45 protein-coding genes and 1 pseudogene (1 of these 46 running past the window's edge) are annotated in these 57,671 nt (G+C 66.3%); 29 read left to right on the top strand and 17 right to left on the bottom strand.

The window, feature by feature from the left end; genetic code table 11:
- On the top strand, nucleotides 1-1,097 hold the 3' portion of the coding sequence (tuf, locus tag ABN028_RS18990) for an elongation factor Tu (RefSeq protein ID WP_349697483.1). Its footprint begins 85 nt before the window's first position; only the last 1,097 of its 1,182 coding nucleotides appear in the window; the start codon falls outside the window, past its left edge; its stop codon occupies nucleotides 1,095-1,097.
- A gap of 8 nt (nucleotides 1,098-1,105) precedes the next feature.
- Here the strand turns inward: tuf and ABN028_RS18985 are convergent, their stop codons facing one another.
- Nucleotides 1,106-1,651, bottom strand: a complete 546-nt coding sequence (locus ABN028_RS18985) for an NADPH-dependent FMN reductase (protein WP_349697482.1) — start codon at nucleotides 1,649-1,651, stop codon at nucleotides 1,106-1,108.
- A 43-nt stretch (nucleotides 1,652-1,694) separates the two neighbouring features.
- Complete coding sequence (locus tag ABN028_RS18980; protein ID WP_349697481.1) at nucleotides 1,695-3,092, bottom strand: MFS transporter; 1,398 nt, start codon at nucleotides 3,090-3,092, stop codon at nucleotides 1,695-1,697.
- A 591-nt stretch (nucleotides 3,093-3,683) separates the two neighbouring features.
- Between ABN028_RS18980 and ABN028_RS18975 the strand changes: the two genes are divergently transcribed.
- Both ABN028_RS18975 and ABN028_RS18970 read left to right on the top strand, forming a co-directional pair.
- Complete coding sequence (locus tag ABN028_RS18975) at nucleotides 3,684-4,295, top strand: RNA polymerase sigma factor (RefSeq protein WP_349697480.1); 612 nt, start codon at nucleotides 3,684-3,686, stop codon at nucleotides 4,293-4,295.
- Nucleotides 4,288-5,226 (top strand): CU044_5270 family protein, encoded by a 939-nt coding sequence (locus tag ABN028_RS18970; RefSeq protein ID WP_349697479.1) that lies wholly within the window; start codon nucleotides 4,288-4,290, stop codon nucleotides 5,224-5,226. The genes ABN028_RS18975 and ABN028_RS18970 overlap by 8 nt, the downstream gene beginning before the upstream one ends.
- Nucleotides 5,227-5,297: 71 nt before the next feature.
- Here the strand turns inward: ABN028_RS18970 and ABN028_RS18965 are convergent, their stop codons facing one another.
- Nucleotides 5,298-6,317, bottom strand: a complete 1,020-nt coding sequence (locus ABN028_RS18965; protein ID WP_349697478.1) for a DUF4331 family protein — start codon at nucleotides 6,315-6,317, stop codon at nucleotides 5,298-5,300.
- A 90-nt stretch (nucleotides 6,318-6,407) separates the two neighbouring features.
- Nucleotides 6,408-7,322 (bottom strand): arginase family protein, encoded by a 915-nt coding sequence (locus ABN028_RS18960; RefSeq protein WP_349697477.1) that lies wholly within the window; start codon nucleotides 7,320-7,322, stop codon nucleotides 6,408-6,410.
- A 265-nt stretch (nucleotides 7,323-7,587) separates the two neighbouring features.
- Here ABN028_RS18960 and ABN028_RS18955 point away from each other — a divergent pair, with 265 nt between their 5' ends.
- Nucleotides 7,588-8,664, top strand: a complete 1,077-nt coding sequence (locus ABN028_RS18955; RefSeq protein WP_349697476.1) for a Gfo/Idh/MocA family protein — start codon at nucleotides 7,588-7,590, stop codon at nucleotides 8,662-8,664.
- Between the two features lie 79 nt (nucleotides 8,665-8,743).
- Entirely contained in the window at nucleotides 8,744-9,619 is an 876-nt protein-coding gene (locus ABN028_RS18950; RefSeq protein ID WP_349697475.1) for a TIM barrel protein, read from the top strand.
- Nucleotides 9,620-9,667: 48 nt separating this feature from the next.
- Here ABN028_RS18950 and ABN028_RS18945 read toward each other — a convergent pair whose 3' ends face one another.
- Entirely contained in the window at nucleotides 9,668-10,060 is a 393-nt protein-coding gene (locus tag ABN028_RS18945; RefSeq protein ID WP_349697533.1) for a RidA family protein, read from the bottom strand.
- Nucleotides 10,061-10,453: 393 nt separating this feature from the next.
- Between ABN028_RS18945 and ABN028_RS18940 the strand changes: the two genes are divergently transcribed.
- On the top strand, nucleotides 10,454-10,783 hold the full coding sequence (locus ABN028_RS18940; RefSeq protein WP_349697474.1) for a YciI family protein: 330 nt from the start codon (nucleotides 10,454-10,456) through the stop codon (nucleotides 10,781-10,783).
- Nucleotides 10,783-11,367, top strand: a complete 585-nt coding sequence (locus tag ABN028_RS18935) for an SRPBCC family protein (protein ID WP_349697473.1) — start codon at nucleotides 10,783-10,785, stop codon at nucleotides 11,365-11,367. Before ABN028_RS18940 ends, ABN028_RS18935 begins: the two co-directional genes overlap by 1 nt.
- A gap of 157 nt (nucleotides 11,368-11,524) precedes the next feature.
- On the opposite strand, the gene ABN028_RS18930 is transcribed toward ABN028_RS18935, so the two are convergent.
- From ABN028_RS18930 to ABN028_RS18915, 4 genes are all read right to left on the bottom strand, one after another.
- On the bottom strand, nucleotides 11,525-12,277 hold the full coding sequence (locus tag ABN028_RS18930; protein ID WP_349697472.1) for an SDR family NAD(P)-dependent oxidoreductase: 753 nt from the start codon (nucleotides 12,275-12,277) through the stop codon (nucleotides 11,525-11,527).
- Nucleotides 12,278-12,519: 242 nt separating this feature from the next.
- A complete protein-coding gene (locus ABN028_RS18925) occupies nucleotides 12,520-12,792 on the bottom strand; it encodes a zinc finger domain-containing protein (RefSeq protein WP_349697471.1) in 273 nt (90 codons plus the stop codon).
- A 269-nt stretch (nucleotides 12,793-13,061) separates the two neighbouring features.
- Nucleotides 13,062-14,255, bottom strand: a complete 1,194-nt coding sequence (locus ABN028_RS18920; protein ID WP_349697470.1) for a helix-turn-helix transcriptional regulator — start codon at nucleotides 14,253-14,255, stop codon at nucleotides 13,062-13,064.
- Between the two features lie 136 nt (nucleotides 14,256-14,391).
- Nucleotides 14,392-15,870: a tyrosine-protein kinase domain-containing protein gene (locus ABN028_RS18915; protein WP_349697469.1), complete on the bottom strand. Its 1,479-nt coding sequence runs from the start codon at nucleotides 15,868-15,870 to the stop codon at nucleotides 14,392-14,394.
- Between the two features lie 206 nt (nucleotides 15,871-16,076).
- Between ABN028_RS18915 and ABN028_RS18910 the strand changes: the two genes are divergently transcribed.
- The 12 genes from ABN028_RS18910 (at nucleotide 16,077) to ABN028_RS18860 (ending at nucleotide 35,343) form a co-directional block, all read left to right on the top strand.
- Nucleotides 16,077-17,951 carry a polysaccharide biosynthesis protein gene (locus ABN028_RS18910; RefSeq protein ID WP_349697468.1) on the top strand — a complete coding sequence of 625 codons (1,875 nt, stop codon included), beginning with the start codon at nucleotides 16,077-16,079 and terminating at the stop codon, nucleotides 17,949-17,951.
- Between the two features lie 156 nt (nucleotides 17,952-18,107).
- Nucleotides 18,108-19,199: an MraY family glycosyltransferase gene (locus ABN028_RS18905; protein WP_349697467.1), complete on the top strand. Its 1,092-nt coding sequence runs from the start codon at nucleotides 18,108-18,110 to the stop codon at nucleotides 19,197-19,199.
- Between the two features lie 7 nt (nucleotides 19,200-19,206).
- Complete coding sequence (locus ABN028_RS18900; protein ID WP_349697466.1) at nucleotides 19,207-20,472, top strand: glycosyltransferase family 4 protein; 1,266 nt, start codon at nucleotides 19,207-19,209, stop codon at nucleotides 20,470-20,472.
- Nucleotides 20,469-21,440, top strand: a complete 972-nt coding sequence (locus tag ABN028_RS35405) for an NAD-dependent epimerase/dehydratase family protein (protein WP_502879192.1) — start codon at nucleotides 20,469-20,471, stop codon at nucleotides 21,438-21,440. The genes ABN028_RS18900 and ABN028_RS35405 overlap by 4 nt, the downstream gene beginning before the upstream one ends.
- A gap of 224 nt (nucleotides 21,441-21,664) precedes the next feature.
- Entirely contained in the window at nucleotides 21,665-22,594 is a 930-nt protein-coding gene (locus tag ABN028_RS18895; protein WP_349697465.1) for an NAD-dependent epimerase/dehydratase family protein, read from the top strand.
- A 380-nt stretch (nucleotides 22,595-22,974) separates the two neighbouring features.
- Nucleotides 22,975-24,138, top strand: coding sequence for a glycosyltransferase (locus tag ABN028_RS18890; RefSeq protein WP_349697464.1), 1,164 nt, complete (start codon nucleotides 22,975-22,977; stop codon nucleotides 24,136-24,138).
- A gap of 1,722 nt (nucleotides 24,139-25,860) precedes the next feature.
- Nucleotides 25,861-27,219, top strand: coding sequence for an MATE family efflux transporter (locus tag ABN028_RS18885; protein ID WP_349697463.1), 1,359 nt, complete (start codon nucleotides 25,861-25,863; stop codon nucleotides 27,217-27,219).
- A 68-nt stretch (nucleotides 27,220-27,287) separates the two neighbouring features.
- Nucleotides 27,288-28,172, top strand: a complete 885-nt coding sequence (locus ABN028_RS18880; protein ID WP_349697462.1) for a class I SAM-dependent methyltransferase — start codon at nucleotides 27,288-27,290, stop codon at nucleotides 28,170-28,172.
- A 211-nt stretch (nucleotides 28,173-28,383) separates the two neighbouring features.
- Nucleotides 28,384-29,349, top strand: a complete 966-nt coding sequence (locus ABN028_RS18875) for a class I SAM-dependent methyltransferase (RefSeq protein WP_349697461.1) — start codon at nucleotides 28,384-28,386, stop codon at nucleotides 29,347-29,349.
- A 116-nt stretch (nucleotides 29,350-29,465) separates the two neighbouring features.
- Nucleotides 29,466-31,775, top strand: coding sequence for a glycosyltransferase (locus ABN028_RS18870; RefSeq protein WP_349697460.1), 2,310 nt, complete (start codon nucleotides 29,466-29,468; stop codon nucleotides 31,773-31,775).
- Nucleotides 31,776-31,882: 107 nt separating this feature from the next.
- Nucleotides 31,883-32,692, top strand: coding sequence for a class I SAM-dependent methyltransferase (locus tag ABN028_RS18865; RefSeq protein ID WP_349697459.1), 810 nt, complete (start codon nucleotides 31,883-31,885; stop codon nucleotides 32,690-32,692).
- The gene (locus ABN028_RS18860; RefSeq protein ID WP_349697458.1) at nucleotides 32,689-35,343 is read left to right on the top strand and encodes a glycosyltransferase family protein; all 2,655 of its coding nucleotides are present in this window, start codon (nucleotides 32,689-32,691) and stop codon (nucleotides 35,341-35,343) included. The genes ABN028_RS18865 and ABN028_RS18860 overlap by 4 nt, the downstream gene beginning before the upstream one ends.
- Before the next feature lie 72 nt (nucleotides 35,344-35,415).
- On the opposite strand, the gene ABN028_RS18855 is transcribed toward ABN028_RS18860, so the two are convergent.
- Together ABN028_RS18855 and ABN028_RS18850 are read right to left on the bottom strand one after the other, a co-directional pair.
- The gene (locus tag ABN028_RS18855) at nucleotides 35,416-36,381 is read right to left on the bottom strand and encodes an NAD(P)-dependent oxidoreductase (protein WP_349697532.1); all 966 of its coding nucleotides are present in this window, start codon (nucleotides 36,379-36,381) and stop codon (nucleotides 35,416-35,418) included.
- 164 nt (nucleotides 36,382-36,545) lie between these two features.
- Nucleotides 36,546-37,334, bottom strand: coding sequence for an isocitrate lyase/PEP mutase family protein (locus ABN028_RS18850; RefSeq protein WP_349697457.1), 789 nt, complete (start codon nucleotides 37,332-37,334; stop codon nucleotides 36,546-36,548).
- A gap of 178 nt (nucleotides 37,335-37,512) precedes the next feature.
- On the opposite strand from ABN028_RS18850, the gene ABN028_RS18845 reads away from it, so the two are divergent.
- The 3 genes from ABN028_RS18845 (at nucleotide 37,513) to ABN028_RS18835 (ending at nucleotide 42,193) form a co-directional block, all read left to right on the top strand.
- The gene (locus ABN028_RS18845; RefSeq protein WP_349697456.1) at nucleotides 37,513-38,295 is read left to right on the top strand and encodes a class I SAM-dependent methyltransferase; all 783 of its coding nucleotides are present in this window, start codon (nucleotides 37,513-37,515) and stop codon (nucleotides 38,293-38,295) included.
- 270 nt (nucleotides 38,296-38,565) lie between these two features.
- Nucleotides 38,566-39,819, top strand: coding sequence for a glycosyltransferase family 61 protein (locus tag ABN028_RS18840; protein ID WP_349697455.1), 1,254 nt, complete (start codon nucleotides 38,566-38,568; stop codon nucleotides 39,817-39,819).
- Nucleotides 39,820-39,913: 94 nt separating this feature from the next.
- Nucleotides 39,914-42,193 (top strand): asparagine synthetase B family protein, encoded by a 2,280-nt coding sequence (locus tag ABN028_RS18835; RefSeq protein WP_349697454.1) that lies wholly within the window; start codon nucleotides 39,914-39,916, stop codon nucleotides 42,191-42,193.
- Nucleotides 42,194-42,327: 134 nt separating this feature from the next.
- Here ABN028_RS18835 and ABN028_RS18830 read toward each other — a convergent pair whose 3' ends face one another.
- From ABN028_RS18830 to ABN028_RS18815, 4 genes are all read right to left on the bottom strand, one after another.
- Nucleotides 42,328-43,011, bottom strand: coding sequence for a class I SAM-dependent methyltransferase (locus ABN028_RS18830; protein ID WP_349697453.1), 684 nt, complete (start codon nucleotides 43,009-43,011; stop codon nucleotides 42,328-42,330).
- 73 nt (nucleotides 43,012-43,084) lie between these two features.
- Nucleotides 43,085-46,333, bottom strand: a complete 3,249-nt coding sequence (locus ABN028_RS18825) for a glycosyltransferase (RefSeq protein WP_349697452.1) — start codon at nucleotides 46,331-46,333, stop codon at nucleotides 43,085-43,087.
- Nucleotides 46,334-46,336: 3 nt separating this feature from the next.
- Nucleotides 46,337-46,924: a hypothetical protein gene (locus ABN028_RS18820; RefSeq protein ID WP_349697451.1), complete on the bottom strand. Its 588-nt coding sequence runs from the start codon at nucleotides 46,922-46,924 to the stop codon at nucleotides 46,337-46,339.
- The gene (locus tag ABN028_RS18815) at nucleotides 46,918-48,606 is read right to left on the bottom strand and encodes a rhamnosyltransferase WsaF family glycosyltransferase (protein ID WP_349697450.1); all 1,689 of its coding nucleotides are present in this window, start codon (nucleotides 48,604-48,606) and stop codon (nucleotides 46,918-46,920) included. The genes ABN028_RS18820 and ABN028_RS18815 overlap by 7 nt, the downstream gene beginning before the upstream one ends.
- Nucleotides 48,607-48,739: 133 nt before the next feature.
- Between ABN028_RS18815 and ABN028_RS18810 the strand changes: the two genes are divergently transcribed.
- From ABN028_RS18810 to ABN028_RS18795, 4 genes are all read left to right on the top strand, one after another.
- Entirely contained in the window at nucleotides 48,740-49,639 is a 900-nt protein-coding gene (locus ABN028_RS18810) for a Vgb family protein (protein WP_349697449.1), read from the top strand.
- A gap of 273 nt (nucleotides 49,640-49,912) precedes the next feature.
- Nucleotides 49,913-51,145, top strand: coding sequence for an MFS transporter (locus ABN028_RS18805; RefSeq protein WP_349697448.1), 1,233 nt, complete (start codon nucleotides 49,913-49,915; stop codon nucleotides 51,143-51,145).
- Between the two features lie 438 nt (nucleotides 51,146-51,583).
- Complete coding sequence (locus tag ABN028_RS18800; RefSeq protein ID WP_349697447.1) at nucleotides 51,584-53,281, top strand: ankyrin repeat domain-containing protein; 1,698 nt, start codon at nucleotides 51,584-51,586, stop codon at nucleotides 53,279-53,281.
- Nucleotides 53,262-54,155: a GNAT family N-acetyltransferase gene (locus ABN028_RS18795; protein ID WP_349325859.1), complete on the top strand. Its 894-nt coding sequence runs from the start codon at nucleotides 53,262-53,264 to the stop codon at nucleotides 54,153-54,155. The genes ABN028_RS18800 and ABN028_RS18795 overlap by 20 nt, the downstream gene beginning before the upstream one ends.
- Nucleotides 54,156-54,224: 69 nt before the next feature.
- Here the strand turns inward: ABN028_RS18795 and ABN028_RS18790 are convergent, their stop codons facing one another.
- The gene (locus ABN028_RS18790; RefSeq protein WP_349697446.1) at nucleotides 54,225-54,602 is read right to left on the bottom strand and encodes a VOC family protein; all 378 of its coding nucleotides are present in this window, start codon (nucleotides 54,600-54,602) and stop codon (nucleotides 54,225-54,227) included.
- A gap of 299 nt (nucleotides 54,603-54,901) precedes the next feature.
- Here ABN028_RS18790 and ABN028_RS18785 point away from each other — a divergent pair, with 299 nt between their 5' ends.
- The 3 genes from ABN028_RS18785 to ABN028_RS35400 all read left to right on the top strand — a co-directional run bounded on the left by ABN028_RS18785 (nucleotide 54,902) and on the right by ABN028_RS35400 (nucleotide 57,564).
- Entirely contained in the window at nucleotides 54,902-55,669 is a 768-nt protein-coding gene (locus tag ABN028_RS18785; protein ID WP_349325857.1) for a phytanoyl-CoA dioxygenase family protein, read from the top strand.
- Between the two features lie 45 nt (nucleotides 55,670-55,714).
- Nucleotides 55,715-56,536 (top strand): phytanoyl-CoA dioxygenase family protein, encoded by an 822-nt coding sequence (locus tag ABN028_RS18780; protein WP_349697445.1) that lies wholly within the window; start codon nucleotides 55,715-55,717, stop codon nucleotides 56,534-56,536.
- Between the two features lie 191 nt (nucleotides 56,537-56,727).
- A complete protein-coding gene (locus tag ABN028_RS35400) occupies nucleotides 56,728-57,564 on the top strand; it encodes a BNR-4 repeat-containing protein (RefSeq protein WP_502879191.1) in 837 nt (278 codons plus the stop codon).
- Here the strand turns inward: ABN028_RS35400 and ABN028_RS35395 are convergent.
- Nucleotides 57,547-57,671 (bottom strand): annotated as a pseudogene (locus ABN028_RS35395) (IS630 family transposase); the annotation flags it as partial. The gene ABN028_RS35400 and the pseudogene ABN028_RS35395 overlap by 18 nt on opposite strands.

Genomic DNA, 57,671 nt, shown 5'->3' with positions numbered 1-57,671 from the left:
CAGCCGCCATCACCAAGGTGCTGTCCGACCGCGGGCTCTCCCGCGCGGTGCCGTTCGAGCAGATCGACCGTACCCGCGAGGAGCGCGACCGCGGCATCACGATCACCATCACGCACGTGGAGTACGAGACCGCGACCCGGCACTACGCGCATGTCGACATGCCGGGCCACGCCGACTATGTGAAGAACATGATCACCGGCGCGGCCCAGATCGACGGTGCCGTGCTGGTCGTGTCCGCGGAGGACGGTGCGATGCCGCAGACACGCGAGCACATCGTCCTGGCGAGGCAGGTCGGCGTACGCCACATCGTGGTGGCGCTCAACAAGGCGGACACCGTGGAGGACACCGACCTGCTCGACCTGGTCGAGCTCGAGGTGCGCGACATGCTCACCGCGTACGGGTTCCCCGGCGACGATGTTCCGGTCGTCCGGGTGTCCGGACTTCTTGCCCTGCAAGGAGATCCGTACTGGATCGCCCGCATCGACGACCTGCTCGACGCGATCGACTCGTACGTCCCCGTGCCACCGCGCGTTCTGGACAAGCCGTTCCAGTTGCCGATCGAGAACGTGCTCACCATCACCGGGCGCGGCACGGTCGTGACCGGAGTGGTGGCTCAGGGCGCGGTCCGCGTGGGTGAGACGGTCGAGGTGGTCGGCCTGGTCGACGAGCCGTTGGTCAGTGTCGTGACCGGGCTGGAGACCTTCGGTCAGTCGATGGACCACGCGGAGGCCGGCGACAACACGGCGATGCTCCTGCGGGGGATCAAGCGTGAGCAGGTCCGCCGCGGGCAGGTCGTCAGCGCACCCGGCTCGATCCGGCCGCACACGCGGTTCCGGGCGCGGGTCCGGGTGCTGACGGCGGACGAGGGTGGGCGGCGCAAGCCGTTCTTTCACGGCTACCAGCCGCAGTTCCACTTTCGTACGACCGACACGGTGGGAACGATCCTGCTCGGCGAGGGCCGGATGGCGCTGCCCGGCGACACGGTCGACATGACCGTCGAACTAGGCAAGCCGATCGCGCTCGCCGCCGGGCTTGGTTTCGCGATCCGCGAAGGTGGCCGTACGGTCGGCGCCGGAACCGTCGTCGACCTGGATTGAAGGAAGGGTCAGAAGGCGTACGGGCGTACGGCTCTGGCGCTTCGCAACGCGTGTGCCCACCAGGTCACCTGGTCGAGCAGGATGGTGGCGGCCAGATTGACCTGGTGGGCTTCGCGTGGGTTTCCGGCCTCGTCGAAGCACCGCCGACCTCCGTGGAAGCTCACCGTGTCCCGGACCGTCACCGCGTGCAGCTCGGCGAAGACGACGCGAAGGGGTTCGACCGCACGCAGGCCACCGGACAGTCCGCCGTAGCTGACGAAGCCGACGGGTTTCGCCTTCCACTGCGTACGCACGCTGTCGATCGCATGCTTCAGCGGGCCGGGAAAACTGTGGTTGTACTCCGGTGTGACGACCACGTACGCATCCGCGACGCCGATGCGGTCTGCGAAGCCGGCGCTGGGAATCGGCGTGTCGGCGAGGTCGATGACGTCGATGGTCAGGTCGTCGCGTTGCTTGGCGCGGCCGACGAACCAGGTAGCTACGACGGGACCGAACCGTACCTCGCGGACGCTGCCCACGATCACCGCGAGCTGGACGGGTTCCTCGGACGTCACTGCGTACTCCTCGGGAGAAGGTGCGCGGTCGTGGAGAGCGTGTTCAGGCTACGGGTGATGCGTCCGCGTCCACGCTCTGCGCGGCCGCGGTGACGGGATCGGTCACATGGCGGGGTACCACGCAGAGGGCGACGAGCCCACCGAACGCGACCACCGCGAGGACCACGACACCGGAACGAAAACCGGCGATGCCGCCCCCGGCGAGTGTCCAGCACAGGGCAGCGACCGCTGGCCCGACGGTGGTGGCGACGGTACGCGCCGTCATCGCGAGGCCGCCGGCGGTCCCCGCCATCCCGGCCGGTGTGGCGGCCAGGATCGCCGCGTTGATCGGTGTGTTGAACAACGCGGCACCGGCACCGAGCACGGCGAGGCGCCAGGCGAGATCCACCAGACCTGCCTCTGCTCCCACCGTGGCCATGGTGATCATCCCGGCCACCATGACCGCACTGCCGACTCTGGCGACCAGCATCGTGCCGTACCTGTCGGAAAGCATCCCCGCGACCGGGGAGATCGGTGCCATGACGCCCACGAAGAACAGCAGCGCGATCCCGGTCAGCTCCGGGCTTCCCGCCAACACGTCGGCGATGAGGTACGGCAGCAGGAACACGATCAGCCCCATCGTGAGGCTCATACACAACAACGCGGTGAGGGCGGCGGCGAACGTCCGCCCGCGTACCAACGTGAGCACCGGGCGGGCCGATGGCAGGCGAGCCCACCACGTGCCGAGCGCCAGCGCCGCGAGGGTGAGCCCACCGGCGACGACCGGGCGATCGTCCACCTGGTCGAAGGCGAGCAGGACTGCGGTGACGGCGCCGCCGAGCAGCACCGCCTCGTGGAGCAACGTGAGGCGTGGCAACGGAAGGCCGCGACCAGGGCCGCTTCGTACCGTTCGGAACGCGAGCCACACCACGACGAACAGCAGCGGGATCTTCATCACGAAGACCTCGCGCCAGCTGAACGCACCGGCGACCAGTCCACCCAGGGGGACCCCGGCCATGCCGCCGAGCGTCATGATCGTGACGATCGCGCCGAACGCACGGCCGCGTTGTTCTTCGCGGACGCTGCCGAGGACGATGGGCATGTAGACGGCGACGACCAGCCCGGCCGCCATCCCCTGCAGCACCCGCGCGGCCAGCAGGATCCAGAACGCCGGTGCGACCGCACCCAGCACACTCGCCAGACCCACGCCGGCCATCGAGAGCAGGAACGTCGCCCGGACGTCGGCGCCGTCGACCCACCGGCCGACGGGAATGGCGATCGCCGCCATCGGCAGGGCGTACGCCAGGAGCACCCAGGCGGTCGCGGCCGGACCAACGCCGAGATCCCGGCCAAGACCCGGCAGCGTGACGGCGGCGATGGTCATCTCGGAGGTGACCACCAGCATGGCCAACCCGAGGGCCGTGACCGGTCCCCAGCGCGTGCGTTCCACACCTGCGCTCATCTGCGTTCTGTCCCTTCGCCGCTGACCCGGGTTGGCGGCGTCTTCGGTGCGCCAGTGCGCCCCTCTTCGGCCGTCCTCGACGACCGTAGGACCTCAACAAATGTTGAGGTCAAGCTGTCGCCTGCGTGTCCTCTCCGGCCAGCGCCTCGGGGAGATTCCCGTCCGGCGACCGATGCCGCATGAAGGTGCTTTTCCCAGCGACCACCGCTGCACAGAAAGGTGCTGTACGATCATCGCCAGCGGGCCCGGGAGTGACTTATCCGAAGTGCCGGTGCAGGGTGTGAATCCGGCCGCGCTGGACGTTGAAGCCGCCCCCAGGTGTCCACCGGGCCCGCGCCAAATTTTCTTGCTGCGTAGGGCGTTTCCTGCCGACGCCGCCTCCTGAGCATTGGCCTTCCGCGCACGAACGTTCTTCTCCGCACGAACACCCCTGCGAGCGGCCCGGACCTTGCGCGCTCGATCGACGATGACGGCCGGAGAGCGTCCGATCGGCGAATTCCGTGAACCCGCGTGAGCCGATGGGGTGAGAGGAGGTGAACCCCTCCCGCACCACCCGTTGCTCACGGGATGCTCACCAGGATGGAGCCCGGCATGACCGCAGCGCTCGCCGCCGACGACCGTACGAACGAGTCGAGCGATGCTGTTCTGATCGAGCGTTCCTGGCGTGAGCCTGAGTTGTTCGCCGCGCTCTTCGACCGGCACGGCGGCCCGGTCCACCGGTACGTCAGCCGGCGCCTGGGGGCGTCGGCCGCCGACGATGTGGTGGGCGACACCTTCCTCGCGGCGTTCCGACGGCGAAGACGGTACGACCTCACCCGACCCGATGCGCTGCCATGGCTCTACGGCATCGCGTCGAATCTGGTGGGGCGCCACCGACGCGCGGAGGTCCGCGCCTACCGGGCCCTCGCCCGCACCGGCGTCGATCCCGTGGTGGATTCGTACGCCGAACAGGTGGAGGCCCGCGTCACCGCTCAGGGGATGCACCGCGACCTCGCGGCAGCGCTCGCCCGGCTGGCCAAACGCGACCGGGACGTCCTGCTGCTGTACGCGTGGGCGGAGCTGTCGTACGCCGACATCGCGATGGCGTTGGGCATTCCCACCGGCACGGTGCGGTCGCGGCTGAACCGGGCCCGAAGGAAAGTACGTGAGGCGCTGGGCGGGACAGATCCGACCATCATCGACGAGGAGTCCGGCAATGGATGATCTCCAGGTCCTGCGCGAGCTACGGGAAACCGTCCCCCCGCCCACCCAGAGTGGGCTCGCCGGCATCCGGCGGCGCCTGGTCGCCGGCATGGTGCCACCGCGTCGCCGGCCTGGCTGGCGGCTGGCGGTGACGGTCGGCCTGGCACTGGCACTGGCCGCGGGCGTGACGGTCGCCGACACGCTGCGCAGTTCGCCGTCCCAGGTCGCCGACGCCGCCGTCTTCCTGCGCCAGGCCGCGACCGTGGTGGACGACGGCGAGTCACCGGCAGAGCGCACGCGTCCGAACGCCTGGCTCTACACGAAACGACTGACCACCTGGCCGGGCGGCGAGCCGGACGAGCAGGTCGAGCGATGGTGGCGCTTCGACGGCAGGCAGACCGTCACCTACGTACCCCAGTGCGGGAAGTGCCCGGACGGCCTCCTGTCCTCACCGCTGGAACCTCGCGGCGAGCACGGCGGTCACGGCGAGGAGCGCACGCTGTCTCCGCAGCGGATCTGGCACCACCACGAGTCGCTGCCGCGCGATCCGGCCCTCCTGCTGGGCGAGCTTCGCCGGCTGGGCGTGTGGGCCAGCTTCGGCGACCTCGACCCCGACCAGACCGCGGACAGCCAGGCGTTCTGGGTGGCGAGGGACCTGCTCGGTGCCGGCGGACTCCTGCCGCCACCTGACCTGCAGGCCGCGCTGTTCCGCGCGCTCGCGCGGATCCCGGGGGTCCAGGTCACCGTCGACGGAGAGGACCCGGCCGGGCGCGCAGCGGTGACGATCAGGTACCAGCCGTCGCCCAAGGTCCCGGGCCACAACTTCGAGGGGTACGAGTTCTTCGTCGACCCGGAGACGTACGGGTATCTCGGGGAACGCGGTCAGGACGGAAGCGGTTCCGCCCTCCTCGGGTCCGCTCTCACCGACCAGGCCGGAGAACGGCCCCAGTGAGACCGGAGAACGGGGCCAGTGAGACAGGCACACGCGACCTGGGGCAGGGTCCCGCAACCGAAGAGGGTCCGTCAGGAGCTGCCTGCCGGGTGCGGGTCGCCGAGGTACGGGAAGCGGTCCAGGGTGTCGGTGTGGGGCGTCAGGCCGGTGGGCGGTGCCTCGTTCTTGGTGAGGAACGCGACGCGGATGTCGATGACGTCTTCGGTGAATGTCCGGCCATTGGGGTACGCGGCCGGCTTGGCCGGGTCGAAGTGCAGCACGTCCGGCAGGAGGCCGTGCTCGTCGAGCGCGGTGATCGCCTCCTCGCGCGAGTAGCCGCCCGTGTGGCCCAACAGGTGGACGAACTGGTCCGTCCACCTGGCCCGGTCGTTGACCGGTTCGCTGGCGTTGTACTCCTCCTTCGTGTCGTCGGTGTTGAAGAAGCTGCTCATTGACGGGTGTCCGGCCCGGTCCGCGTGGACGAGTTCGCCGTCGCGTAGGACGCTGCACCGGCCCCAGATGTGCAGCTCGGGCTTTGGCGCCAGCTCCGCGGTCGGCAGTTCGATGGCCATGGAAAAGACGTTCGCCGTGCTGTTGGAGTCGACGCCGGTCCACGGGGACTTCCCGCCCAGGTGCGGTGCGGTGAAGTTCCTGTTGCCGCTGGTGTCGAACAGATTCTTGATTCCGTCGAAGTCGAAGAAGAAGGCGTCACTGCGGCTACCAGCGGCCACCTTGTGATCGCCGCTGCTGATCACGTTGGCCTCAGGACCGAAGGAAACGGCAGCGTCCGACACGATCTTGGTGCCGGCCGCCTCGGGCCTGCGGGAGTCCGCACCGGTGGCCATGAAGACGCTGTAGGTCTGCGAACCGTCGGATGCCGGCGGGCTGAAGACCCAGCTGAAGGCGACGTCGGTCAGGTAGTCGCCGTCGTTGTCGACGTTCAGGCGGTATATGGCGTCGGGGTGCAGGGCATCTGCGCGAGGATTGGCGTTGAGGATGAGGACGGTCCTGCTCGGATCGTCGGGTGCCGCGAAGGCGTACAGGTCGCACAGATCGAGGCGCTGGTCGCCAAGTGGCGGCCCGAGGCTGAGGCCGGTGAAGTGGTTGGACACGTCTGGCCCTTACCATCGCCCGCCCGCCGAAAAACCGCGGAACACCGGAACGCTCCAACGGGCGTACTGCTGACGCGTGAGCGCTCGGAGTCACCTACCCGCCAACGGTCTCAGCGCACCTGTCAGAGCCTCGGCGAGAACGCGGGCGGTCGAGCCGTCCGGTTCGCCGTGGTCGGGATTGAACTCGGCGAACGTCATCCCCGCAAAGCCCGGGTGCGCCACGATCTCGGAAAGGGCCGTCATCGCCTCGGCCGTCGTCAGCCCCTTGTTGTACAGCGGTACGTCGGCGACGGGAAGGTCGTAGAAGTCGATCACGTCGACGTCGAAGTGCACCACGAAGCGATCCGCGGCGAGGGCCGCCAGCGCGCGGCGCGCAGCGTTTCGGGGATCGGCCCTCACGTCCCCGGCGGGGAACCGAGGGCTCGGGACCAGGCCGTCCGGGTCCTCCTCCGGCTCGCCGTATCCGAAGAAGCACAACCGTTCCGGGCTCAGCAGCGGACGCCGAGGTCCAAAGCCGGCCAGGGCGGAAGCCATGCCCGGCCGATCGAGCAGGTGGCCGACTCCGATCCCGTCGAGCACGCCCTCAGGGTTGTCCGGGTCGTTGGACAGGTCCTGTCCTCCGTCGAAGTACAGCAACGCCACGTCCTCGTCGTGCGCCACCGCGGCACTGTAGAGCGCGATCGCCAGCGTGCACTCCCCGCCGAGCACGAGCGGGATCTGGCCGGCCTCGACGATCCGGGAGATCTGCGCCCGGGCGTCGGACAGGACGTCCAGGACCCGGCTCAGATTGTGCGGCCGTTGCTCGGTCGGGTGTGGCCGCCACCGCACGACTGGGCGGTCGCCGTGGTCCTCCAGGTCGAGCCCGGCCTCACGGAGCAGGCGGATCAGACCGGCGTCGCGTAGCGCCGCGGGCGCCTTCTCCTGCCCAGGCCAGTGCGCCGCCGCACTCGACGGAACGCCGAGCAGTCCCAGAGTTGTCGTACCCAGAAGGTTGTCCGCGCTCATGAGCACGACCATAGGAGCAATTCCGGACGCTATTCTTCCGGATCGCACCGAGCGTCGCGTCACGGCCGAGGACGACGGCTCCCACTGCACGGCCACGCGGTCACGCGGTCAGGCGGTCACGCGGTCAGGCGGTCACGTGAAAGGTCGGGGCAAGGGAGGCGCCCAGAGCTCTCCATGAGCGCCAACAGGTTGGGTCAGGTTTCGGACACACCGGTTCCCGGTTCGACTGCTAGCGTCGAGGCGAGACGACGGGAGCAGGTGAGTGATGGAGTCGACCGGGATCGGCATCGTCGGGTGCGGCAATGTCAGCCGGATGTATCTGCCCATTCTCGCAAGGATTCCCGACGTCGACGTGGTGGCGGTAGCCGACGTCGACGCGGCCCGCGCGCAGCAGACGGTGGAGGAGTTCGACCTGCCGAGGGCGATGTCCGCGGAGGAGTTGGTCGCCGACCCCGCCGTCGACGTCGTACTCAACCTCACGCCCATCGTCGCGCACACCGACGTGAGCAAGGCGGCCTTGACAGCGGGCAAGCACGTGTACTCGGAGAAGCCGCTCGCCACCAGTGTGGTCGCCGCACGCGAACTCGTCGACGAGGCACGCCAACGTGGGTTGGCGTTCGGCTGTGCCCCTGACACCTTGCTGGGTTCGGGTTTCGAGGCCGCGCGGGAGGTCGTCGCGAGCGGAGCGATCGGGCGTCCGCTGGCGGCGTCGGCGGCGATGTTCCGCAGCGCGATGACCCGGGCGAGCTTCTACAGCGAAGGTGCGACGCCGATCTTCGACATGGCGCCGTACTATCTCAGCGCTCTGGTGAATGTCTTCGGCCCCGCGGTGCGGATCAGCGGGCTCACGCGAACTCTGTCCGCAGGCGAGACCCCGGTGGAGCCGCCGGCCGGTGGTTCGATCGCATCGTCGGGAGTCATCGAGTTCGCCTCCGGAGTGCTGACGAACGTCACACTGATCTGGGGAAGCGACCACCGGCACGAGGTGCCGGCGTTCACCGTCTATGGCAGCACCGGGGTGGTCGACTTTCCCAATCCGAACAACTTCGGCGATCCGGCGTACGTCCGTCAGCACGGCGAGGACTCTCGGACCGAGATCCCCGGCAGCCGTCAATCGGAAAGCTGGCCACACAACCTGCGTGGTCTGGGTGTGGGAGAGATGGCCAGGGCGATCCGCGCGGGCCAGACGCCGCGGGCGAGTGCCGAGATCGCCTGCCATGTCGTGGAGATGATCGAGGGTCTGGTGACGTCGGCTCGGACCGGCAGCCGGGTGGAGCTGACGACCACGTGTACTCCCGCGCCGCCACTGTCGGCGGAGGCTCGCGAGTCGCTTGTCGGATAAGGCGGTCCAGCGAGCGGCGCGGCACCGCACCAAGGCGAGTCGGGTCGGGTTCATCGTGAATGTGCCGAGGAGGCAGCTGATGCAGGTCAGGCTTGGATGCGGTCAGATCACCTGGCGGGGAACCGGCTCGGAGGAGGCCGTCCTCACCGACATCGCGCAGGCAGGCTACGAAGGTGCGCCGATGAGCGCCCGGGGCGGCCGGACGGCGCGCGATATCAAGGAGTTGTACGAAAGCCACAACCTGGTTCCCGCGCCCGGCTACTTCAGCGGCAGCTTCTGGGTCGAGAGCAAACGTGACGAACACGTGGAGTCGGCGAGGCGCGTGGCGAGCATCTCGGCAGAGCTCGGCCTGACCGAGATTTATGTTGCCGACGGTGGTTTCAAGGAGCCGACCCGTTCCGGCCGCACCCGCTGGGAGGTCGCCGCGCATCCGAGTCCCGAGGATTCCTTGTCAGACGAGGATTTCGCGAGTCTGGCGGTCGGGCTCGACGCGGTGGGTCGGGCAACCCTGGAGTTCGGCGTACGCAGCTGTTTCCACAATCACGTCGGCACCTTCGTCGAGACCGAAGCCGAGATCGAGCGGCTGCTCGCCTCGGTCGATCCGGACGTGTTGTTCCTCGGTCCGGACACCGGGCACCTGGCGTGGGGAGGCGTCGACGTCGTCGAGTTCACCCGGCGCCATGCCGAACGGATCAAGACGATGCACCTGAAGGACATCGTGGAAAGTGTGTCGCAGAAGGGCAAGGCGGCCGGCTGGGACTATTCCACGTTCGAGAAGAACGCCATCTGGACCGAGATCGGCGAGGGGAGCATCGACTTCGCCGAGGTGCTGCGGATCCTCGACGGTGCGGGCTTCGAGGGCTGGCTCATCGTCGAGACGGACGTGACGCAGCTGCCCACGCCGCTCGAGAGTGCCGTCGTCAGCCGGCAGGCCCTGCGTACCCTCGGCGTCTGAGGCTTCAGGCGGTGGGAGCTCCCGGCGGGTCGAAGGAGTCGCACCGGCTCAGATCGCTGCCAGGGCGTCGATCTCGATCCGGAACGACGGGTTGACCAGGCCGCTCACCTGGACCAGCGAGCAGGCCGGCGGGGTGTCCGGTGACAGGTAGTCGTCACGTACGGTTCGGAATGCCGCAAGGTCGGCGAGGTCGGTGAGATAGACGGTCAGCTTGACGACATGCCGCATGCCGGCGCCCGCCGCGGCGAGAGCGGCCGCGAGATTGTCGAAGACCTGTCGCGTTTGGATCTGGGCATCGTCTGCGCCGACCAGGTTGCCCTCCGCGTCGAGCGGTACCTGCCCGGAGATGGCGATCATGCGCCCGCTGAAGGCGACCGCATGGCTGTAGCCGTTGACCGGTGGAAGACCGTCGGGGCGAACGTAGTGCTGGGACCTCTCCAGATGTCGGGTTGGCTCCAGGTGGTGCCCATCCAGCGAGTGCGAGCTGGGGCTGATCGCGATAGCCGGCCACGGAGGGGACGACGTGAGGGGAGCGGTGGACTCCCTGATCACTGCGGCGTGAGCTGTGCGACGGCTACCTGACCGGCATCGTGAATGACCACGCTGAGCATGCCTGTAACACCAGGCACGGGCGTCGACGCCTGTCCTGAGCACACTGGCCTGCTCAGCGTGGTCATTCATTGGGCGCAGGCCTGCTCAGCGTGGTCATTCTTGGCGCCCTCCGCCGCAGAGTCCTGTCGGCCGGCCGGGCAACTTTCGCCTGAGAAGCCTGTCGATTCCGACGGCGCCCGTTCGTCATCGTCGGTGAGGACCGCCGACGAGAAGGGGAGAACGATGAAGTACATGCTGTTGATCTGCGCCGAGGAAGGGCTCGAGGTGCCGCCCGAGGAGGCCGACGCCACGCCCTGGCTCGAGGAGGTGGAGCGCCGTGGCGTCCGGCTGGACGGTGATCGGCTGCGCGGTGTCAGCGACGCCACGACGGTACGGGTGCGGAAGGACGAGCTCATGGTCACCGACGGGCCGTTCGCGGAGTCGAAGGAGCAGTTGGCCGGGTACGACGTGATCGAGTGCGCCGACCTCGACGAGGCGATCGAGATCGCGTCGAAGCACCCGGTCGCGAAGTTCGGCACCGTCGAGGTGCGGCCTTTCTGGGAGGGCGACTGATGGGTACGCAAGGCGACCGCGACCAGGCGGCGGAGGTGAGGGTCACCGGCGCGCGGACCCACATCGACCTCACCATTGCCCTTCCCCAGTCCCGGGTCTGGGATCTCATTGCCGACGTCACCCGGATCGGTGAGTGGAGCCCGGAATGCGTCCACGGTGCGTGGCTCGACGACGGTGCCGGGCAGGCGCACGCCCAGGCGCAGGTGCCGGCGCCCGCGCAGGCGTACGCGCGGGTCGGTGTGAGGTTCGCCGGCGACAACCGGTTCGCCAATGGGAACGTCAGCACCGTGACCTGCGTGGTGACGCAGGCCGAGCGCCCTCACAGGTTCGCCTGGGTGGTACTCGACGGTGCCGAAGATCCGGACCGGCCTGGGTCGATCTGGTCGTACGAACTCACGCCGGGAGGATCGGCGGACGAGACCCGCGTCCGGCACCTTCGTCCACGGCCCGGGCGAGACCGGAGTGCGCGCGGCCGTACGCCAACACCCGGAACAGGCTGCGGAGATCGTCGACGGCCGGCTCGCCCAACTGCGCCTGCACATGATCGAGACGCTACGCGGGATGGAGCGCGCCTGATCCCGTAAGCCAGGAAGGGATCTGGGCGAGATGCTCGGAGAATCCGAGTGGCTCGTCGAGCTCGGCAGCCGAACGACTGTCGGTGATGGCCACGGCCTGCTCGACGAGTTCGGCCACCCAGGGGCACGGGTACGCGGCAGACCGCCCGGTCGGACGGCGGTCGGGTCACACGGCAGCGCCCCCGGTGACCGGCAGCACCACGCCCGTCACGTAGGACGCGCGATCGCTCAGCAGCCAAGCGGCCGACTCGGCGATCTCCTCCGGCGCGGCGGCCCGGCCCATCGGCGTGCTCGAGATGATCCGGTCGATCACCCCGGGGTCGTGACGATTCCACTCCTCTACCATCTCGGTGATCGTCAACCCCGGGGCGATCGCGTTGACCCGGATTCCGGCCGATGCATATGACACGGCCGCCGACTCTGTGATGCTGTTGACGGCACGCTTGGCCGCCCCGTACGCGGGCAACCCCGGGTTTCCGATCAGGCTGCCCACGCTGCTGGTGTTGACGATCGCCCCGCCGCCGCTCTGGATCATCGCCTTCACCTCCGCCGACACGGCGTAGAACACGCCCTTGAGGTTGACCCGCATGACGAGGTCGAAGTCGTCCTCCGGAAAGTCCGCGACACGGTGTGGCGGCACCCCGACCCCGGCGTTGTTGAACGCGACGTCCAGCCGCCCGTGCCGCTCGACCACAGTAGCTACCGCCCGATCGATGCTGGCAGTATCGCCGAGGTCAGCGACCACGTACGAGGCGCCTGGGATCTCCGCGGTGACGGACGTCAGGGCGCTCTCGGTACGGGCGGCGAGGACGACGGTCGCGCCCTCCCGAGCGAACAAGCGGGCCGCAGCGGCCCCGATGCCGCGGCTGGCGCCGGTGACGAGCGCGACCTTGTCCGACAGCATTCCGGAGGAAGTCATACCGGCAGAATGCCACGGAGAAGGATGAACGGCCGGGCCGCGCCTTCCCGCCCGCTCGGCGATCGGCCACGCCGTGACCTTCGGTGAAGTGTGGCGGCACGGTTCCGGCGGCAGATCTCAGGTGGCCCAACAGATGGCAGGTGGACGGCGGAGCGCGGCACGGTACTAGTGCGACAGCGCGGTGAGTACGCAGCGGCCGTAGGTCCCAGCTTCTTCAGCCTCCGGGACGCGGTGATGCATCGTCAGCACCTGGGCGAGCTCGCGGCGGCCGTGCGGCGTGCCGTGCCGCCGGTGATGCGGCGGGCGACGTGCTGCCGGTCGAGGTCTTCGATTGGCCGGCCAGTGCCGGTGTTGCGGCACCACTCGCCTGGCTGAGCTTTGCAGTGCGGGCAGGGGCGAGACAGCACGCGTACGAGGGTGGCGAGGTCGTGGGTCGTGTAGCCGCGACCGGCGAGCGTGCCATCGAAGATCCAGTCGAGCATGCCGGTGTCGACGGGTTCGATCGGGTGGCTCATCGCCCGATCACCGCCACGTAGGCGATGCCGACGGTCATCCAGATGGTGAACGTGGCCGCTTTCCACCGCGTGGGCCGCATGGAGTCCTCCCCGTGTGTCGGGCGCGGCGACCCGCCTCCAGGCCGCCGCGCCTGTCTGTTGGGTGCGACGCAGCGGCCGGGCGTGGGATGTGATGCTGGGGACATCCGACCGCCGCGTCACGGGAGAGACCGTAAAGGCGGTTCGGCGGATTCCGGGGTACTCGTTGTCCCCGGTGACGGCGAGTACCCCTAGTCGCGGAGGCTGATCCGTGACGCGATCCGCTCGACATCTTCCCGGGTCGACGGCGGCACGATCCGCAGCAGCTCACGGGTGAGCAACCTCGCCGGTGGCGAGTAGACCACGGTCTCCAGGGAGGCGTCGACGGCCTGCGCGAGCAGGTGGACAGCACCGATGTCTTCGCCGGCGAGCCGGTAGCCGCGTGCAAGTTCGAGCAGGTGGCGTGCGCGGCGTTCGGTGGAGGGGATGGACGCGGGGTCGAGGTTGGCGGCGTGTCGGCGGGCTTCGTCGCCGCGTCCCATGGCGACGGCGATCATGACGGCGTAGACGTCGACGATCGCCTTCCCGACGCGGGTGTAGGGGTGGGCGTAGCCGTCGGGCAGGAGTCGTTCGGCGGCGAGCTTTGCGTCGTCCCAGTGCGACCAAGCGGATTCGTCGCCGGCTCGGGCGAGGGTGAGCGCGGCGCACAGTTCGAGGTCGACGTAGGCGGCTGCGTAGTCGCGGTCGGAGTCGATCCGGTCGCGGACGAGTGGCATGGCGTGGCCGAGTTCGGTGATGGCGTCTTCGTTGTGTCCGATGGCGCGGACCAGGTGGGCGTAGTACCAGGACGCCCGTGCGCGGGAGAGTGGGTTGTCGGCGGCTTGGGCAGCGGCGACGGCGCGGTCGGCGGACATCCAGCAGAGTTCGCGGTCGCCGTGCCATGCGAGCCAGGCCTGGGTGAGGTGGTAGACCTCGGCGAGTAACCGGTTCGCTTCGCGGCGATCGTCGCCGACTGCGGCGGCTGTGCGGGCGTCGCGGATCAGCTTGGGCAGCACTTTGCCGGTCTCGGTGCGCTGTTTCGCCGAGGAGTGCCAGGTCTGCCAGGCGGAGTCGAGCACCGTGCGGATGTAGTCGGTGGCCTGGGGGGTTCCGTCGTCGGGGTGGTGGAGCAGTAGGGCGCGGCGGACGTCGGGGAGTGCTTCGTGGCTGGGCCGTTCGAGGACGGTGTAGGCAACGTCGGCGCCGAAGAGTGCGGAGAGGTCTTTGATGTTGAGTGCGCGGGCTGCGCGGACGGCCATCGTGAGGGTGAGTTCGCGGCGGCCGGTCTCGATGGCCTTGACTGATTCGGGAGAGCAGCCCATGAGGCCGGCGAGTTGGGGGCGGGATCTGCCGGCGGCTTCGCGGAAGAGTCGGAGGCGGGCTCCGGGTGACATGTCGTCGGTCATGGCGGATGTCCCCTCGTGATCGCTTCACCGCAGGGTACATCTGTACCCCCCTGGTGGCTATCCCCTCACCCCACCCGGCAGGCACCGCGTTCGACGACGCCGACGCACCGGCGGCGTCGGCGGTAGTTGATGTGGGTCAGCTGGCGCCGGACCGCGCACCCTTCTGGGCGCTGGTCCGGTCGGAAGGACTCGTCCAAGGCCGGGCGGCCTGTCGTACGTAGTCAGTGTCGACTCGTCGGCGGCGGGTTGCTGGGGCGTAGCCGTAGCCGTAGCCGTAGCCGTAGCCGTAGCTTCCGCCGTCGCCCTTCTGCGGACTCCGGTTGAGTAGAGTGCCGATGAGGCGGGCGTTGACCGAGTTGAGCCGGGCGACGGATCCGCGGATCTGGTCGCGGCTGGTCTTGCCGTAGCGGACGACGAGCAGGGTGCCGTCCGCCTGCGTGGCGAGGATCCCGGCGTCGGTCACCGGGAGCAGTGGTGGGGCATCGATGATGATCGTGTCGAAGTGTTCACGGAGCTTCGCGAGTACGCCGGAGAGTGCACGTGACTGGAGCAGCTCCGCGGGGTCGGGTGGGAGGGCACCGCTGGTGAGGACCGGGATGCCATCTGGTCCCCATGTCTGGAGAGCTGATTCGAGTCGGCTGCGGCCGATGAGGACGGTGGTGAGTCCGAGGGCGGACTCGAGGCCGGTGTACTCGCCGACCCGCGGCCGGCGTAGGTCGGCTTCGACCAGCACGACTCGTTGGCCACCCTGGGCGAGCGTGGCGGCGAGGTTGCACGCGTTGGTGGTCTTGCCGTCGCCCGGGACGGAACTGGTGACGACGAAGACCTTGTTCGGCTGGTCGATGCCGACGAACTGCAGGTTGGTGCGGAGAACCTTGAACGCCTCAGCCCTCGGAGCGTGTGACTCCAGAGAGGTGATGAGCTTCTTCTCCTTCGCCTCGGGGTCGAAGGGTATGGAGCCCAGCACGGGCGCGTCGGTGAGGCTGGCCAGATCGTCCGCGCTCCGCAGCGACGTGTCGAGGCTCTCCCGCAGCGCGGCAATGCCCACTGCCAGGAGGAGGCCGAGCAAGGCGGCGATGCCTATGTTGCGGACTGGTTGTGGTGAGACCGGCTGATCGGGTGTACGGGGATGGCCGAGAACGCTGGCCTTGATCGCTGGACGTGAGCTCTTCGCACCGGGTGACGCCTCGAGCTCGGCGACGAACGTCACGAACTCCCTGCCCACGGCGCCGGCGAGTGTGCTCGCGCGGACGCGGTCAGGGTCGGTTACCGTGACGTTCAGGATCACCGTCTTGGGGACCACGGTTGCCGTGATCTGGTTGCCCAGCGACTCGGCATCCTGGTCGAGGTCCAGTCTGTCGACCACGCGATCGGCAAGCTCTGGCCCGGTCACCAGGTCGGCGTAGGAGGCTGCGCGTTGTTCGGAGAACAAACCGCCCTGGTACGCGGCCGCGGCGTCGGACTCCGGCACGGAGACGAAGAGCCGCACGGTCGAGGCGTACTGCGGCGTCGTCTGCATGGTCACGACAGCAGCAGCGCCGACGGCGAGCAGACTGCTGAGAACGATCAGGATCCAACGGCGTCTGAGCACCTTGAGGTAATCACGTAGGTCCACTGGGGCGGCGTCCGATCTCCTGTTGCCGTGGTCCGGCCCACCGCCGGCCCACCTTGAGTTTTCTGCATCCGCCTGCGTACTAAACGTGAGCGAGGAGAGCTTTGGCACTTTGGCTACGCACAGTGCTAGCGCGGCTACATTGTCCACGCGCCCTCTTCCAAGAGGGACTACGCGGACTGATTCGCGGCAACACGGGGGAGAGTCGGATGCGTCACGAGCTCGACGCGCTACTGCGGAAACGGCGGGCTGTCGTCCTCGTCTCGCTCGACTGCATCGCTTGGCTGGTCGCCTTGTTGACCTTCGCGAGCCTCAGGATGGACCTGGCCGACGAGCCGGTCCCGTGGGTCGGGACACTCGGCTTGGCCGGGCTCGCGGCAGTGCTCCATGTGCAGATCGGGTGGATCGTACGGCTCCATCAGGGCAGATGCATGCTGGGGAGCTTCGAGGACATGCTCGTCCTCGGCGCCGTGACAGGTGCCGCAGGCATGTTGGTCGGCACTGTCAATCTGCTCGCGCCTGAGATGCTGGTGCCACGCTCCGTTCCGGTGGCTGCGACGTTCATGGCCCTTGCGTTGGGCGCGGCCGGAAGAGCGGTGTGGCGCTGGCTGCGCGAGCTCGGCATCATCCGTCGGCATCGGCCAGGTTGTCTACCGGCGCTGATCCTCGGTGCAGGTGACGGGGGGCGCCAGCTCGTCGACTCCATGCTGCGCGATCCTGGCAGTGGCTGGTTCCCGATCGGACTCCTCGACGACGACCGGCAGCTTCGGCATCTGCGGATCCGGGGCGTGCCGGTTCTCGGCACGTCGGAGGACCTGGCATCGGTGCTCTCGCAGACGGGCTGCCGCACGTTGATCGTCGCGATCCCTAGTGCGGGCAGCGACCTGATTCGAACCATCGGACGACGCGCCATCGACCTGGGCATCGAGCTCAAGGTGGTCCCGGGAGTTCGTGATCTGCTCGACGGACGGGTTGCCGTCGCCGACATCCGCGACATCGAGCCGGCCGACCTACTTGGTCGGCACCAGGTCGACACCGAGATCGCGTCTGTTGCCGGGTGTCTCACCGGTCGACGAGTGCTCGTCACCGGTGCTGGAGGGTCGATCGGTTCGGAACTCTGCCGGCAGATCAAGCAGTTCGCGCCGGCTGAGCTGATCATGGTCGATCACGACGAGTCCGCCTTGCATGCGGTTCAGCTTGCTGTCAACGGTATGGCTCTGCTCGATACCCCGGACGTTGTCCTCGCCGACATTCGAGACGCGCCGCGGATGATGGAGCTCTTCCAGCAGCGGCGACCCGAGGTCGTCTTTCATGCAGCCGCGCTCAAGCATCTGCCGATGCTCGAGCAGTATCCGGTCGAAGCGGTCAAGACAAACGTCTGGGGAACTTTCGCGGTTCTCGAGGCGGCCAAGGCGGCAGATGTCGAGCGATTCGTCAACATCTCCACCGACAAGGCGGCGAACCCGAGTAGCGTGTTGGGCTATTCGAAACGGATTGCCGAAGGGCTGACGGCCGCTGCGGCGCGGGATACACATGGCAGCTTTGTCAGCGTCCGGTTCGGCAACGTGCTGGGTAGTCGGGGCTCGGTCCTCACGGCGTTCACCGCCCAGATCGAGGCAGGCGGTCCGGTGACTGTGACCCATCCTGACGTGACGCGATACTTCATGACCGTGCAGGAGGCTGTGCAACTGGTGATTCAGGCAGCCGCCATCGGAAAGGGCGGCGAGGCCCTTGTTCTCGACATGGGTGAACCTGTCGGTATCGCCGACGTTGCCCGCCAGTTGATCGAGTTGTCAGGCCGGCACATCGAGATCGTCTTCACCGGATTGCGCGAGGGCGAGAAGTTGCATGAGGAGCTACTCGGCAGCGGGGAGCGCGACCACCGACCGATGCACCCGTCGGTGTCGCATGTCTCCGTGCCTCCAGTTCCACCTCCTGCAGTACGCAAGATCGACACCGAAGGCGGGCGGCAGGCAGCGATCTCGGCGCTCCGGGCGACGTGTATGCAGATGGTCGACGGCGACCGAGCGCTTAGCGACGTCTCTACCGACTCCACCTGCACGGCGCCCGTGCTCAGCGGCTGAAACCGGCCGGGTTGCAGTTCGCCTTCGCGCAATGTGGGTCGTGCCTGCTTGTTTGGCAACAACCTTTTATGGCTATTCAAGTACATAACGGAGTGTCGCCTGACTCGTCTGGTTGACGCGTGGGGCCGTCGTCTACAGGGGGGTGGCACGGTGACCATGGCAGCGATCGTGTTGGCTGCCGGGCTGGCCTGCATCAGCTTGCAGGGAGTGCTGCTGCCGGCGCTGCGCCGGTACGTCGTCGACGTCCCCAACGGGCGTTCCTCGCACCGCTCGCCCACTGCGCGTGGCGGCGGCATCGCCGTGGTCGGCGGTGTCTGGTTGGGCGTCGTTGCCGGGTGGTTCGTCGGAATGCCCGTCCCCTGGGCGGTTGTCGCCGTAGCGCTCGGCCTCTCCGCACTCCTAGGTCTCGCCGACGACGTACGAAGCGTCGGTGTGCTGCCCCGGCTGGCGATCCAGCTCGGTCTCGGTCTCGCCCTTGCCCTGTGGGTGTTCCGGTCCGGCACTCCTCAACTGACCGGGATCGGCTTCGGCATGCTGGTCGTTGTGGCGGCTATCTGGCTCGCCGGCTTCACCAACGCGTACAACTTCATGGACGGCATCAACGGCATCTCTGCATTGACCGCCGTGGTAGCCGGCAGTTGGTACGCCTACGTCGGCTGGGAGTGGCAGGTCGAGCAACTCGGCGTCCTTGGCCTTGCCGTGGCCGGCGCCGCCGCCGGGTTCCTTCCATGGAACCTGCCGCGGGCGCGAGTATTCCTCGGCGACGTCGGCGCCTACGCGATAGGGATGTCCCTTGCCGGGCTCGCCCTCTGGGCGGCTATCGCGGGTGTGCCGTTGTGGTCCGCCTCCGCTCCGTTGCTCGTGTACGTCGTCGACACCGGTTGGACCCTCACGAGGCGGATCGTCTGCGGACGTCCATGGCGTGAGGCCCACCGCGAACACGTTTACCAACGGCTCGTCGACGGCGGATGGAGCCACACGCGGTCCGCCATGCTGTCTGCCCTGGCGGCGTTGGCGTGCTGTGCAGCGTCCATAGTGACCAACAGCGTGGACGTCACTGTCGGCCTGCTCCTGCTGGTCGTCGGAGCGGCCTGTTATCTCCTTCTTCCGCAGGCGATTCATGGCGGCCAGGCTGTCCAGGCCGGCACCCGCGCTCAGGGCGGCCAACCAACGCGAACCGTCCAGCCCAGCCAGCTCGCGCGACCGGCCGGCACACCTGATCCAGTCAGTCCGGGGGCGGGGAGCTGAGCAACCAGTGAAGATCGGTTTCATCACCCAGTGGTACAGCCCCGAGCCAGCCTCGGCGGCCCATCCGACCGCTGTAGCGAACGCGTTGGTCGACGCGGGTCATGAGGTAACAGTCCTGACCGCCTTCCCCAACTACCCCACCGGGCGCTTCCTCCACCCGCGACCCCGCGGTCCCTTCCGTCGGGAGTCGCTCGGCGGCGTCAGACTGAACCGCGTCCTGCATTACCCGAATCATGACGACTCTGCGAGGAAGCGAGTAGCGAGTTACGTCTCCTTCGCTGCATCGGCCACGGCGGCCTTGGGCACGATGGCGCATTGCGATGTGTGCCTGGTCTACTGCACGCCGGCGACCGTCGCCATACCCGCGGTCATCCTTCGTACCCTCACCCAAGTTCCGTTCGTGCTGTACGTGCAGGACCTCTGGCCGGACTCGGTGACGGCAAGCGGATTCGTAGGCAGTCCACTCGTCAACCGATTCATGACGCGCCAACTGTCGCGCTACTGCGCGAGCATCTACCGCCGCGCCAGCGCCGTGGCGGTGATCTCGCCGTCGATGCGTGATCTCCTCCTGGAACGGGGGGTCGACGATGACAAGCTGATCACGATCTACAACTGGGTGGATGAGGAGGTGTTCCATCCCGTAAGCCGCCCGAGTTCTGCCTCCTCGCACTTCGAGCTGATGTACGCCGGCGGGCTCGGCGAGGTCCAGGGTCTCGAAAGCGTGGTAGAGGCGATGCAACTCCTGCGGTGTCGTGACGACATACGTCTGACCTTCGTCGGCGCAGGTGTAGCGGAGAGCTGTCTTCGCAGCAGGGTCGCAGAGCTCGACCTACAGAACAGCGTCCGTTTCGAACCTCCGCGCGGTCTGAGAGACATGGCCGAGACGATCGCGTCGGCGGATGCGCAACTCGTGTCACTGCGCGGCGAACCCTTCCTCGCCACGACCTTGCCCAGCAAAGTCCAGGCATCGATGGCCTGTGCCGCGCCGATTATCTGCTCAGCACCGGGCGCGGCTGCACGCATCGTGACGGACGCGGGAGCGGGTTTCGCCGTCGAGCCGGGCCGACCTGACGCACTCGCAGGTGGAATTACCGACATGGCGTCGGCATCGAGAGCTGAGCGTTCCGCCATGGGAAATCGTGGACTCGCCTACTACCGCACGAACCTATCGCGATCGGTCGGTGCAGCCCGCCTGCTCGAGACGCTACGTACCGCGGCAACGGACCGTCGATCTCGACGCATCAGACGTCGAGAGTGCCGGAGCGCCACATGACCAGCATCGCAGTCCTGGGCTCTACCGGGTTCGTCGGTACGTCCGTCAGCCAACACTTGCGTCAAGCGGGGTTCGATGTGCGTGGCGTAACCGCCCCTCGGCTCAGGGCCAGCGTAACAACCAGAGACGACCTCCTCGCCCAGTCGACCACCTGCGACCACGTGGCGGACTACCTGAGTCGGACGCTCGCAGGGGCCTCCTGCGTGGTCAATGCGGCCGGTCTCGCCGATGCGACCGGAGACGACTGGTCGACCCTCTGCGGAGCAAATGCCCTGCTTCCGTTGGTCGTGCGGCAGGCCTGCCGAAGGGCTGGAGTCAGGAGGTTCGTCCACGTCAGCTCTGCTGCCGTGCAGGGCAGGATTCGCCGACTTGACGAAACTTCCAGTTGGCATCCCTTCTCCGCGTACTCCCGGGCGAAGGCCCTGGCCGAAGAATGTCTGCAGCGCCTGGCTGGCCCTCCAAACACCGTGGTCTTCCGCCCTACCTCTGTACACGGGCCTACACGTGCTGTCACGCGCAGTCTTGTGCGGCTGGCAGCGTCGAAGGCCGCCTCGGTGGCGGGCGCGGGGGAGTATCCGACGCCTCAGGTGCTAGTCGACAACGTGGGAGCGGCTATTGCCTACGTTGCAACGTGTCCAGAGCAGCCCTCCGAAGTCGTTCTCCAACCGTGGGAGGGACTGACCACCTCAGGTCTCTTGCAGGTTCTGGGATGCCGAGAACCGCGTCGGATCCCGATGGGCGTTGCACGCGGACTGGTCAATGCAGCCAGTTGGGCAGGTAGACAACACGCCCGCCTCGCGGGTCACGCCCGGCGGTTGGAGATGGTTTGGTTCGGCCAGGACCAGGAGGAGGGCTGGCTCGCAGCGAATGGGTGGGGCCCACCAATCGGAAACGAGGGCTGGCGACGATTAGCGGACGCCATACGAAGGGAGGCCCCCATGAGAGCAGCTCAGGACCGAGTTGGATAGCGCGACGTGGCGCCAGCTATTTCGTGACGAATTGAGATCTCGCGGGCACTCTGCATCGCACATCGATCCAACTGGATAGTTGACAGTCGCTCAGTAATACTTTGTAAGGAAAGCCCGGCATCACATGGGTATGGCAGATCGCTAAAGCGCGGTTCTGTGGCCCTCTAGAGAAGTCGCTAGTGCTTCGGTCCCGAAGCAACATCTCGATACCACGGGGATATACAATGAAAATTCTTGTCACTGGTGCAGCCGGCTATGTTGCCTCTTGGTTGATCCCGGAGCTCGAGAGGGGCGGGCATGACGTATACCGCACAGACCTGAACACCGGTGGAACCGAGTTGCATCGAATGGCCAACCTGCTAAGCCCAGATGAGGTCTGGGAGCTTTTCGATGATAGTCGGCCTGATGCCGTCGTGCATCTGGCAGCTAAGTACGGCCGGGTTCAGGGCGAGATAGATCCAGAGCAGACGGTACGGACGAACGCAGAGATGACGACACTCATCGCCCGCGCGTGTGCAAGCTCCGGAGCCAGGCTGCTCTATGTCTCTAGTTCGGAGGTCTATGGTGACGGATGGACGGGAAGCCAGTCGGCCCTGCCGCGCGCCTGGGGTGACGCACTACCTCTCAACCTGTACGGGCTGACCAAGCTCTGGGGGGAACAGGTGGCGGAGCTCTACGCGCCGCGTAACCTAATCATCGCCCGGCTGAATATGCCTTATGGCCCCGGTCCCTCGTCGGGGATACCTGCAAACGTTGGGCGGAACGCACTGCACACGTTCCTGTGGCAGGCGCACCACCGTCATCCAATTACTGTGCACATGGACACCCTGCGCTCCTACACCTGGGTAGAAGACGTCATGGCGGGTATCCGCCTAGCGATCGAACAGGAGCAGGGCGGACGCTACGTTGTGTCGCGGATGGACGACATGCGTACATCACAAGAAATCGCTCAGCTCGCATGCAAGATTGCTGGTTGGGACGATCCGATCATCAACCTGACTCCAAAGCCTGCAGGCATCACACCCGAGAAGTATCTCGACAACTCATCAATCTTGGCGCTTGGCTGGAAACCTACCGTGGACTTAGAGGTTGGAGTTCAGCGAACGTTCGACTGGATTCAGCACTTCGACGCAACCGGGACATGGCGAGCATGAGTCTGCGACGGCGTGGAGACGTACCAGGTAAGGGGTCGCCTTTCGATTCGGGACGAGACAAGACGTGAGCACAAACCGCGTCGGTCCTCTCGACCGAGGGTGCCCACCCTCCTCAGCGCTGCCCGGAAGACTTGACAACAGGCGAGCTCGCCGCGGCGCGGCGAGGAGAACTCACCGTCCGCGGGTCAGCCTCAGCGCGTGATGTGAGGCCTCGCATCCAGCCGTCACGCGTTTGAGGTACTGAGGCGTATAGCGGAGTCGGGCTGGCTCCTCTCAAAGCGCTGGGACATAACCATTAGCCCAGACTCCCGCGGTCGACTCTAACGCCCCGTCAACGCCAATGGAGGCGTGGCTATATGACTTCACCATTTCGGACCGTTATGCTCTTCGCCGATTACTATCTACCCGGCTACAAGAGCGGTGGACTGACTCGCTCGGTCGCGAACTTCGTCGAAGACGTCGAGGGCCGGTGCGAGATTCGAATTCTGACGCGCGATCGGGACCTGGGCGATCGGCACCGCTACGTTGGCATACCAAGTCGCCGATGGGTCAGGGTCGGACGGGCTCTTGTCGCGTATCTCGACTGGTCCTCGCCGCGTGATCTCGCGTGGGCGCTGACCCAGGTGCGGCGGACCCGGCCAGATCTGCTGTACCTCAACAGCTACATGTCACCGTTCTCTTCAATCCTTCCATTGATGGCCTATCGCCTCCGTCTCACTCGGGCCCCCATGCTCATCGCTCCCCGGGGGGAACTCTCAGATCAAGCGCTTAGCCTCAAGGCACGGAAGAAAGGGCTGTATCGGAAGATTGCAAGCACCCTCAACCTGCATCGAGATGTCGTTTTCCACGCGTCGACTCCGATGGAGGCGAAGGATGTCGCCCGCTTCCATACGCAAAACCGGATCCTCGTGTCAGCCGATCGCCTTAGGAGAGCAGGTGCACCGGCACTCTCTGTGCCCTCGCGCCCGGTGCGGCTCGCGCATATTTCCCGACTGGCGCCCATCAAGAACCTAGATCGCGTGATCGGCGCCTTGCGATACGTGTCGCTTCCTATTGTTCTCGATATTTGGGGACCAGTCGAAGATCAGGATTACTGGAACCTCTGCAAGCGAAGAACTGATGGACTGCCTCCGCACATTGCAGTGACGCATCGGGGAGTTCTTGATCCGGATAAGGTTCACAGCACGCTTTCCGAGTACCACGCCCTGGTCTTGTGTTCTCTTTCTGAGAACTTTGGACAGATCGTGGCGGAGTCCCTTGCGGCCGGCTGCCCGGTGATCGTCTCCAAGAGCCTCCACTGGGCGCAGCTTGTGGATGGGATAGCTGGTTGGGCCGTCGATCCTTTGGACGAGCGAGAGATCAGTGCGGTGCTCTCCTGCGTGGCCGACACTTCCGATGAGCAGTGGCGGGACCTTCGGCGGGGGTGCTCCAAGGCACTGAGGCGCCTACTGGACCTTCACAGTGGTATTGGGAGCCTAGAGTTGATTGATTCAGCGCTGCAGGGTGGCCGGGCATCAGCCCGAGGCATCCGGAAGCCAGGATAGGGACAGGCGATGCGGGATGCGGTGTTCAGTGCAAGTGGAAGTATTCGCGTGCCTTCCGTGATGCGCTCGCTTCGAGGGAGGGCGACCTCGGGTGACGCTATCAAGCACGGGGGCGTGATCGGCGTGTCGCTCTGGCTGATCCTCCCGCTCGTGATAATGCTGTGGCCCAGTTGGGAAACCAACGATCCGGTTCAGTTGTGCATATCACTACTTGCGTTGATGCTCGGCGGATGGGGCTTCTGGCAGAGTGGCGGGCGCCAGATAACCGCTTCAAGCATCTTCTCGCTGGCATCAGCTGTTTTCGTGGGCTTCTCCGGGATCTACTGGTGGTCCAAGTCCGGTGCCGTCTCTTCTTCTCTGCTAGCTGCAACAACCTCCTGCTATCTCAGCCACCTGCTGATGTACTACATCTTCTGGTACCGGCCGCAACGGAGTAGCCCTGAGAGCGAGCCGTTAGCTGACGGTGATCCAGCGGTCCTGCGTGGCGGCATCGTTGTAGGCGCCGCCATGACTATTGGAGGTACGGCGGCGGCCAACGGCGAGGTCGGTCCAATTGCACTCGTGGCGCCAGTCGCATTCGTTGGCGTCGTTCTACTGTGCGCATCTCTCGTCAACCTACCAGGAGGTACAGGGCGGGGCGTCAAGTGGCACCATCTCCTGTTGGCGTCAGTCGCATTCCTCCTGTACGTCCTCTACGCGTTCGACGGGTACGGTCGTCTCGTCCTAGCTTCTCTCGGGTTGGCCATTGCCGCTATAGGGTGCATACACGTTCGCGGACGACGGGTCAAGGGCCTAATCCTCATCGCGACAGGGCCAGCATTGTGGGCACTTGTTGAATTGCGCGAGGCGTTTGGCCGAGAGACCTACGGAGTGGTTGGTTTGGATGGTCTTATGTCTGTCACCTCGCCACTCGAGCTATTCGCCCAGCTGATCGAATCGCAGAAATACCTTCCCTCGGGGAATGGTGCGACCTTCTGGGCGGCTCTAGTTGCGCAAGTCCCGTCTGAGATGTGGGACGGAAAGCCAGCTGGATTTGGCCGCCTTCTGGCGGAGCAGTTCCAGCCAGGGTTGGTCTCTGTGGGTGGCAGTCTCGCCGCTCTCAGTGGCGGGGAATGGCTGTACAACTTCGGATGGCTTGGCGTAGCCGTGATGGTTGTCGCACTGGGCCTGGGGATTCGCTGGATTGACCAATGGCTACTTTCCATGGTATGGCAGCCGGTTACAACACGGCGTCAATTGCTCGGCCTGGCTGCGAGCGTTGTCGCAGCTACAGGAGTAGCCGATCTTCTGTGGGCAGGGACGCATACGTTCAACGCTCGCACTGGCACGCGGCTCCTGGTCGTGCTCTTTCTGGCCGCTACCTGGGCGTCGACTCGGCCACGGCGCGTCGGCGTTCATGGATCATGCAACCCGGTCGTTCAAGTGCAAGGGGACGCAGGTCTGCAGCTGGCAGTTGGTCGGAGTCGATGTCTAGTGCATGCAGCGCCCGTGGCGTCAACGCGACCCCGGGCCTGATCCGCTCATACAGGCACATCATGCGCGGGTGCGCAGTCGACGGGGAGTAAGTGTGAGAGGGAAGTCAGACCTGCATCGGGACCACATCGGAAGGCCTAGCGCCCTGCTGAGCTCAGGTATGACTGGCGATTGTCCTCTGCTTGTGGCGCGCAGCCGCTCGCTGACCGGAGCTGCACTTCTCGAAAGGCTGGGAGAATATGGCCGGGGGTGGGTGCAGTAGTGGTTCAGGCTGAAGAGTCGGCCGACAGGCGGTCGCGGATCAGCGTACTCAGTTCGACGCCAGACATGCTGAAGTGGGTTGCGAAACGTTCGCTTTGGGGGATCGTCAGTCAGGGCGCTGGCAGTGTCGGCAACCTTGCCGTCTGCATCCTGGTCGCACGTGCTGCGTCTGCGTCCGACTTCGGTGCTTGGGGCCTAGGCTACGGGATCTATGTCTTGGCAATGGGAGCGGCTAGGGCCGCATCGGGCACGCCGTTGCTGTTGTCCAACGGCGGCGATGGCAATCAGCGATCAGGCGCGTCGCCGGGTTCCACTCTCGGGGTCTATCTTGGAGTTGCCGTTCTCGCCAGCACGATCGTCGCGTGTTTGGCCCTTGGCGTCGACAGGCATGGTGGCGTCGGTCTGTGGATTCTGGCGGCCACCCTACCTCCGCTGCTCGCTCACGATGCCGCTCGATTCTGCTTCTTCGCTCGGGGAGAGCCAGGGCGAGCGGCAGCCTGTGACCTGGTTAGGTTGGTCGTGCAGCTCGCGGGGTTTGCCGCGCTGCTATCCAGTGAAGCGGATGTTGCGTGGCACTGGACTGCGGTGTGGGGACTCAGTGCCCTGGTTGCACTGCCTGGCCTGGCGATACTGCACGCGTGGCCTACGCCGAGCGGGACGGCTACGTACCTGCGCAAAAACGTGCGGGCAATTCTTCCACTCTCGGGAGACTTTGTTGTGACGACCGTCGTTATGCAGTCCATCCCATTCCTACTCGCACTTATCGCGGGTCTTGAGGCTACCGCCGGGTTGCGCGTCGGCTTGGTTCTGTTAGGGCCCCTCAATGTTGTGATCACGGGTGTTACGCCCGTTGTCACCGTGGAAGCAGTCAAGCATGTGGATAGCAGGCGTCGCCTGACGGTGCTTGTCGGTTCATGGAGCCTGGCAATCGCGCTCGGAGCCTGCATGTGCGGGCTCGTGTTAAGCGTGCTGCCTTCATCTGCAGGCAGGTCGCTAGCGGGCCAGTCATGGGACTTGGCGTCACCGTTGATCTTCGCGCTGGCACTCCAGGCGGCACTGAGCGGCCCTCTGATAGGTGCCCAAGTGGCACTCAACGCGATGATGCGACTGCGTGAGTCGTTTCGGCTGCGTATGCAGACTATTCCCCCTATGTTAGTACTGCCGGTTGTGGGTATGCTCATCGCTGATGAGGAGGGTGCTGCGTGGGGGATTGCGGCGGGAGCTGGCCTGGCCTCAGTTCTGGCGATTCAGCGTATCTTCCGGCTACGCGTCGATGGAGAGTGTGACGCCGCCCCCATACCCGCTCGAGACACCAGCCCGTTCGAAAGGCACCAGTCGAGGAGGTGAAGCGACATCGGGGAATGCTTAGTCGACTTCCCGCTCTCGACGGTCGCATCTAAGGCGCCCAGCTACGTGTGTATGAGGATTTTTGTAGAATCGAGGAGACCGTGGTCTCGTGGCAGGAACTTCAAGGCAAAGCGCATGGCTTTGGATATGACTATGATCCTGGTTCACCGCACCTGTCTCATCTGAGGCTCAAGAAACGCCTTGGAGCAGAGATATGGTCGGCGGTGGACCGCTCATTCATCCGCAAGGGCAACTGTCGTGTGCTGGAGATTGGCGGAGGTCACGGTACGATCACTGAGCTTGCGGTCGCAGCCGGAGCATCGGTAACTGTGACCGAGATGAGCGAGGCGAGCGCCGTCGAACTCAGGAAGCGCTTCGCTCACAACGACAGGGTGCGAGTAATTCACGACCGCCTCGGTGACGAGATACTGAAGCCTGAATCCACTTTTGATGTTGTTCTCTGTGTGTCAGTGTTACATCACATTCCAGACTACCTCGGATATGTTAAGAGTCTTGTGGATCTTATTTCCCCAGATGGGGACCTTATTACCTTTCAGGATCCCATGTGGTATCCACGGCGAAGTCGGCGGAATATGGCGATGTACTGGGCATGCTACTTCGCGTGGCGGGCATTTCAAGGCAACCTGCTGCGGGGGCTTGGAACCCGGATTCGGCATGTTCGAGGAATTCGAGATCAGCGACTCGAGTCAGACATGGTCGAATACCACGTGGTCCGACAGGGCGTCGATGAGGTGGCTCTAGCCTCCCTCGTAGAGAAGCAGTTCACGTCGACGGCGGTAGTCCCGTACTGGTCAACTCAGAGCGGGGTGCTGCAGCGGTTAGGCGAGCGACTGAGCCTTCACAGTAGCTTCGCGCTCGTAGCCACAGGTCGTGGAGGAACCACTGTTCGCCCCAGCGCGGGCGAGTCATTAAGGTCGGCGCAACGCTGCTGATGACAGGCAGTGGCGTGTACGTACGCGGACGAGCGCGGCGTTTGCTTCGGGTGTTAAGGATATAGGTGAGTATCAGCGATGGCATATTCACGTCGTCGCTGGAACGGGATGGAGGATCGTGCTCGAGGGGGAGGCCATGCCCGGAGTGCGCCTCCGCTGTCCGGAAACTGGACAGCTACTTGTGCCGGCTAGGCGGGCAGAGGTCGAGCGGGTGAGCGGTGCGCTCCACGCACGGGACGGCTCGGCGTTCGGCAAGACTGACTGGATACTCCTACGGTCCGACAAGCTGGCCGGCTATCCTGTCGTCGCGAGTATTCCCGTGCTCATGGTTCCGGAGATTCAGACCCCCGTCCCGCGTGATATTGACCTCCGCGATCCGCGATGGGCCGAGGCGTACAACGAGATGGACTATTACAACCAATCTGCTGATGACTTCGCGCAGTCGATGGATGCACGCGTGGCGGAGCTGGAGAGGTGCCGCGGTGCTGACCCGTTGTCCTTTGCCTGGATCGACGCGCCGTACGACGCCGCGTCTCAGGTCGACGCGATGAATCATCTTGGCGCGCCGGCCAGCCGGGTGATCCTGCAGCTCGGAGGCATGGGTCTGCACGCAGTGAAGGCTTTGATAGCTGGCGCAGCCGAGTCGTGGTTGATCACCCCGATGCACTCAGAGGCACAGTATGCGTTGGAACTCGGCCGACGGCTGGGTGTTGCGGACCGTCTTCACGCAGTTGTCGGAGTGGCTGAGCAGCTTCCCTTCGGCGCCGGTACCTTCGACGCGATCTACGCGGGTGGGTGTCTACACCACATGGCAGCGGAGTACGCGGCTGCGGAGATCGGGCGTGTGCTGGTCGCCGGGGGACGTTTCGCGGCCGTGGAACCATGGCAGACAGTCCTGCACAAGTGGGGGACACGGATGCTCGGGAAGCGTGAACCGAACGCATACTGTCGCCCGCTCAATGCCGAACGCCTGCGGCTGATGTGTCGCATGTTCGAGCAGTTCGAGGTGCGGAGCCACGGACCGTTACTCCGGTACGCTGCGCTTGCGTGGTTGAAGCTGTCGAAACGCCCTATCCGTCCAGTGACTGGCCTTCGGATGACGCGCCTTGACGACCGCCTACCACTGCCGGCGCGGCTCGGAGGGTCCGTGGCCATCCTTGCTACCAAGGCCAACTGATCCATGCCCATGCTGCGGCACCGACGTCGGTTGGGGAGGGTTTGATGTTCCCGCGCATTCGATCACTTGGACCGTTAAAGGATCTTCACCGGACCAGAGGCCAGGCGGAGCGGTCGTTGGCCTTTGCCGTGATCGCGCGGTCGGGGCTGGTCGATCCTGTCTGGTACAGCCGGCAGCTGGGTCGCGCGAGCACGATGTCACGCCTGGAGGCGACCGCACACTACGTGTGGGCCGGCCGGGTCCGGGGGCTGTCGCCGCATCCGCTCTTCGAACCCGAGTACGTCGATCCGACCGGCTGGCGGACGAATCCCGTCGATCCGTTGACCAGGTATCTCCGCGACCCGAAGAACTGGACGACTGCGACCCACCCATGGTTCGACGGCGGTGCTTATCTGACAGCCACGCCCGCCGCCCGGTCCCATCCGTACGGTCCGTTGGGCCACTTCGCCGCCACAGCGCACTCCGGCACACCGCTGCCCGTCGTCCCGATTCATGCTGAGCACGCGCCGACGCCGATCACCTGGGGCGAGGCGCGTGAGTTCCTGCTCGGCGGGGAACCCCGGGAGGGCCGCGGAGGCGCCGACCTCACCATGAGGACCGTCCAGGAGGCGAAGCGGGTGGTGGGCCGGGTGAGCATCCTGGTCCGGGCCACCGGCGACTGGCAGCGTGCGCGCCAGTGCCTCGCCGCGCTCCTGGCCGAGACCGACGCGGGAGATCTCAAGATCATCGTGGTGGACAATGCGTCCCGACGCTCGGTCGGCACCATTCTCGCGGCGACCGGCGCCACCGACCCGCGCATCCACGTCGTACGCCACCACATCCATCAGTCCGCCACACTGAACCGCAATCTCGCGTACGCCCAGTCGACGGGTGAGATCGTGGTGTTCCTTGATGACAGCGCGATCGTCCAGCGTGGTTGGCTCCCGCCCCTGCTCCGGGCGCTCGACGCGCCAGACGTCCTGGCGGCGCAACCCCTGCTCGTCCATCCGGACCACACCGTCCGCTGCGCTGGCATGGTCTTTCCCCGTCGCGGTACATTGCCGGTCCACTTCCTCGATCGCCACCCGGTGGAAGACGCGCGGCGGGTCGGCACTCACATCGAGGTGCCTGCCGTCACGGCGGCGGCGATGGCGATCCGGGCAGAGAACTTCGCCGCCCTCGACGGGTTCGACCTCGACCAGAACGGCTGGGCGGACGTGGACCTGTGCCTGCGCCTGCAGGAAACCCTGAGGAACGAACGGCATGCGGCGGCCGGGCTCGCCGTGGTGACGGACAGCGTGGTTGTCCAGCAGGAGAACACCGCGACCGACCGGGCTCGGGGGGACGCGCACGCGTTCCAGCGCCGATGGTCCGGCAGCACCCCGCGCGGAGATGAGCGGCTCTGGCGGGATGCCGGCTTCACGGTGTCCCACTACAGCCCGGAGATCTCGCCGGCAGCCGCACGTCCTCAGCTGGCGCGGCCCGTCCTGACCCGTCCTGTCACCCTCGTGTCACAGGGCCCGGCGCGCGGCCTGCCCGCCCTGCGGTGGGCGATCAAGACCGCCGCACCGGCGGGCGAAGCCGGCAAACGATGGGGTGACGTGCACTTCGCGCGTGCCCTGGCCGCCGCGCTCGAACGGCTCGGGCAGACCGCGGTGGTCGATCCGAGGGAGGCGCATCATCGCGGGACGGCGTATCTCGATGACGTCGTTCTCACCCTCCGCGGACTTCACCCCGTGTCACCTCAGCCGGGCCGCATCAATCTTCTCTGGGTGATCAGCCATCCGGATCGGATCACCCGGGCGGAGATGGATCAGTACGACCGGGTGTTCGCGGCAAGCACCCAGTGGGCGGCGCGAATGTCGGAGTCTCGGGAAGATCCGGTCATCCCGCTCCTGCAGTGCACGGATCCGGAACGCTTCCACCCTGGAGTCGCGCAACCGGACACCGGGCACCGCTGTCTCTTCGTCGGGAACTCGCACCGGACGCTGCGGCCCGTCGTGCGAGATGCCATCGACGCTGGTGCCGACATCGCGGTGTACGGACTGCAGTGGGAGGGCCTGCTGGATGCCCGGTACATTCACGGTTCCCACCTGCCGAACTCCGACGTCGCCGCGGCCTACCGTTCCGCCGGGGTCGTCCTCAACGACCACTGGAGCGACATGCGCCGGGAAGGATTCCTCTCCAACCGTCTCTTCGACGCGACGGCGGCCGGCGCACGTGTCGTCAGCGACGACGTCGCCGGAATGGCGGAGATCTTCGGAAAGGGAATTGCCACCTATCGCGGCGTCGAGGAGTTGAGCGCTCTTCTCGCGAGGCCGTTCGATGAGAGTTTTCCCAGCGAGGAAGATCGTCTGCTGGTTGCCGAGAGAATACGTCGTGAACACTCCTTTGACGCCAGGGCAGGAACACTGGTGAAGGCGGCTTCCCGGCTCTGGGAGCGTTAGAGACCGTCCCTGCCCAACGACGTCTCAGAACAACGGTTTGGTTACGATCGCCACCGCGGTTGCCCGCCTCAGGTTGACCGATGGTGGGGGAGAGAAAGTCAGGTTCCATGAAGCGTCACGACTTTCTGGGCGGGCTGCACGGCATTTACCGGCCGCGAACGTACTGCGAGATCGGAATCTATGTCGGCGGCAGTCTCGCCCTGTCGCGCGTGCCGTCGGTCGCCATCGATCCAAACTTCAGGATCATGCACGAGGTGCACTGCGATCTCCAGCTCGTCAGGGAGACCAGTGACGACTTCTTCGCCCGTGAGTCACCATTCGACCATCTACCCGGTGGCGTGGTGGACCTCGCCTTCATCGACGGAATGCACCTGTTCGAGTTCGCCCTGCGCGACTTCATGAATCTCGAACGCCATTCGGCGTGGTCGAGTGTGGTCGTCTTCGATGACATGTTGCCCCGCAACGTGGACGAGGCGGCCCGTGACCGGCACACGAAGGACTGGACCGGCGACGTCTACAAGCTCATTCCCGTGCTCCAACGCTATCGACGCGACCTCGAGGTCGTTCCCCTCGACACTCAACCGACCGGCCTGTTGATGGTGCTCGGCCTGGATCCGGCCAACAGAGCCCTTTCTGAGCATTACGACGAGATCATCACGACGTACGCGGTCGACGACCCGCAACAGGTCCCGGAGCCGGTGCTCGACCGCAGCTGTGCCGTCTCACCTGAGCTGGTGCTGGAGGCATCGTTCTGGCCCGATCTCGTCGCGGGACGGTCGGGACAGGCGAGCCACGACCGCGCGGACCTACGCGACAGTGTGGAGGAGTACCTCGCGCTCAGCGCACGAGGCACCCTTGCCGACTGGCGACCCGATGGCGTACGTCAGGACATGGCGTCCGCGGTCACGTCCGGATGAAGGTCGACAACCGTGTCCGTTGGCTCGCCGGCCAGGCGCGTGGCGACGTCCTCGACCTCGGGTGTGGGACCGGCGAGGCCTCGATCCTGTGCGCCCGGCAGGGGATGAGGACGCTCGGAATCGACCTCGCGCCCGCTCTTGTCGACCTGGCGAACGCGGCGAGGGACGAGGAGCCGGAGGCCGTCCGTGCGCTGCTTTCGTTCGAGGTAGGCGACGGGCTGACGTCGGAAGTTCCGGACGCGGTCTTTCACAGCGTTCTGTTGGGTGATGTCATCGAGGCGCAGGCCGATCCGGACCCCTTGGTCGCGGAGGCGGTCCGGGTCCTTCGTCCTGACGGCGTCCTCGTCCTCACGACGCCGCTCGGATACTCGGCGCGTGCCGATCAGCGCACCGTCTTCTTCGTCTCCTCACTGATCGATCTGCTCGGCCGTCACGTGAGCATCGAGACCGTGGACATGGTGGACGGCAGCTTCCGCGTGGTGGCGCGCCCGGGCCCGATGGCGTGGCGCGACAGAGTGCAGTTGAGCGCTGACCTGCAGCCGGCTTTCGAGGCCGCGCTCCTCCAAACCCAAAGGTCCCTCGTGCATGAACGCGCGGTCGCCGACACGCGGGCGCGCGAACAGGCGTACCACACGAGCTACGCGACGTGGCGGCTCGAGTCCATGCAGCGGAGTCGTTGGTGGCGCCTGGGCAAGGTCCTCGCCGACCTGGCACGGCAACCGTCACAGGCCGGCGGGCTGCCGCGTGAGGTCGCCCGTGCCCTGCGTCCGCTCCCGCGGCCACAGAAGCCGGCGAAGGAAGCGGCCGACGTGGCCCCGCCGACACCGCCCGTCCTCCCGGATGGCGACGGAACCAGCAGGACTGCCGTCGCCGGCGGTCCACCCGAGGACGGGACCGACTACTTCTGCGAGGTCGACCTTCCGAACGCGGTCGAACTTCCCGCCGGCCCCGTGGCCCGCCCCGAGCTCACCGCCGCCGTGATCCTCGACGAGTTCTCCGCTCCCGCGTTCACGTACGAATGGAACCAGGTCCAACCAGGACCCGATGACTGGCGCGAGGTCCTCGAACGCAGCGCACCGCAGCTGCTCTTCGTCGAGTCGGCATGGGCCGGCAACGGTGGGCGATGGACCGGCATGATGAGTACGCCGGGTCGCGGCTCGACCCACGCGTCGTGGGGACCGCGAGAACCCCTGTGTGAGTTGGTTTCCTGGTGCCGTGAACACGGAATCCCCACCGTCTTCTGGAACAAGGAGGACCCACCGCACTTCTACCGTTTCCTCGAGACGGCCAGACTCTTCGACCAGGTGTTCACCGTCGACGCCGACCGCATACCGCTCTACCAGGAGATCCTCGGCCACAACCGGGTCGGCGTGCTGCCCTTCGCGGCACAACCCCGCATCCACCACCCCGTGTCCGTCCCCGGCGGTCGCCGGCACAGCGTGGCCTTTGCTGGTACGTACTACACGAACAAGCATCGGGGCCGGGTCTCCCAGATGGTGGCGGTTCTCTCACCCGCGCGCGAATACGGCTTGCACATCTTCACGAGGCGGGCGAATGACCCGAAACTGCAGTTCCCGTCGGCCTACACCGACCAGGTGGTCGGGTCCCTGCCGTACGCGCACATGCTCAGCGCCTACAAGGCGTACCAGGTGTTTCTCAACGTCAACTCGGTCACGGAGTCGCCGACGATGTGCGCCCGGCGGGTCTTCGAACTCTCCGCCTGTGCGACACCCGTCATCTCCGGTCCGTCCCGCGCGCTGGAGGAGACCTTCGGCGACCTCATCCGGGTGAGTGACTCGCCGGAGGACACCTCGGAAGCCCTCAAGGACCTGCTCGACGACAGTGCTCTGCGGGCCCGGCGTGGCCATCTGGCGATGCGAGAGGTCTTCGCCAGGCATACGTACGGACATCGGGTCGACACCGTGCTGGACGCGGTCGGGCTGCGGCGGGAGCCGCCGGATCGGTCGGTGTCGGTGGTGGTGTGTACGAACCGGCCCGACCAGATCTCCCACGCCCTCGGCCAGGTGGCCCGGCAGAAGTACCGGCCACTCCAGCTGGTCCTCGTCCTGCACGGTGTCGATCGGGAACCCGGAGCGGTCGAGAGGGAGGCGCGGGATGCCGGAGTCGAGAATGTCGTGGTGCTCCGTGCCGATACCGCACGCAGCTTCGGCAGTTGCCTGAACCTTGGTATCGAGGCGGCGGACGGACGTTACATCGCCAAGATGGATGATGACGACCTCTACGGCGCCGAATACCTGGGCGATGCGATGAACGCCTTCTCCTTCACCAGCGCGGCGGTTGTCGGCAAGGGAGCCCACTACGTCCAGCTCCGGGGGAGTGGGGTGACCATCCTGCGGTTCGCCCATCAGGAGCACACCGGGGTAGATCTGGTCAAGGGAGCGACCCTCGTCGTCGACGGGGATCTGCTGCGCACGTACCGTTTCGCCGACCTGCCGGCGAAGGTGGACACGGAGTTGCTACGGCGGCTCCGGGCAGACGGCACGAGCATCTACTCCGCGGACCGGTTCAACTTCGTCGCCGTGCGAAGAAGTGACCCGCGTACGCACACCTGGAAGATCAGCGACGAGGAGTTGCTGCGTTCGGGCCAGATTGCCTTCCACGGCGATCCCACCCCGCACGTCCTCATCTGACCTGCGTCAAGAGCTCCAGTTCAGGCGACTTGCGCGATCGTGTAGTGCTCGTCGTTCCGGCAGGATGACAAATTAGGCGTCCGAGGGCTGGCCGATTCGGAACTCCTTGTAGATGCACCCATATGCCTGCCGAGCCAGCGCATCCTGGGCTTCCTGCGTCATAGCACCAATGTGTGGTGTAAGAATGAGATTTCGAGCCAGTCCACTTTGGTCACGCCATCGGAGAACCGAGCCGTCTTGGGCGACATTCCTTTTCTCTACTGGATCAACAGCCAAACCGCCGATGAGCCCTTCGTCGAGTGCTGAAAGTGCCGCATGAAAGTCAACGACGTCCCAGCGTCCCAGGTTGACCAGGATCGGTTTGCGCGGCCTCATCGCGAGCAATAGGTCATCGCTGATCAACTGCCTGGTCTCGTCCGTGAGTGGCAGGGCCAAGACGTGAATGTCCGCTATTCCACATGCCCACAGTGACGCTCTACGACTAGCGCCAGGGTCATGGTGGTGCCTCACGTACTCGACCTCAGCGCCAAGGTCGCCGAAGAGATGGCCAACCGCCGTGCCAATTTCTCCAGCCCCCCAGATGGCAACAGTTCTGCCCGCCAGATTTCCGCCGAGCGACTCTTCCTTGAGCCAACGTCCGTCCGCGACTCCGGCAGACACGACGGGTATCCGGCGTAGTAAGGCGATAGTGAATGCGGCGGCCAGTTCCGCGACGGACCGAGCGGATTTGGAGGATCCCAGACGCTGAAGTACTACCTTGTGGTCGCGAACAGCTTCCAGGTCGAGGTTATCTAGCCCAGAGCCAGAGCGTACGATGAGGCGCAATGCAGGCAATCTCATAAGTGCAGCTCGATCTATCGCCAGAGTACTTCGCACTACTAGGCATTGCGCACGTTGGATTTCCGCCTCATCAAAGACTGCCTCAGTTGCTGAATATCGCTCGTGAACTTCAAAGGAGCAACTGCGAAGAAGTCGCGCGAGGACAGGCGAGACAGGAGACAGTATTCCTACCGACTCTCTGCCCTCACCGTCAACCATGGTCATCGGCCGCCAACCCCTATCGGCTGGGCATGGCCTGAGGTGGTCCGTATCCACCTGTGCCCGGGTTCTGCTTTAGTAGCAGATACGTTCACGCCCGCAATGCAACACCGACCCTCGCCGCTCACGCTTCGTGCACCTCCGCGGCTTGGGCGATGGAACGACTACCTAGAGACCAGTTGGTGCAGATCTTCAATCGACCCTCCGTTGCGCAACGCCTCGGAAAGTCGTCCCTCGCTCAGGGTCTCCTGGAGGGCCAGGTCAATGGCTCTGTAGGCCGTACGAAGCGCTACGTTCGCGACGACACAGATGCCGAAACCAGCCGATGCAAATTCTGCAAAGTGGACGTCCGGCGCAGCCGTCGGGATCACGATGAGTTTGTGTGCAAGCGGCGACCTACGGGCGACGCGCAGCACCGCCTCTGGGTCCTTGCGAAAGTGAACGACTACTCCGTCTGCGCCCGCGTCCAGATAGCGTTCCACCCGCCTGTACGCTTCGTCCTCTGACAAACCCTCGATGAGAGCCTCGGTGCGTGCATACACTTTCCCGCCCACTACCGAGGCGCACTTGGCCCATCGAGATAGCGTCTCCTCGAACACGGCTACATCGGTAAGGCCGCGGTGCGTACTCAAGAAGCTGTTCTGCTGCGGCCCCAGCGCATCCTGAATGCAGACCCCTCGTGCGCCGGAACTGTAGAGTTTCTCCGCGCAGCGGTCTATGTGGTCGCCCTGCAGTCCATATCCGTTCTCGATGTCGACACACACTGGCGTCGCAGTGATACTGGTAATCTCCGAGGCAAGTTGAGCCATGCGATCGGCGCCAATTCGACCATCGTCGGGGACTCCCAACATCCCGACCGCTGCGCTGAGACTGCCTAGCCAAAGCCCGTCGTAGCCCATCCGCTCCGACAGGAGGGCTGACAAGCCGTCGTAAACACCGGACCAGACTTCCACGATAGCTACTCCGAAACCTGGGGTTGAATGCTTGACCATTGGAGGTCGTAGACTACACACCGTACGGCCCCGTGTGCGAACTGTAAAGTTCGGTGTGTCCGGAGGGGGAAGCTGAACGAGCGCCGCCGGATGCTGGATGGCGGGCCACTCCCTAGCGTCGGAGGCGATGTGGATGGTCATGAACCGTCGACACGAGGACGGCAGTGCTGGCGACACGAACTACGGACGGATCGGTGTCGCCTATTCGACCTACCGGCAACCGGATCCGCGTTTTGCGGCCGCGATTGTCGAGGCGATCGGGGGCGCCCGGACAGTCCTCAACGTTGGCGCGGGCGCCGGTTCCTACGAGCCGACCGATCGCGACGTGACGTCGGTCGAGCCGTCCGCGTCCATGCGGGCACAGCGTCCGTCCCACCTGCCACCGGCCATCGACGCGATGGCTGAGGATCTTCCGTTCCCGGACAAGGCGTTCGATGCGGCGATGACGACGTTCAGCATCCATCAGTGGAACGACGTTGCGGCGGGTCTGAGCGAGATGCGGCGCGTGGCGCGCGGGCCGATTGTCATCATGACCGAAGACCCCGATCTCCTCGACCGCTTCTGGCTGGCTTGCTACGCACCCCAGGTCATCACCTCGTCAGCGCGCCGCTATCCGTCGATTGCCTCGATTGCCGAAGTTCTCGGAGAGGTGGAGGTCGCCAACGTCCCGATACCGCTGGAGTGTGTCGACGGGTTCAATGAGGCCTACTACGGCCGGCCCGAGATGTTGCTCGACCCGCTTGCCCGCACCTCCTGCTCGGCGTGGAGCTTTGTTGACGAGCCGACAGCGGCCAGCTATGTAGAGCGTCTCGCGTCCGACCTTGCCGACGGGACCTGGGATCGGAAGTACGGGCACCTGCGCACCCAGCCAGCGTTCGACGGCTCGCTGGTCCTGATCGTGAGTCGCGGAGAGCCGATGTGACGTCGCAACGGGCGAAGTCGTCGAACGTGTCGCCAGGTATGGACTGCCAATCTGCGCCCAGTAATTGGCAAATACTCATGACGGATCCGCTGCCGGATATAGGTAACGGCAAGTAAGATTCCGCATACCTAACGTAGTCGGCCCTTGCTTGGCTCGCGGTCAGGGTTCGGTGTTTCGCCACCAGGCCTTCGGCTGTGGCGCGCGCTGGACTCCTAGTCACGCCAGGCGGGGCGGCGTACGTGCTGACGTCCTTGGGGTGAGGTGACAGCGTTGCGGCAGGCTCCTGCTCGGGCCTACCAGGCTCAGGTCGACGCGGGGCCAGTTCCCATCGGCCGAGGCGGGCTGAGTGCAGATCATTTCCACGGTGAGGCAGTTCGTTACCGGGTCGACGGCATCCGCGAAGTGCCGTCACCGGTCCCGAGCGACGTTGTCCGTGTGCTCGACGACGGCCCGATTGACCGGTGCGGCGCGCACCGGTTGAGTGTCCCGGACCTGTGGGAGGACGAGGCGCCACGCCTGCCGTCGCTGTGGTGTCTCGAAGACGCGCATGTCTTCGGCGGCAGCATCCGGGAGCTTGCCTGGGGACGTCACCAGAGCGGCCAACTGCTCTTGACTTCCAGCGGCGGAATTCTGCCGTGCTCCCGCGGGGTTCTCGATGGTCACTGGACCCTCTCCGCTGACCTGCTCTGCGCCGAGGGATCAGGCTGGATCGTCAATGCGCCACCCTCGAGCAGGTGCCTCGACGGTACCTACGTCCTGCTCGGCAGTGTGCACACCCACTTTGGTCACAGCATCCTGGAAGGTCTCACCCGCGCGTGGGTATTGCCCTATCTATCCGCAGAACTGCGAGCCTCCGTGCGGTTCCTGACCTACGAACCGCGGATCGATGCCTATGCACGAGAGTTCCTTGTCCGGGCTGGCGTGCCGTCCGAGCGCATCGTTCACGCGTCCGCGTGGGACGTGGTCGAACGGCTGATCGTGCCCGGAGTTGCGATGCGCAGTCACCGGTGGATCACTTCTGCGCAGTCCGAGGTGTGGAGACGCGTTGCCCTGAATTCCGGGCCGCCGGAGCGTCGCGTGTTCCTTTCCCGGTCCGGTGTGAAGAACCGCCCTATGTCCGATGAGCAGCAGCTCGAGCAGGCGTTTCGGAGTGCTGGCTGGGAGGTCGTCCGGCCGGACCGTTTGGCCATCGAGGAGCAGTTGAAGCTGGCCGCGGGGGCCAAGTCGCTGGCCGGATGTGTGGGTAGCCAGATGTACCTCGCGTGCTTCCAGCCGCCAGGTGGTTCGAACATCGTTCTTGCGCCCCGCAACTTCTTCCTCCGCGATGACACGCTGATCGCCTCCGCACTCGGGCATGACCTGCGGATCGTGTTTGGCGGGACGATCGACTTCCGCCTCCCCAAGGCCGAGCGAGTGTGGAGTATCGATGCGGAACCGGTCGAGGAGCTTCTGCGGTCGCATCAGGTGCAGGGACCGCTGGTGGCCGGTGACCAGGTGCTCAGTGCCCAGGCCGATGACAGATGAAGTGAGACCGCAGAAACTCCGAAGTGCAGGATCACGCGGGGGATGCTCCACTCAGCTCTGAAGGAATCCGATGAACAAGTACCTGGTCGTCCGGATGAAGTCGGACTGGGCGCGGCGCCACATTCTGCAGCGCATGCTCAGCCGAGCCGAAGGTCTCATCCCCTTCGAGCCAGACCGCATCCACTACTACCGCTTCGGTGACGTGCTGGTGTTCTCAGCCGAAAGCACCGAGGTAGGTGGCTACGTAGGCAAGGATCACGTGGACGTCGACGGCAACGGAGTCCTGCTGTACGACGGCACACCACTCATGCCGGCGCCTGCGCGCTCCGGACGATGGGCCGCCGCGCTCCGCACCCACCTGTCGAGCATGAAAACTGAGGAAGTGTTCCGTCGAGTTCGGGGAACATACAATCTCACCTACGTCGACGGGGAAAGCTTCACCGCCTTCAGCGACTACGCCGGATACACGCCTCTCTTCTTCCTCGACGACGATGACGTCTGCGCCGTGTCGAATCGGCAGCTCTTGCTTGCACGCGTCGCCAGGTGCCAGGACAATATTGCGTTCAACTACGCGGCGCTTTCGTGGCTCCCGGGGCAGGCGAACATCATCGGTGCCGACACGGTTTTCGCTGGAGTCAAGCTCCTCCAGCCGGGGACCTATTTGCAGTCGACTGCGGAGGTCACCCGCACGGTTGAGCTTCCAAAGGTCTGGGACGGCGTGCGTGCGCCGGTGACGCCTGCCGATTACGACGAGATCACCGAAGGCTTGCTCGAGCACACTCGTTCGATGTCTGCACTGCCCTTCCAGAAGCTCACCATGTCTCTGACCGGTGGGAAGGACACTCGTCTTGTCCTGGGCCTGGCCATCGGTTCAGGCCTCATCGACCGTGTGGATGACACCTTTACCTATGGGCGGGAGGGCTCGCCGGAGGTCGAGGTCGCCCAACACGTCGCGGCGGTGGTCGGCGTACCACATAGAGCACAGGTGACCAACCCTGAGCAATTCGACCTGGAGAAGGCGTGGTGGCGGTTGCGGTATCACGTCTTCCGGTTCGAGGGCTCGGTCTGCCCATGGGACGGCGGCGGCGACCCAGCGACCACCAGCATTCTCGAGTTGCACGGCTGGGGCGCAGCAGCGCTGACCCGGGCGGTGCGGTCGCACAACGGCATCCAACTAACGAATCTTTCCGAAGCGGTCACGCTCTTCGCCAACTATCAACAGCGGACGGATCCTCTCGACGTACAGCACCTCGACGTAACCATGGCACAGCAAGAGGCCATGCGATCCACCGTCGAATCTTGGTATCGGGAAGGTCGAGACCTCGATGACCTGATTGATGTCCTCCATATGCGAAACCGCATGCCATATTGGTGCGGAATCCTGGCGGCGAACACCTATGCCATGTCCCGGTTGTTTCCACTGATCCACTTCGATACCGCCAAAGCTGCATTCCGCGGAGGGTCGGACCAGCGGAAGACGTGCAGAATACATTTCGAGGTCCTCCGGCGGGTGAATCCAAAGCTGGTGGAACTGCCATTCCTTTCCGCTCGGTGGGACCCTCGTCTCGACCCCCACCTCGAGGCGGCAGGGCTCAAGGCCGCGTCTGCGTTCAAGCCTCGTAACGAGGTCAGGAGCCAGAACATGGTGACCTGGCAGTGGGATTTTCTCGACCAGGGCTGGGACGAGATCCGAGCCGTCCTGCTGGACTCGCCGCAGTCTGGACTCTTCGACATCGTCGACCGTGACCGGCTCGAGAAGGTCATGAACGATCGCGCCGCGGTTGTGCGAGTCACCCACGCCAAGGAGATCCTCAGCCTGCTGGCGATGCAGATCTTGATGACTGGACAGTTCATTGCACTTCGTGAAGGCGCTGATGTCCAGCCTGCGTACCTCACCAACATCACCGATCTAGTTTGCGACAGTGAAGGGATCCGGCTCCGTCGGACATCGCCAGAGGAATGCGACCTGCCTACCATCACCTTCGAAATCCCGGCTGCCGGTCTTTTGCGGCTGCGTATCGATCCGACCGACAGATCTGGGACGTTCGTCCTGGGCCGCGTGTGGCTCATCCTGAATGATCGGACGATCATCGTCAGCGGGGATGGCCGCTTTGGACTCACGCCGAGCCGGCAGGTGGCACATCGGCGCAGTGCTCCGCGAGCAACCGTGTATGAGTCCCTCGGCACCGATCCTCAGTTCGTGCTGCAACTCCCCGCGGAAGGACTTGATATCAACGGCGTCGACACAGTGAGACTGCATGTCGAGACCGCGAGCGTGCGTGGTGGCCGGGCCGTGGCGTACTTCGACTCCGGCCATGGAATGTCCGAGCGGTGGAAGGTCACCACAGCAACGCCATACCTCCGCCCGGCGTGAGACCCGCTGAGCCAAGGCGTCAGGAGTCGCCGACAGGTCCGCACTCGGACGGACGCCACGATCGCCCGGTGGCTCGACGAGCGCGACACCCAGGTACGCACGCTGCAGGCGAAGGTGCAGGAATTGCGGAATGCTCAGACTGGCCTGCAGTTGTAGGCGGACACATTCGAGTGCGCCGTGTTCGCGCCGGTCTGAAAGGCCCGCTTGCCGAGGTGGCGACCCTTCTCGAAGACCAGAAGACTGTCGTAGAAGTGCATGGAGAGCGTCGACCGGCCGAAATCCGTGACCGGGGGAGCGCCACGTTGACCGGCGTACAACTGGTCGATCAGTGTCTTGGCCTTCTCGACGAAGCTGTCCGGCGATCCGAGCCCGCCGCCGAACGCCGGCAGATAGGCGGTGTGCAGGTCCTCGACCAGATAGATGCCGTCAACGGGCACGGTGGGATAGAGATGGTTGAACGTCGCGGCGATCTGGCTCATGTGGTGGCCGCCGTCGTCGAGGACGATGTCGAACGGCCCGAACTCGGTGAGCAGCCGGCTGAGGAACTCGGGATCCTCCTGATCGCCGATGCGGATGGCGATCTGGTCCGACTCGTACTCCTTGCAGGCCGGCCGGCAGTCGATGCCGACGATCTGAGCGAACGGGCCGAGAAAGCGCCGCCACATCTGCGACGAGCCGCCGCCACCGACACCGATCTCGAGCATTGCCACTGAGCGGTTGCGAAACCGTTCCAGGTGGCGCTCATAGGCCGGGAAGTAGTGCGCCCACTTATGGATGCTTCGCTGATCGTTGGTCAGGAAGTCGGCCCAGAGGCTCATGGTTTCTCCTGGTCGGGACGCTCAGATGTGGGACCTGCGTAGGCGCCGAATGCCGATTGCCCGGTGCGACCGTTCAAGCCGGACCGCCCGATCCTGGCGCCACGCCAATGGAGCCGAGGACGGCATCGCACCACGCGTCGACGCCGGCGTCGGTCAGCATCCGATGGGCGATCACCCAGTCGCGCGCCCTTCCGGCCTGCACCTGGGCGGCGATCGGGTTCTGGAGAACCGAGACGAGTGCACTCGCGAACGACGCGCAGTCGTTGCTGGCCAGGCGTGCAAGGTGCCCGGCGTTGCCGTACGGACCGACGTGAGAGGCGACGGTCGGCAGGCCGAGCATGGCGTACTCGAGCAGTTTCAGGTCGCTCTTGGCGCCACTACGCGAACTCTCCACGAGGGGGGCGACCGCGGCCGACCACCGGTGAGCGTGCGTACGCAACCAAGGAACGAACCTGGGATAGCTGGCGCCACCCGGTGGAATGGGGAACCGCCGGAACCACGACTCGTCCTGCGCCGGCTCGGTGATCCCGACAACTTCGAGGACGACGTTCTGGCGAAGAACGCCTGCGACGGCGGGCACGGACTCACGCAGCAGCCGCAGGTCCTCGCCGTGCGTTTTCGAGCCCATGTAGAGGATCCGCACCTCGTCCGTCGCGGGCGGCGGCAGGGCAGTGACCTCGCTCCGCCACAGCCGCGGATCAAGACAGTTGGGTACGACCACCACCCGGTCGGTCAACTCCCACAGGGATGTCGCAAGCGAGTCGGTACTTGTGACCACGACATCGGCTGCACTCAGGAGCCGGACAACGCCGTCCAGTCGTTCGCTGTCGTAGCCCTCCCGCATCAGGTGCGCCCGCGCCGTGCGGCTGGACAAGTCGTCGTCGATCTCGACCGCCAGCCGGATTCCCGACTTCTCGATGGTCGCCAAGAACGGCTCGACCAGCTCCGGCGACAGCGCGTCCCTTTGGACCAGACAGACGTGGTACGGCGTCGCGTCCGCTCCGTTGATCAGGTCGGAGGGATCCACCATCCGCCACATGGCACGCTGCCGGGACCGTTGGTGGGCGATCCGCGGCAGGATCCGCACGTGGGTCGACGCTGCATGGGCGTCGGGGCGGCCGCGTACGACATAGGCCGCTGACGGCACCGGCCCACCCCGGGTCACCTCTTCGTACAGCTGGCGATAGTCGTCGGCCATGGTCCGCCGGCTCCGGATGCTTTCCCGTGGCACTGGTCGCAGTGTGCTTGCCACCTTCGCCGGACTGCCGGCGAGGCTGGTGATGATCCGCGCCGCATCGTCGAGGTGGTCCAGGGGCAGGAGAACCCCACCGCCGTGGCGGCGTACGCGATCGGCAACCGCTCCCACATCGGTGGCGACTACCGGGATACCAAGACCCCACGCTTCCGACAAGGTGTGTGAGTACGTCTCGGCCCAGATCGAGAAGAGCCCGACGAGATCGGGATCGATCGCCTCGGCACGCGGGCGTAGACCTTCGCGGCCGTACTCTCCATGAGCGATCCCGACATCACCAAGGAACTCACTGCGTTGCCCTATGATGTGCCATTCGACGACGGGACCTACGCGTCGGGCGAGCTCCCGTAGGTACTCGATCCCTTTGTGGGCCGCCCAGTTTGCCGGCGCCATGATCCGTAACGGACCGGGCAGTCGCTGATCCGACTCGCGGACGGGAGCCCATTCAGGGCCGAGATCGCGGCCATGCTCGATCACGCGCAGATTGCCCTTGAACTTCTCGCCGAACACGGTGGAATAGACCGTCGCTGCGCTTTCTGTCGTCGCGACAACGGCGTCGGCAGACATCAGCACATCGGTCGCGCGGCGCCGCCATTCGTTCACCCATTGATGTTTGAGCGGCGGCACGCCCATGACGAATCCCGTGGGTAGCCGGCATGCTCCGTCGCCCGGCGTGCAGCTGCCACCGCAGTAGCGGTCCTGCTCGTCGAGCAGATGCACCGTCGGGCACACGTAGTAGAAGTCGTGCGTCGACAGGACGAGGGGAACTCCGAGCAGGCGTGCCACCCGCGGCAGTGTGGTCAGTGGCTGTTTGATGAGGTGCCGGACGTGAATGGTCTCGAACCCGAGACCGATGAGGACGTCGACCAGAAATGTCGCGTAGTCGAGTCGCCATGAGTCGACGACCGAGAATGGTGCCTCCGGGCGCCAGGCGAGGACACGGTGGGTGACCCCGTTCTCCCACCGCGACAGGTCGACGGTCCCGCCGCTGCTCTCCAGCAGGTACGAATCCTGGAAGGGTTCCAGCTCGGTGAGCAGGTCTCGGTTGGTCGCGGGTGTACCGCCGCCACCCCGGTGCAGGACGTAGAGCCGGCGCGGTCGTACCTCGGTCCGGGCAGCGATCGTGCGGCGAACGTCCGCGGCTTCGCGCCGCATGGCGGTCATCTCCGGGCCGGCCATCCACCCGCGCACCTCATCGGTGTACGTGGGATGACGACGGTCGATGACGGCGCGGCCGGCACGGACCAGATCGTCGCGGGCGCTGCCGAACGACTGGGCCCTGGCATGCCGGACGAGCACGTGCGGAGCGATCAGGTTCGTGAGGCCGGCTTCCCTTGCCCGCATGCACCAGTCGTTCTCCTCGCCGTAGCCGCGTGGAAATGCGGTGACGTCGAACGGCCCGACCGTGTCGATCGCCGCACGGCGTACGTACATGCAGAAGCCGTTGCCGGTCGGCACCTCGATCGACCAGGGGTGCAGGTTCCAGGTCGCGAAGCGGGCGACCTCCTCCCAGGGCAGGTGATCCCCCCAGGCGTTCGGCCTGCCGGGTACCGGCACCGCCATCGCGCCCGCGTTGTCCGAAACGGCGGTGACCGTCGCCACGTAGTCCTTGGCATACGCGACCCATCGCAGGCGTTGCAGCCAGCAGGGTCCGACCTCGGTGTCGCTGTTGAGCAGCACGACGTCGGCCGGTGACGACAGCTGGAACGCATGGTTGGCCGTCCTGGTGTACCCCTGGTTGTCATCGTGACGCACCAGCTCGAGCGCACCGGACGATGCGTAGTGAGCAAGGACCTTCAGGACCTCGGGATCGGTGCTGGCGTCGTCGATCACGACCAGCCTGGCGTTCCGGGTGTGCCTGACCAGCGCGGCCAGGCAGCGTTCAACGGCCGGCCCGCCGTTGTGGACCGGAACCACGACGGCGGTCTCCGGTGCCGAATGGAGTCGGGAGAGCAGTCCCTCGATGTCCACGCCAGGAAGGTGTTCTCCTGACCGGACCTCCGCGGCGCGTGCGGTGGTCTGGCTGACAGACGCGGTTCCGATTCCGGTCGTGAGCGGCTGTGTCACCATCGTTCAGCTTCCCGGAGACCGGCCACTCGGCCCGCGGACCCGCTTGACCGCGGCGGCGAGTCGCAGAGCGAGCCGGACGCCGCGCCGCTGCCGGAGGCTCCGATAGCGACGTACCGCTGCCGCCAACTGCTGTTGATGTTCGCGGGTGCTCTGCTGGACCTCGGAGCGCAACTGCGCCAGCCTGGTCTCGCGTTCGTCCAGATCCGTGAGCAGTTGGGTGATCCGCAGGGCCCGTTCGGCAGCGGACTCGCGGTATCCCTCGTAGAGGTCGACGGCGTGGTCGAGGCTGTGGCGAAGGCTGGCAAGCTCGGCCGCGACCGGATCGGTCGGGGTCGCCGTGCCCGACCGACCGGGCGTCGAGTCACCGTTCACGTCGGTCAGCTCGCCGCTCGTCGCCGGCACGTCCATCGCGTCCTGTGCCGCATCCCGTGCCGCATCCCGTGTCGCATCCCGTGCAGCGTCCCGTGCCCCGTCCCGTGCCCCGTCCCGGGTCACCTCCGGTGTCACGTCCGACGCCAGGTCCGATGTCACTTCGGAGTCGTTGGCCGCCGTCAAGCCGTTGACCGCGGTCGCGACGTTGCCATTCACCATGAGCGCTTCCCAAGGATGCTGTGGAGTGCCTCCTCCAACGGCCGTCCCAGATCGACGTCCGACGACGCGGGCGTGTGCGCGGCGAGCGTCCGGCTCCGGCGGACCGTCTCGTCCAGCGCCGTCGCGATACCGGACGGCGTGGCCGCACCGAGGTACAACCCGTCGACCCACGCCGTACGGAAGGACTCGAACGTGTTGGAGACCGTCGGAATCCCCGCCATCGGCAGTTCGAGCGCGAACCGTCCGGGCTGCGGACTGTGCATGAGGCCCAGCCCGATGTCGACCCGCGACAGCAGGTCGTAGTAGGTGTCGGGCGAGAGGTGGCCGAGCGGTTCGACGACATGGCCGCCACCGAGGTCCACCGGAGTGTGCGATTCACCCGCCGAATAGATGACGGGCTGGACGCTGGAGTCCTCGAGAGTTCCGACCCAGCGCTGCAGTGCGGCAATTCCCAGCGAGAACATCGTGCGCGCCTGGCTCGGCCGGCTCTCGAAGAGGACTCGCACTTCGTTGCCCTGGCCCGGCTTCCACGCCCGCGCCGCATCCTGGAGTCGGGGCGTGTCGAGGGTGGGGCCGAAGATGTGGTCCGCGTCGATCGGCGTACCTGTCTGCTTGGTCAGCGCCTCGGCGAGCGGACGGGTGTTCACCAGGGAGTGGAAACCCTGCCGGTGCGTCTCCACGGCGAGCGCGTGGTCGCTGCCCCAGCCCAGGAGACCGGGTTCGTAGTCCTGGATCAGGTAGATGACCTGCTCCGGTGACACGGTTTCGTTGTGGCACGCGGCCGACAACGCATGCGCGGTTCGCCAGCTCGTCACGATCCAGGCGTCGGTGGGATCGAAGGGCTCCTCCGCGACCGCGTCGCCGGGCGTCACGGAGACATCGCCGGCCTGGAACTTCGATGCGGTGTTCTCCGTCACCCACGTACGAAGGTGTCCGGTCACCTCGTCGCGCGGCCGCGCGAGTGTGAGCGCGACGACGCGCAGCGGACGCTGCAGCTTCTCCGCTGCGGCCAGACCGGTCGCGAGGGCGGTCCCGAGGTCGTCGAAACGATGCGGATCGAGCTCGTCCACGACCAGCACCACGGACGCCCGACCAGGCTGCAACACCACGGTCCGGAACGTGTGCTCGCCAGGAACGAGCGTGTCCAGCGTGAGCGCGCCGCCACTCGCGTGTGCACCCGCGCCGGAGCGAGTGGGCCGGTCGAGGAACGAACGCAGCTCCGCCGGCCGCCCGAGAAGGGCGTTCACCGAGTCTGAGAGTGCTCTCACCTGGGTGGTCGCCGCGTCGCCCTGCTCCTGTATCCGGTCCAGGCGGGAGATCACCGTCGACGCCTGCTCCTGCCAGGTGGTCGGGCGACCCGCGATCTGCAGCTGGTCCTGGCGAACGCGTCGAAGGTCGCTGCGGATCTCGCTCACCGTCTCGTCGACCGCGGTTGCGCTGGATCCGTCTGGGTTCCTGCGTTCGGCGGCGGCTTTGCGTTCGGCGGCGGCCTTGCGTTCCATCCTGGCCAGGCGGGCCATCACCGAACGGTTCTGGCGCCATCCCTGGACGAGGACGAGGCCGAGGGTGCAGCTACCGGCGACCGCGAGGATGGCGGTCCTCTCGAATATTCCGGTCACAATGACAGCGACGGCCGAGGCCGCGATGAACAGCGCAGGTATAACTCGTGTACCGGTCGGCATTTTGGGCTCCCCCCACGGGACAGGATGATGTGACCGTTCCCGCGGGTGCGGATTGGTATGCACGCCGTGCCGGACCTGAACCGAAGCGCGGGGCGTGAACCCCGGCGGGACAAGGACATAGGAGAAACACCTCATGCCACAGGCCGTGTCGATCGAGGAGTACGCCGTACCCGATCGTGAGTCCGGCCCCTACGCCGTCACCACCGGACCAGACAATGCCCTCTGGTTCACGATGGTCAGGGCCGGCCGGATCGGGCGGATGACCACCACCGGCGAGGTGACGTCGTACCCGCTGGAACCGGCCACCGGCGCGCCGACGGTCATCGTCGCCGGGCCGGACGGTGCCCTGTGGTTCACGGAGTACCAACGCCATCGGATCGGGCGGATCACGACGACTGGCGAGGTGCGTTCGTTCGATGTGCTGACGGCGGACGCCGGCCCGTACGGTCTCGCGGCCGGGCCGGACGGCGCAGTCTGGTTCACCGAGATCAACGCCGACCGGATCGGGCGGATCACCACCACCGGTGAGGTGACCGAGTTCCCACTCCCGATGACCGGTGCCTTCCCGTCGGCGATCGCGGCAGGTGCCGACGGCGGGATGTGGTTCACGATGAACCAGGCGCACGCGATCGGCCGGATCGAGACCACCGACGGCACCATCAGCTTCTACCCGCTCCCCACCGCCGACGCCGCGCCGGTCGGCATCGCCGCGAGTGCGACGGACGGTTCCCTGTGGTTCGTCGAGATCGGCGCCGGCCAAGTCGGCAGGATCAGTCCAGGCGGCACGATCGAGGAGTTCCCGCTCCCCGACCGGCAGGCGCGCCCGCATGCCGTCACCGTCGACGCAGTCGGCGACGCGTGGTTCACCGAATGGGCAGGCAACAGGATCGGCAGGATCACGCCGGCGGGCCAGGTCGACAGACATCCGTTGCCGACCGCGGGATCGGAGCCACATGGCATCACAGTGGGGCCCGACGGCGCCATCTGGACGGCCCTGGAGATCGGTGTGATCGCCAGGCTCCCGCCGGCCTAGCCCGCTCGCGGCGGGAGACTCGGGCCTGGCCGCTCACGGTCACCTCCGGCCGGCGGCATCTCGGATTCCGGCATCCCAGTGGGCATTCCGCGCCGCCCGGGGCACGGTGGAGGCGCCGCGTGCGACGAGATGGGAACCCGCTTGCCAGCCACCAACCGAAGCTCCACCCCTGGCTCACGTCCCGCGACCGACCCGTCATCACCGCCAGACCGGCCGCGCCGGTCCGCCGGCTGGCGAGGCTCCCGCTTCCCGTGGCACCATCCCCATCCGCTCGTGGCGACCAACACGACCTACGCCACGTTGTACGCGGTCGACGGCGCGCTGCTGCCGTTCCTGTCGCTCTTCCTTGCGTACGCTCATGGGCTGAGCGCGAGCCAGATCGGTTTCGTCATGGCGGCCGCCAGCGTGTCCGCCATCGTGGCGCCACCGGTGCTGACGGTGCTCGCGGACCGTTACGGCCGCGCCGAACTGCTGCTCGTCACGATGCTCGCGGCTTCGTCGGTGGCGCTGCTGGTGTTCGCGTTCGTCGGCGGGTTCTGGGGGCTGCTCATCGTGTACGCGGCGTTCAGCCTCGTCCGCGAGCCCACCCGGCCGCTGCTGGACGGCATCTTCTTCACGTCGCAACGGACCATTCCCGCGCTGGCTGAGGTGAAGTACCACCGCGTGCGGTTCTGGGGGACCTTCGGCTTCATGGTCCCGGGCGTGATCCTCTACTTCGTCCTCGTCGACGGCGACGCGTTGGACTCCCTCCCGTTGCTCTCCTGCGGGCTCGCCGTGCTCGGGTTGGCGGCGGCGTTGTTCCTGCCGAGCCGGCGCCGGGCTTCAGTCTCGGCCGCTTCGCTACCGGGCGGCGGCCCGGGCGGCCAGGGCGCCCCGGCCGGACGGACGCCGACGCCGGCAGCGGGACGGACGGACATGCGGGCGCTGGCGCGGGCGGCCGGGCGCCTGCTGCGCCGGCGTACGACGGTCGTCTTCATCACCTCGATGTTCCTGCTGCAGGCGTCGATGAGCGCGTACTTCGCGTTCTATCCGCTCCAGGCGACCGAGGTCGTCGGCCTCTCGCCGCGCTGGATCGGGTTGATCACCAACCTCGGTGTGGCGTTGGAGCTCGGCTACATGGCGGCGTTCGGCTGGCTCGTCGCCCGGCTGGGCTGGCGGTGGCTCATGGTGCTCGGCGCGGCGGGGATGGCGGTCCGGGTCGCCCTGCTCGCCGCGATCCCGACCGTCGGCATCGTCGTGGGTACGCAGGTGCTGCACGGGCTGGTCATCGTGGTGTCGATGGTGGCCGGCCGGGTGATCCTTGACCGGTACGCGCCCGACGAGATCCGGCACACCGCCCAGGGTCTGTACGCGATGATCGTCCTCGGCGGCGGCAAGATCGTCGGCAGCGCCCTCGGCGGACTGATCGCCGCGCAGGACCTGTCGGCGGTGTTCTGGAGCGCGGCGGCAGTCGCGTCGGTCGCGGCGTTCGGGCTCGCGTGGGCGCTGCGTGAGGAGCCGGCGTAGCCGGTAGTCGGTAGTCGGTAGCCGCGCCCTCCGAGCCCGTCCTGTCGCGGCGACCGAGCCTGACCCGCCGCGCCGTCCGAGCCGGACCCGCCGCGCCGGACCATCTGCTGAGCCCCACCGGCCGGCCCGTCATGATCATGCGCGAGAAGCTGGTCGTTTCGCGACCTCGAAGTGCCCGGTTTCTCGCGCATGATCATGAACGAGCGCCCCTCCCGACGCTTACATGCGCCGTTCCCGACGCCCGCATGCGTCCGTTCCCGACGTCCACGAGCAAGGTTCCGCGAGGCGGTTGCCGGTGCTACTGTCGAGTCCGGCTTCCAGGGAGCCGCCGGTCCGCGGGAAGGGCACAAGCCCACCTGTGCGTGGACTCCGGTGTGGCCCTGGCCCTCCTTTCGCCCCTGACGATGCGGACATCAGGTGGTACGAAAGGGGGTCGCTGTGCCGACCATCTCCCTCCCGCCGAATCCCAGTCTCGACCATCTGCGACACCAGGCGCGTGCGCTGCGCGAGGCGGTGCGCGCCGGCGATCCCTCTGCCGCCGAACGGGTGGAGCGGCAGCACCCCGGTGGCGTACCCGACGATCCGGCCGCGTTCACGTTGAGCACCGCGCAGCTCGCCGTCGCCCGGGAGTACGGCTTCGCCAGCTGGCCCCGACTCAAGCACTACCTCGACGTCGTGGCCGCACACGGCTGGGACAGCACGCAGCCGGTCGACCGTGCCGCGAACAGTTCTCCAGACCCTGCGCCGAATTCTGCCTCAGACGCTGCTTCGGACACTGGTTCGGACCCTCGTTCGGACCCTCGTTCGGACCCTGCCGCGGGTGGTGGCGGTGAAGCAGCCGAAACGGCCGACCTCGCCGACCTCGGCGATCAGGGCCTGGACGCTCTCGCCGACGAGTTCTGCCGCCTCGCCTGCCTGACACATTCCGCCGACGACCCCGCCAGGTGGGACCGGGCGCGGCAGCTCCTGGCCGCCCATCCGGACCTGCCGTACCGCCACATCTGGGCCGCTGTCACTGCCGCCGATGTCCAGACCGTTCGCCGGATGCTCGGCGACGACCCGACGCTGGCACGCCAACGCGGCGGACCGTACGGCTGGCGTCCGCTGTTCCATCTCGCGTACGCGCGGGTGGATCCGCACATAGCCCACGACGCGGTGCTCGGTATCGCCCGCGCGCTGCTGGCTGTGGGTGCGGATCCGAACGAGGGCTATCTGTGGAACGGCCGGCCGTACGCGTTCACGCTTCTGACCGGGCTCTTCGGCGAGGGTGAGCTCGGCCCCGAGACGCAGCCCCGCCATCCGCACGCCCATGCGCTCGCGCGGCTGCTGCTGGAGGCCGGTGCTGACCCGAACGACAGCCAGACCCTGTACAACCGGCAGTTCCGGCCGGATGACGACCACCTCGAGCTGCTCTTTTCGTACGGCCTGGGCACTGGCGACGGCGGGCCATGGCGGGCGCGGCTGGACGACGTGTTCGACACGCCGGCGGCGCTGCTCCGCGGTCAGCTCCGGTGGGCGATCAACCACGGCTTCCTCGAGCGGGTACGCCTGCTGACCGAGCACGGCGTCGACGTCCGGACCCCGTACGACGACGGGCGTGCCCCCGTCGAACTGGCGCAGCTCGACGGCAACGGTGCGATCGTCGACTACCTCGTGGCACAGGGAATTCCCACCCCGGACCTCGACCCGGCGAGCGCGCTGATCGCCGCGGTGTTCGCCGCCGACCGCGCTGCTGTCGAGCGGCTGAGGGCCGACCATCCGGGCGTGGTGGAGGAGCTACGGCGAAACCGCCCGGGCCTGATCGTCTGGGCGGCGGCGAACGGTCGTACCGACACAGTGACCCTGCTCATCGATCTCGGCTTCGACGTCAACGCGCGCGGACGGGGAGACGTCCCGGTGGAGCAGCCCAACCAGACGGCGCTGCACGACGCGGCCATCCAGGGCAATGTCGAGCTGGCCCGCCTGCTCCTGGCCCGAGGTGCCGATCCGAATCTCCGCGACGCCAGCTTCAACGCCACGCCGCTGGGCTGGGCGCGGCACGGCAACCAGGAAGCCGCAATCGCGCTGCTCGCCCCACTCACCACCGACGAGGACGTCCACGACCCCGGAGACCCGCATGCAGACGCTGACGACTGAACGCCTCGACCTCGTACCCCTCGATCCCGACCGGGACGCCGAGAGCCTGCACGCGATGCACGGCGACCCGAAGATCGATCCGTACGGCCCGTACGAACCGACCCCCGACGTGGCGGCGACCCGCACCCGGCTCGCGGAGGAGCTGGAAGGCAACGGCGGCTGGACCTGGGTACTCCGGCTCCGCCCGGCGACCGATGCCCTCGGCACCATCGGGCTGTTCTTCGACCAGGGCACGTCGATCCGCGGTCTGAGCTGGTACCTCCGGCGTGACCACTGGGGTCTGGGCCTGATGAGCGAGGCCGCGCCGGTCGTCGTCGACCACCTCCTGGCGCAGCCGGGCATCGACGGGGTGGAGGCGTGGATCGACACCCGGAACACCCGGTCGCTTGGCGTCGCGCGGAGGGCGCGCCTCGACGAGCGGGCCAGGCTACCTCGGGTGTACGCCGACCACACCGCCCAGCAGATCGTCATGGCCCGGGCGGCCGAACCGCGGGACCAGGACGTACTCGCGGCCCGGCCGAGCCTGCCGGTTCGCGACGTCCCGGCGACCTGCACGCTCCTGACCGGCGTCCTCGGGCTGAGTCTCGGTTTCGACCACGGCGACCCGCCGACGTTCGCCCGGCTGGGTGTGGGGCCATGGTCGGGGAGCCCGGGCATCGACGTCAGCCGGGCCGCCGACGGCGACATCGCCGCCGTCACGGTCTCGGTCGACATCGGCGTACCCACCGACGTGGTCCACGAGCGCGCCCTCACGGCCGGCGTGAAGGTCGTCGCGCCGCCGGAGGACATGCCGTGGCACAGGCGGGAGTTCGTGTTCTGCCTTCCCGAGGGCCACCGGGTCCGCGTCATCGGCCCGTCCCGCCCGGCAGGCTGACGTGGGGCCGGCCCGACCGTGCGGCACGTTGCGGAGGGTGATCGCCGCCGCGTCGATCAGGCTCCCGTTTCAGCTGTCCGCGCGGCTCACGGAACTGCGGAGAACGCAGAGCTCATTACCTTCCGGGTCGGCGAGGATGACCCACCCGCGGCCCTCCGGACCACGCTTGTCCTCGACCAGGCTCGCGCCGAGGGCGATGAGTCGCTGGACCTCGAGGTCCCGGTCCCCGTCCGGACGCAGGCACACGTGAACCCGGTTCTTGAGGATCTTGGGCTCGGGCACACGCTGGAAGTACAGGTTCGGCCCGCCGGGGAGCGCGATCATGGCCTCGTCATCGCCGGGCCGGTCCTCCTCGTGGAGCGGCTGGTCGACGACCTTGCTCCAGAACTGGCCGAGCTCATAGGGGTCGGCACAGTCGAAGGCCACGTTGTACAGGGAAACCGGCATGCCTACTCCGTTCGGATCATCGAGCTGCTCCGCGAATGATGTCCCAGGGGCGGAGCCCGAGGCGACCGTAGATCCGCGCGCGCACCGGGTGGCCACGGGGATCAGGCCGGCGTGCGGCGAGATCCGGTATGCCGATCTCGGTCGATGTCGGGCCGACACCGGCCCGCTCGCGGACGCGGACCCTTGGATGAGGGGACCCTTCATACGGACCTGTTGGATGAGGCGCGCCCGCGACCACGGCCACCCCGCCGCCCAACCACGTGGCCCGAATCGTGGGACGCCGAGGCGGAGGTAGGCGCATGACGGCAACCGTCACACCGGAACAGTGGGAGTTCTACGACGAGCACGGCTATGTCGTCCTCGACGGGGTGCTCGATGACCGTGAGCTCAAGGCCCTCGGAGAGCGCATCGACGACATCATGCTCGGCCGCGCCGACGTCGACTACGACAAGATGCTGATGCAGCTCGACGGCCGGACCGGCGACTATGCCGACGCGGGCAGGCAGTCCAAGGGGTTCAAGGGCGCGACGCTGGACTATCGCAAGATCCAGGACCTGGAGTTCGATCCGCTGTTCCTTGCGTACATGCGGCGGCCGGTCTTCGCCGACATCTGTCGGCGTACATACGGCGACGCGCCGGTCGCGGCGTTCCGCGCGATGTTCATGAACAAGCCCGCCCGGCAGGGTACGCATCTTCCCTGGCACCAGGACCGGTGGGCGTTCCTCGACCGCGACCCGCTCATCACCGTATGGACGGCACTCGACCCGGCGACCGTGGCCAACGGCTGCGTCAAGGTGATCCCCGGCAGCCACCGGCTCGGGCTGATCAACCCGTCGCACGGATCGGGATTTCTCGACCAGGACCAGGCGGCGCACCACTGCCCGGAGGACAAGATCACCCATCTCGAACTCGATGCCGGGCAGGCGGTGCTCCTCCACAACTGGCTGCTGCATTCGTCCGACGTGAACTCCACCGATATTCCGCGTCGGGCGTTCAGCGTCTGCTATATGGACGCGCGCACACGTCATACGAAGGGCCGGGAGAACTACACCCTGATTTTCGACTGATCCCGGTCGCGTCCCGGGCGAGAGTGAAAGATTGGATGGCGTAGAATGGACCCTCAAAAACCCACGCCGCTGGATGACTTCCTGTTCGACCTTCGCGGCTATCTCATTCTCAAGAACGCCGTCGAGCCCGAACTGCTCGATCAGCTCAATCACGCTTTCGACAATTTCCCCGACCTCGCACCGGGGCAATGGTGGGGCAACGCCCAGCGCCGGGACTACACCGAGGAAACCGGGTTCGAGCTGCACAACTGCGTGGAGGCGGGTGAGCCGTTCGAGCGGCTGATCGACCATCCGTCGTGGATCAACCACGTCCTGCACTTCGCCGGTGAGGAGGACTGCTACGTCCAAGGCGTCTTCATCGACGAGTGCATCGCCTCGATCCGTACCTCGGGTGGGCATCACCCGGTGCACAGCGGCGGATACCGCGGCGCGATGCGTGGTGCGTACGGCTACAAGAACGGCGTCTTCCGCTGCGGCCAGGTCAACATCATCCTCGCGCTCACCGACATCGGCGAGGGCGACGGCGCGACCATGGTGATCCCGGGCAGCCACAAGTCGAACTTCCCGCACCCGCTGTCGGGAGACTACGGACGTGGCGAGCGCATGGACACCCTCGACGGCGCCGTTCCGGTCTATCTCGACAAGGGCGACGCCCTGCTCTTCGTCGACGGGATGATGCACGGCGGCAGCAGTCGTACGAACGAAGGCGAACGCCGCATCCTCATCTACCGTTACGGACCCTCGTGGGCGCGGACCCGGTTCAACTACGAGTATTCCCGTGAGCTCCTCGACCGGCTCCCGTCCGAGCGTCGCAAGATCCTCGAGCCCGTACCCCCCGCCCGCCCCCCGCGAAGTGGGGCTCGTTAGCTGATGCGACGGCCGGCACAGCATTGACTGCATTGTCGCGAATTCGGGATCCACAACCATGCGGGGTTGGACCTGAGTTGCCGTGGGCACGTTGGCTACGGGGTCTTTGAGGACGATTCCCTGGGTTGATCTCCTGCGTCGTGCCGTGAGCCGACCCACAGCGGAGGCAGGCAAACGGCAACGGGGGAACGATGGCGGGGGACGATCTCACGCGCAGAACGCTGTTGGGCGCGGCGCTGCTGGCAGGTGTCGGAGAAAACTTGGCGCGCGCGAGTCGTTCCGACAGGGAGAGGCCAGGTATCCCATCAGGTGGCAGTGGTACGGCATCGCCATCGCCGTTCTCACCGGGGCCGCAACAGGACGCGCCCTCAGCACAGGTCACGGAACGGGGGAGTCCGCCAGTACGCCTGACTCGCATGCTGGGTCTCGCCGACAACAGGGCCGGATACAACGGTGTGCCCTTCATCCAGGACAACATCGTTACGACCAACTTGCCTGGCGGCGGTCCGGTGCAGTATGCGGTCGCGTGGAACTCCTCACGTAGGCCCATCATCCAGCGCCGCGTTCTGCCTGATGGCCTATGGTCCCAATTCGACCTCGCCACGGTGTCGGGCAATCCGCTGGCGTCGCCAGTAAGCGTTGACCCGCATAACGACATCTGCACCGGCATCGACGCTAGCGGCCGTTTGCACGTGGCCGGAAACATGCACAACGCGCCGATGCGCTACTGCCGTAGCGTCAACCCGCATAGCATCACCTCGTGGACTTCGACAGGGCGACCTGGCGGGGGATCGACCAGTATCACCTACCCACAGTTCGTTCGACTGAGCGATGGCACCCTCTTCTTGTTCTACAGAGTGGGGACTTCAAGCTCGGGAGCGATCTACTCTGAACGTTGGAACCCGGCAACTCAGACGTGGACCGCACGTACGAAGGTGCTCGATGGGGCACCAACGTCTGACAACCCCTACCTCCACCACATCGCTGTGGGAAACGATGACGCCGTGCACCTAGTACCCCGTGGTTGAGATCTTTTGACGGTTCGTTTTGGTGAGGATCTGGTCGGCGGTCTTGGTCCAGACGAAGGGGTGGCAGCGGTCGTTCCAGCCGGTGATGAATTGGCGGATCTTGGTGA

Origin of the sequence: Actinopolymorpha sp. B17G11 (genome assembly GCF_040196095.1) — a bacterium.
Classification (GTDB): domain Bacteria; phylum Actinomycetota; class Actinomycetes; order Propionibacteriales; family Actinopolymorphaceae; genus Thermasporomyces.
The sequence above is the reverse complement of the archived record's forward strand: the minus strand, read 5'-3'. Positions and strand labels throughout refer to the sequence as shown.

What these genes read in the sequence shown, in the direction of transcription:
- ABN028_RS18950 (WP_349697475.1), top strand. Translation starts at nt 8,744, where the DNA reads ATGCAGGTCAGGCTTGGATGCGGTCAGATCACCTGGCGGGGAACCGGC.
- ABN028_RS18855 (WP_349697532.1), bottom strand. Translation starts at nt 36,381, where the DNA reads ATGGTTGACGGTGAGGGCAGAGAGTCGGTAGGAATACTGTCTCCTGTC.
- ABN028_RS18785 (WP_349325857.1), top strand. Translation starts at nt 54,902, where the DNA reads ATGACGGCAACCGTCACACCGGAACAGTGGGAGTTCTACGACGAGCAC.
- ABN028_RS18835 (WP_349697454.1), top strand. Translation starts at nt 39,914, where the DNA reads ATGAAGTCGGACTGGGCGCGGCGCCACATTCTGCAGCGCATGCTCAGC.
- ABN028_RS18970 (WP_349697479.1), top strand. Translation starts at nt 4,288, where the DNA reads ATGGATGATCTCCAGGTCCTGCGCGAGCTACGGGAAACCGTCCCCCCG.
- ABN028_RS18825 (WP_349697452.1), bottom strand. Translation starts at nt 46,333, where the DNA reads ATGGTGACACAGCCGCTCACGACCGGAATCGGAACCGCGTCTGTCAGC.
- ABN028_RS18780 (WP_349697445.1), top strand. Translation starts at nt 55,715, where the DNA reads ATGGACCCTCAAAAACCCACGCCGCTGGATGACTTCCTGTTCGACCTT.
- ABN028_RS18890 (WP_349697464.1), top strand. Translation starts at nt 22,975, where the DNA reads ATGCTCTTCGCCGATTACTATCTACCCGGCTACAAGAGCGGTGGACTG.
- ABN028_RS18830 (WP_349697453.1), bottom strand. Translation starts at nt 43,011, where the DNA reads ATGAGCCTCTGGGCCGACTTCCTGACCAACGATCAGCGAAGCATCCAT.
- ABN028_RS35400 (WP_502879191.1), top strand. Translation starts at nt 56,728, where the DNA reads ATGGCGGGGGACGATCTCACGCGCAGAACGCTGTTGGGCGCGGCGCTG.
- ABN028_RS18910 (WP_349697468.1), top strand. Translation starts at nt 16,077, where the DNA reads ATGCGTCACGAGCTCGACGCGCTACTGCGGAAACGGCGGGCTGTCGTC.
- ABN028_RS18810 (WP_349697449.1), top strand. Translation starts at nt 48,740, where the DNA reads ATGCCACAGGCCGTGTCGATCGAGGAGTACGCCGTACCCGATCGTGAG.
- ABN028_RS18940 (WP_349697474.1), top strand. Translation starts at nt 10,454, where the DNA reads ATGAAGTACATGCTGTTGATCTGCGCCGAGGAAGGGCTCGAGGTGCCG.
- ABN028_RS18845 (WP_349697456.1), top strand. Translation starts at nt 37,513, where the DNA reads ATGAACCGTCGACACGAGGACGGCAGTGCTGGCGACACGAACTACGGA.
- ABN028_RS18790 (WP_349697446.1), bottom strand. Translation starts at nt 54,602, where the DNA reads ATGCCGGTTTCCCTGTACAACGTGGCCTTCGACTGTGCCGACCCCTAT.
- ABN028_RS18980 (WP_349697481.1), bottom strand. Translation starts at nt 3,092, where the DNA reads ATGAGCGCAGGTGTGGAACGCACGCGCTGGGGACCGGTCACGGCCCTC.
- ABN028_RS18920 (WP_349697470.1), bottom strand. Translation starts at nt 14,255, where the DNA reads ATGACCGACGACATGTCACCCGGAGCCCGCCTCCGACTCTTCCGCGAA.
- ABN028_RS35405 (WP_502879192.1), top strand. Translation starts at nt 20,469, where the DNA reads ATGACCAGCATCGCAGTCCTGGGCTCTACCGGGTTCGTCGGTACGTCC.
- ABN028_RS18975 (WP_349697480.1), top strand. Translation starts at nt 3,684, where the DNA reads ATGACCGCAGCGCTCGCCGCCGACGACCGTACGAACGAGTCGAGCGAT.
- ABN028_RS18935 (WP_349697473.1), top strand. Translation starts at nt 10,783, where the DNA reads ATGGGTACGCAAGGCGACCGCGACCAGGCGGCGGAGGTGAGGGTCACC.
- ABN028_RS18955 (WP_349697476.1), top strand. Translation starts at nt 7,588, where the DNA reads ATGGAGTCGACCGGGATCGGCATCGTCGGGTGCGGCAATGTCAGCCGG.
- ABN028_RS18960 (WP_349697477.1), bottom strand. Translation starts at nt 7,322, where the DNA reads ATGAGCGCGGACAACCTTCTGGGTACGACAACTCTGGGACTGCTCGGC.
- ABN028_RS18820 (WP_349697451.1), bottom strand. Translation starts at nt 46,924, where the DNA reads ATGGTGAATGGCAACGTCGCGACCGCGGTCAACGGCTTGACGGCGGCC.
- ABN028_RS18795 (WP_349325859.1), top strand. Translation starts at nt 53,262, where the DNA reads ATGCAGACGCTGACGACTGAACGCCTCGACCTCGTACCCCTCGATCCC.
- ABN028_RS18865 (WP_349697459.1), top strand. Translation starts at nt 31,883, where the DNA reads ATGAAGCGTCACGACTTTCTGGGCGGGCTGCACGGCATTTACCGGCCG.
- ABN028_RS18895 (WP_349697465.1), top strand. Translation starts at nt 21,665, where the DNA reads ATGAAAATTCTTGTCACTGGTGCAGCCGGCTATGTTGCCTCTTGGTTG.
- ABN028_RS18925 (WP_349697471.1), bottom strand. Translation starts at nt 12,792, where the DNA reads ATGAGCCACCCGATCGAACCCGTCGACACCGGCATGCTCGACTGGATC.
- ABN028_RS18930 (WP_349697472.1), bottom strand. Translation starts at nt 12,277, where the DNA reads ATGACTTCCTCCGGAATGCTGTCGGACAAGGTCGCGCTCGTCACCGGC.
- ABN028_RS18905 (WP_349697467.1), top strand. Translation starts at nt 18,108, where the DNA reads ATGGCAGCGATCGTGTTGGCTGCCGGGCTGGCCTGCATCAGCTTGCAG.
- ABN028_RS18860 (WP_349697458.1), top strand. Translation starts at nt 32,689, where the DNA reads ATGAAGGTCGACAACCGTGTCCGTTGGCTCGCCGGCCAGGCGCGTGGC.
- ABN028_RS18815 (WP_349697450.1), bottom strand. Translation starts at nt 48,606, where the DNA reads ATGCCGACCGGTACACGAGTTATACCTGCGCTGTTCATCGCGGCCTCG.